Source organism: Psychrobacillus sp. FSL K6-1415 (assembly GCF_038003185.1).
In the GTDB taxonomy this organism is placed as follows: domain Bacteria; phylum Bacillota; class Bacilli; order Bacillales_A; family Planococcaceae; genus Psychrobacillus; species Psychrobacillus psychrodurans.
This window is the reverse complement of record NZ_JBBOOQ010000001.1, coordinates 1441578-1499248: the sequence shown is the minus strand read 5'-3', so window position 1 is coordinate 1499248 and position 57671 is coordinate 1441578. Positions and strand designations below refer to the sequence as shown.

Annotated in this window: 64 protein-coding genes and 1 pseudogene (2 of these 65 cut by a window edge); 4 read left to right on the top strand and 61 right to left on the bottom strand. The window is 35.2% G+C overall.

The features are described from left to right. The 36 genes and pseudogenes from flhA to MKY60_RS06820 form a co-directional block, all read right to left on the bottom strand. On the bottom strand, positions 1 to 74 hold the 5' end (the start) of the coding sequence (gene flhA / locus MKY60_RS06995) for a flagellar biosynthesis protein FlhA (protein ID WP_093494468.1). The gene continues 1960 nt to the left of window position 1, outside the view; the window shows 74 of its 2034 coding nt (coding positions 1-74); it begins with the start codon at positions 72 to 74; the stop codon falls past the left edge of the window. A gap of 25 nt (positions 75 to 99) precedes the next feature. Continuing rightward, positions 100 to 1185 (bottom strand): flagellar biosynthesis protein FlhB, encoded by a 1086-nt coding sequence (gene flhB / locus MKY60_RS06990; protein ID WP_340929238.1) that lies wholly within the window; start codon positions 1183 to 1185, stop codon positions 100 to 102. 1 nt (position 1186) lies between these two features. After that, positions 1187 to 1963 carry a flagellar biosynthetic protein FliR gene (gene fliR / locus MKY60_RS06985; RefSeq protein ID WP_093494466.1) on the bottom strand — a complete coding sequence of 259 codons (777 nt, stop codon included), beginning with the start codon at positions 1961 to 1963 and terminating at the stop codon, positions 1187 to 1189. 4 nt (positions 1964 to 1967) lie between these two features. After that, positions 1968 to 2237: a flagellar biosynthesis protein FliQ gene (gene fliQ, locus MKY60_RS06980; RefSeq protein ID WP_093494465.1), complete on the bottom strand. Its 270-nt coding sequence runs from the start codon at positions 2235 to 2237 to the stop codon at positions 1968 to 1970. 12 nt (positions 2238 to 2249) lie between these two features. Next, entirely contained in the window at positions 2250 to 2915 is a 666-nt protein-coding gene (gene fliP, locus MKY60_RS06975; RefSeq protein WP_090562553.1) for a flagellar type III secretion system pore protein FliP, read from the bottom strand. Further along, complete coding sequence (locus MKY60_RS06970; RefSeq protein WP_340929234.1) at positions 2908 to 3597, bottom strand: flagellar biosynthetic protein FliO; 690 nt, start codon at positions 3595 to 3597, stop codon at positions 2908 to 2910. Before MKY60_RS06970 ends, fliP begins: the two co-directional genes overlap by 8 nt. Positions 3598 to 3601: 4 nt before the next feature. Then, positions 3602 to 3964: a response regulator gene (locus MKY60_RS06965; protein WP_090562558.1), complete on the bottom strand. Its 363-nt coding sequence runs from the start codon at positions 3962 to 3964 to the stop codon at positions 3602 to 3604. A 19-nt stretch (positions 3965 to 3983) separates the two neighbouring features. Continuing rightward, entirely contained in the window at positions 3984 to 5144 is a 1161-nt protein-coding gene (gene fliY, locus MKY60_RS06960; RefSeq protein WP_340931072.1) for a flagellar motor switch phosphatase FliY, read from the bottom strand. Beyond that, positions 5137 to 6135, bottom strand: a complete 999-nt coding sequence (gene fliM, locus MKY60_RS06955) for a flagellar motor switch protein FliM (protein WP_090562561.1) — start codon at positions 6133 to 6135, stop codon at positions 5137 to 5139. The genes fliY and fliM overlap by 8 nt, the downstream gene beginning before the upstream one ends. A gap of 340 nt (positions 6136 to 6475) precedes the next feature. Then, a complete protein-coding gene (fliL, locus tag MKY60_RS06950) occupies positions 6476 to 6910 on the bottom strand; it encodes a flagellar basal body-associated protein FliL (RefSeq protein ID WP_093494463.1) in 435 nt (144 codons plus the stop codon). Further along, on the bottom strand, positions 6900 to 7121 hold the full coding sequence (locus tag MKY60_RS06945) for a flagellar FlbD family protein (protein ID WP_093494462.1): 222 nt from the start codon (positions 7119 to 7121) through the stop codon (positions 6900 to 6902). The genes fliL and MKY60_RS06945 overlap by 11 nt, the downstream gene beginning before the upstream one ends. Positions 7122 to 7230: 109 nt before the next feature. Next, on the bottom strand, positions 7231 to 8196 hold the full coding sequence (locus tag MKY60_RS06940) for a flagellar hook-basal body complex protein (protein WP_340929228.1): 966 nt from the start codon (positions 8194 to 8196) through the stop codon (positions 7231 to 7233). Positions 8197 to 8277: 81 nt separating this feature from the next. Next, on the bottom strand, positions 8278 to 8658 hold the full coding sequence (locus MKY60_RS06935) for a TIGR02530 family flagellar biosynthesis protein (protein WP_340929226.1): 381 nt from the start codon (positions 8656 to 8658) through the stop codon (positions 8278 to 8280). Positions 8659 to 8675: 17 nt separating this feature from the next. Beyond that, positions 8676 to 9368: a flagellar hook assembly protein FlgD gene (gene flgD / locus MKY60_RS06930; protein WP_340929225.1), complete on the bottom strand. Its 693-nt coding sequence runs from the start codon at positions 9366 to 9368 to the stop codon at positions 8676 to 8678. Between the two features lie 3 nt (positions 9369 to 9371). Further along, on the bottom strand, positions 9372 to 10598 hold the full coding sequence (locus MKY60_RS06925) for a flagellar hook-length control protein FliK (protein ID WP_340929223.1): 1227 nt from the start codon (positions 10596 to 10598) through the stop codon (positions 9372 to 9374). A gap of 31 nt (positions 10599 to 10629) precedes the next feature. Then, positions 10630 to 11226 (bottom strand): MotE family protein, encoded by a 597-nt coding sequence (locus MKY60_RS06920; RefSeq protein ID WP_340929220.1) that lies wholly within the window; start codon positions 11224 to 11226, stop codon positions 10630 to 10632. Between the two features lie 8 nt (positions 11227 to 11234). Continuing rightward, positions 11235 to 11684, bottom strand: a complete 450-nt coding sequence (gene fliJ / locus MKY60_RS06915) for a flagellar export protein FliJ (RefSeq protein WP_090562580.1) — start codon at positions 11682 to 11684, stop codon at positions 11235 to 11237. After that, entirely contained in the window at positions 11685 to 13007 is a 1323-nt protein-coding gene (gene fliI, locus MKY60_RS06910) for a flagellar protein export ATPase FliI (RefSeq protein ID WP_340929218.1), read from the bottom strand. It lies immediately after the preceding gene. Between the two features lie 5 nt (positions 13008 to 13012). Next, on the bottom strand, positions 13013 to 13792 hold the full coding sequence (gene fliH, locus MKY60_RS06905; RefSeq protein ID WP_340929216.1) for a flagellar assembly protein FliH: 780 nt from the start codon (positions 13790 to 13792) through the stop codon (positions 13013 to 13015). Next, entirely contained in the window at positions 13776 to 14789 is a 1014-nt protein-coding gene (gene fliG, locus MKY60_RS06900; protein WP_090562587.1) for a flagellar motor switch protein FliG, read from the bottom strand. The genes fliH and fliG overlap by 17 nt, the downstream gene beginning before the upstream one ends. Before the next feature lie 130 nt (positions 14790 to 14919). After that, the gene (gene fliF / locus MKY60_RS06895) at positions 14920 to 16509 is read right to left on the bottom strand and encodes a flagellar basal-body MS-ring/collar protein FliF (RefSeq protein WP_340929213.1); all 1590 of its coding nucleotides are present in this window, start codon (positions 16507 to 16509) and stop codon (positions 14920 to 14922) included. Positions 16510 to 16568: 59 nt separating this feature from the next. After that, entirely contained in the window at positions 16569 to 16874 is a 306-nt protein-coding gene (gene fliE / locus MKY60_RS06890) for a flagellar hook-basal body complex protein FliE (RefSeq protein WP_090562593.1), read from the bottom strand. Between the two features lie 20 nt (positions 16875 to 16894). Further along, positions 16895 to 17356 (bottom strand): flagellar basal body rod protein FlgC, encoded by a 462-nt coding sequence (gene flgC / locus MKY60_RS06885; protein ID WP_340929212.1) that lies wholly within the window; start codon positions 17354 to 17356, stop codon positions 16895 to 16897. Between the two features lie 2 nt (positions 17357 to 17358). Next, the gene (gene flgB / locus MKY60_RS06880) at positions 17359 to 17748 is read right to left on the bottom strand and encodes a flagellar basal body rod protein FlgB (RefSeq protein WP_090562599.1); all 390 of its coding nucleotides are present in this window, start codon (positions 17746 to 17748) and stop codon (positions 17359 to 17361) included. Positions 17749 to 18038: 290 nt separating this feature from the next. Beyond that, positions 18039 to 18818, bottom strand: a complete 780-nt coding sequence (gene codY / locus MKY60_RS06875; RefSeq protein WP_093494454.1) for a GTP-sensing pleiotropic transcriptional regulator CodY — start codon at positions 18816 to 18818, stop codon at positions 18039 to 18041. Between the two features lie 84 nt (positions 18819 to 18902). Further along, complete coding sequence (gene hslU, locus MKY60_RS06870) at positions 18903 to 20294, bottom strand: HslU--HslV peptidase ATPase subunit (protein ID WP_093494453.1); 1392 nt, start codon at positions 20292 to 20294, stop codon at positions 18903 to 18905. After that, positions 20291 to 20839 carry an ATP-dependent protease subunit HslV gene (gene hslV / locus MKY60_RS06865; protein ID WP_090562607.1) on the bottom strand — a complete coding sequence of 183 codons (549 nt, stop codon included), beginning with the start codon at positions 20837 to 20839 and terminating at the stop codon, positions 20291 to 20293. The genes hslU and hslV overlap by 4 nt, the downstream gene beginning before the upstream one ends. 18 nt (positions 20840 to 20857) lie before the next feature. Continuing rightward, positions 20858 to 21757 (bottom strand): tyrosine recombinase XerC, encoded by a 900-nt coding sequence (xerC, locus tag MKY60_RS06860; protein ID WP_338106462.1) that lies wholly within the window; start codon positions 21755 to 21757, stop codon positions 20858 to 20860. Between the two features lie 71 nt (positions 21758 to 21828). Further along, positions 21829 to 23139: an FADH(2)-oxidizing methylenetetrahydrofolate--tRNA-(uracil(54)-C(5))-methyltransferase TrmFO gene (gene trmFO, locus MKY60_RS06855; protein WP_340929211.1), complete on the bottom strand. Its 1311-nt coding sequence runs from the start codon at positions 23137 to 23139 to the stop codon at positions 21829 to 21831. A gap of 15 nt (positions 23140 to 23154) precedes the next feature. Then, positions 23155 to 25230: a type I DNA topoisomerase gene (topA, locus tag MKY60_RS06850; RefSeq protein WP_340879372.1), complete on the bottom strand. Its 2076-nt coding sequence runs from the start codon at positions 25228 to 25230 to the stop codon at positions 23155 to 23157. 110 nt (positions 25231 to 25340) lie between these two features. Next, positions 25341 to 26222, bottom strand: coding sequence for a DNA-processing protein DprA (dprA, locus tag MKY60_RS06845; protein WP_340929210.1), 882 nt, complete (start codon positions 26220 to 26222; stop codon positions 25341 to 25343). Between the two features lie 728 nt (positions 26223 to 26950). Next, positions 26951 to 27853 carry a succinate--CoA ligase subunit alpha gene (gene sucD / locus MKY60_RS06840; RefSeq protein WP_090562618.1) on the bottom strand — a complete coding sequence of 301 codons (903 nt, stop codon included), beginning with the start codon at positions 27851 to 27853 and terminating at the stop codon, positions 26951 to 26953. An 18-nt stretch (positions 27854 to 27871) separates the two neighbouring features. After that, positions 27872 to 29032 (bottom strand): ADP-forming succinate--CoA ligase subunit beta, encoded by a 1161-nt coding sequence (gene sucC, locus MKY60_RS06835; RefSeq protein ID WP_090562621.1) that lies wholly within the window; start codon positions 29030 to 29032, stop codon positions 27872 to 27874. A 116-nt stretch (positions 29033 to 29148) separates the two neighbouring features. Then, complete coding sequence (locus MKY60_RS06830; RefSeq protein WP_340929209.1) at positions 29149 to 29448, bottom strand: EscU/YscU/HrcU family type III secretion system export apparatus switch protein; 300 nt, start codon at positions 29446 to 29448, stop codon at positions 29149 to 29151. After that, entirely contained in the window at positions 29445 to 31304 is a 1860-nt protein-coding gene (locus MKY60_RS06825) for a hypothetical protein (protein WP_340929208.1), read from the bottom strand. The genes MKY60_RS06830 and MKY60_RS06825 overlap by 4 nt, the downstream gene beginning before the upstream one ends. A gap of 4 nt (positions 31305 to 31308) precedes the next feature. Then, positions 31309 to 31842: pseudogene (locus MKY60_RS06820) on the bottom strand (ribonuclease HII); the annotation flags it as partial. 489 nt (positions 31843 to 32331) lie between these two features. Between MKY60_RS06820 and MKY60_RS06815 the strand changes: the two are divergent. Next, on the top strand, positions 32332 to 32568 hold the full coding sequence (locus tag MKY60_RS06815; RefSeq protein WP_340929205.1) for a hypothetical protein: 237 nt from the start codon (positions 32332 to 32334) through the stop codon (positions 32566 to 32568). A 148-nt stretch (positions 32569 to 32716) separates the two neighbouring features. On the opposite strand, the gene resA is transcribed toward MKY60_RS06815, so the two are convergent. From resA to MKY60_RS06755, 12 genes are all read right to left on the bottom strand, one after another. Beyond that, positions 32717 to 33253, bottom strand: a complete 537-nt coding sequence (gene resA, locus MKY60_RS06810) for a thiol-disulfide oxidoreductase ResA (protein ID WP_340929204.1) — start codon at positions 33251 to 33253, stop codon at positions 32717 to 32719. Between the two features lie 45 nt (positions 33254 to 33298). Beyond that, on the bottom strand, positions 33299 to 34009 hold the full coding sequence (locus MKY60_RS06805) for a cytochrome c biogenesis CcdA family protein (protein ID WP_340929202.1): 711 nt from the start codon (positions 34007 to 34009) through the stop codon (positions 33299 to 33301). A gap of 61 nt (positions 34010 to 34070) precedes the next feature. Next, positions 34071 to 35105: a flavin-containing monooxygenase gene (locus tag MKY60_RS06800; protein WP_340929201.1), complete on the bottom strand. Its 1035-nt coding sequence runs from the start codon at positions 35103 to 35105 to the stop codon at positions 34071 to 34073. Between the two features lie 54 nt (positions 35106 to 35159). After that, positions 35160 to 35597 carry a disulfide oxidoreductase gene (locus MKY60_RS06795; protein ID WP_340929199.1) on the bottom strand — a complete coding sequence of 146 codons (438 nt, stop codon included), beginning with the start codon at positions 35595 to 35597 and terminating at the stop codon, positions 35160 to 35162. Then, positions 35590 to 36267, bottom strand: coding sequence for a DsbA family protein (locus MKY60_RS06790; RefSeq protein ID WP_340929196.1), 678 nt, complete (start codon positions 36265 to 36267; stop codon positions 35590 to 35592). The genes MKY60_RS06795 and MKY60_RS06790 overlap by 8 nt, the downstream gene beginning before the upstream one ends. 27 nt (positions 36268 to 36294) lie before the next feature. Continuing rightward, positions 36295 to 37392 carry a copper resistance D family protein gene (locus tag MKY60_RS06785; RefSeq protein WP_340929194.1) on the bottom strand — a complete coding sequence of 366 codons (1098 nt, stop codon included), beginning with the start codon at positions 37390 to 37392 and terminating at the stop codon, positions 36295 to 36297. Continuing rightward, complete coding sequence (locus MKY60_RS06780; RefSeq protein WP_340929192.1) at positions 37392 to 37937, bottom strand: copper resistance CopC family protein; 546 nt, start codon at positions 37935 to 37937, stop codon at positions 37392 to 37394. Before MKY60_RS06780 ends, MKY60_RS06785 begins: the two co-directional genes overlap by 1 nt. Positions 37938 to 38087: 150 nt before the next feature. Further along, positions 38088 to 38735 (bottom strand): CadD family cadmium resistance transporter, encoded by a 648-nt coding sequence (locus tag MKY60_RS06775; protein ID WP_340929190.1) that lies wholly within the window; start codon positions 38733 to 38735, stop codon positions 38088 to 38090. Between the two features lie 155 nt (positions 38736 to 38890). Then, entirely contained in the window at positions 38891 to 41332 is a 2442-nt protein-coding gene (locus tag MKY60_RS06770) for a heavy metal translocating P-type ATPase (protein WP_445677984.1), read from the bottom strand. Continuing rightward, entirely contained in the window at positions 41298 to 41660 is a 363-nt protein-coding gene (locus tag MKY60_RS06765) for an ArsR/SmtB family transcription factor (protein ID WP_340929185.1), read from the bottom strand. The genes MKY60_RS06770 and MKY60_RS06765 overlap by 35 nt, the downstream gene beginning before the upstream one ends. A gap of 145 nt (positions 41661 to 41805) precedes the next feature. Continuing rightward, positions 41806 to 42399: a class I SAM-dependent methyltransferase gene (locus tag MKY60_RS06760; protein WP_340929184.1), complete on the bottom strand. Its 594-nt coding sequence runs from the start codon at positions 42397 to 42399 to the stop codon at positions 41806 to 41808. Positions 42400 to 44146: 1747 nt separating this feature from the next. Further along, a complete protein-coding gene (locus MKY60_RS06755) occupies positions 44147 to 44293 on the bottom strand; it encodes a hypothetical protein (protein WP_340929182.1) in 147 nt (48 codons plus the stop codon). 121 nt (positions 44294 to 44414) lie between these two features. On the opposite strand from MKY60_RS06755, the gene MKY60_RS06750 reads away from it, so the two are divergent. Next, positions 44415 to 44627 carry a hypothetical protein gene (locus tag MKY60_RS06750; RefSeq protein ID WP_340879616.1) on the top strand — a complete coding sequence of 71 codons (213 nt, stop codon included), beginning with the start codon at positions 44415 to 44417 and terminating at the stop codon, positions 44625 to 44627. A gap of 834 nt (positions 44628 to 45461) precedes the next feature. On the opposite strand, the gene MKY60_RS06745 is transcribed toward MKY60_RS06750, so the two are convergent. From MKY60_RS06745 to MKY60_RS06735, 3 genes are all read right to left on the bottom strand, one after another. Next, complete coding sequence (locus tag MKY60_RS06745) at positions 45462 to 45656, bottom strand: hypothetical protein (protein WP_340929179.1); 195 nt, start codon at positions 45654 to 45656, stop codon at positions 45462 to 45464. Positions 45657 to 45662: 6 nt separating this feature from the next. Next, entirely contained in the window at positions 45663 to 47048 is a 1386-nt protein-coding gene (locus MKY60_RS06740) for an NAD(P)-binding domain-containing protein (protein WP_340929177.1), read from the bottom strand. Between the two features lie 89 nt (positions 47049 to 47137). Further along, entirely contained in the window at positions 47138 to 47584 is a 447-nt protein-coding gene (locus tag MKY60_RS06735; RefSeq protein ID WP_340929175.1) for a MarR family winged helix-turn-helix transcriptional regulator, read from the bottom strand. Positions 47585 to 47698: 114 nt separating this feature from the next. On the opposite strand from MKY60_RS06735, the gene MKY60_RS06730 reads away from it, so the two are divergent. Further along, on the top strand, positions 47699 to 48199 hold the full coding sequence (locus MKY60_RS06730; protein ID WP_340931071.1) for a GNAT family N-acetyltransferase: 501 nt from the start codon (positions 47699 to 47701) through the stop codon (positions 48197 to 48199). A 247-nt stretch (positions 48200 to 48446) separates the two neighbouring features. Here the strand turns inward: MKY60_RS06730 and MKY60_RS06725 are convergent, their stop codons facing one another. From MKY60_RS06725 to MKY60_RS06680, 10 genes are all read right to left on the bottom strand, one after another. Continuing rightward, positions 48447 to 48650 carry a hypothetical protein gene (locus MKY60_RS06725; RefSeq protein WP_340929174.1) on the bottom strand — a complete coding sequence of 68 codons (204 nt, stop codon included), beginning with the start codon at positions 48648 to 48650 and terminating at the stop codon, positions 48447 to 48449. Between the two features lie 245 nt (positions 48651 to 48895). Continuing rightward, positions 48896 to 49171, bottom strand: a complete 276-nt coding sequence (locus MKY60_RS06720) for an iron-sulfur cluster biosynthesis family protein (RefSeq protein ID WP_340929172.1) — start codon at positions 49169 to 49171, stop codon at positions 48896 to 48898. Positions 49172 to 49194: 23 nt separating this feature from the next. Further along, positions 49195 to 49623, bottom strand: a complete 429-nt coding sequence (locus tag MKY60_RS06715; protein WP_340929170.1) for a protein-tyrosine phosphatase family protein — start codon at positions 49621 to 49623, stop codon at positions 49195 to 49197. 16 nt (positions 49624 to 49639) lie between these two features. Then, entirely contained in the window at positions 49640 to 51409 is a 1770-nt protein-coding gene (arsA, locus tag MKY60_RS06710; RefSeq protein ID WP_340929167.1) for an arsenical pump-driving ATPase, read from the bottom strand. 20 nt (positions 51410 to 51429) lie between these two features. After that, positions 51430 to 51792: an arsenite efflux transporter metallochaperone ArsD gene (arsD, locus tag MKY60_RS06705; protein ID WP_340929165.1), complete on the bottom strand. Its 363-nt coding sequence runs from the start codon at positions 51790 to 51792 to the stop codon at positions 51430 to 51432. 91 nt (positions 51793 to 51883) lie between these two features. After that, positions 51884 to 52303, bottom strand: a complete 420-nt coding sequence (gene arsC / locus MKY60_RS06700; RefSeq protein WP_340929164.1) for an arsenate reductase (thioredoxin) — start codon at positions 52301 to 52303, stop codon at positions 51884 to 51886. A gap of 74 nt (positions 52304 to 52377) precedes the next feature. Then, positions 52378 to 53688: an arsenic transporter gene (locus MKY60_RS06695; RefSeq protein WP_445677983.1), complete on the bottom strand. Its 1311-nt coding sequence runs from the start codon at positions 53686 to 53688 to the stop codon at positions 52378 to 52380. Continuing rightward, a complete protein-coding gene (locus tag MKY60_RS06690) occupies positions 53688 to 54032 on the bottom strand; it encodes an ArsR/SmtB family transcription factor (protein ID WP_340929160.1) in 345 nt (114 codons plus the stop codon). The genes MKY60_RS06695 and MKY60_RS06690 overlap by 1 nt, the downstream gene beginning before the upstream one ends. A 377-nt stretch (positions 54033 to 54409) precedes the next feature. Continuing rightward, on the bottom strand, positions 54410 to 55297 hold the full coding sequence (locus tag MKY60_RS06685) for a Shedu anti-phage system protein SduA domain-containing protein (protein ID WP_340929158.1): 888 nt from the start codon (positions 55295 to 55297) through the stop codon (positions 54410 to 54412). A 303-nt stretch (positions 55298 to 55600) separates the two neighbouring features. After that, positions 55601 to 55906 carry a helix-turn-helix domain-containing protein gene (locus MKY60_RS06680; protein WP_340929156.1) on the bottom strand — a complete coding sequence of 102 codons (306 nt, stop codon included), beginning with the start codon at positions 55904 to 55906 and terminating at the stop codon, positions 55601 to 55603. 190 nt (positions 55907 to 56096) lie between these two features. Here MKY60_RS06680 and MKY60_RS06675 point away from each other — a divergent pair, with 190 nt between their 5' ends. After that, positions 56097 to 57671, top strand: the 5' portion of a protein-coding gene (locus MKY60_RS06675) for a DUF262 domain-containing protein (protein ID WP_340929154.1). The gene runs 93 nt beyond the window's last position; only the first 1575 of its 1668 coding nucleotides appear in the window; it begins with the start codon at positions 56097 to 56099; its stop codon lies beyond the right edge, outside the window.

Genomic DNA, 57671 nt, shown 5'->3' with positions numbered 1-57671 from the left:
TGAGGAAGAGGTATTACGAGCATCGCCACAATAGATATTACAGCTGCTAATACGGTTATATCGCGGACTTGCATTTACTTCCACCTCTATCTTTATCAATTATATTTTTTGTTTAATACGATATACATAAGCTAATACTTCTGCAACTGCTTTGAAAAATTCATCAGGAATTCGTTGACCAACTTCCACTTGGTCATACATCGATCGAGCAAGTGGTCTATTTTCTACCATGACAACATTATTTTCCTTCGCGATTAGCTTTATTTTTTGTGCAACAAAATCTACACCTTTTGCTACTACCGTTGGAGCGTCCATCGATTCATCATCGTATTTTAAAACAATTGCAAAGTGTGTAGGATTTGTAATGACAACATCAGCAGTAGGGATTTCCTGCATCATTCTTCGCATCGCCATCTCCCTCTGTCTTTGGCGAATACGAGACTTTATAATTGGATCCCCATCTGAGTTTTTATGTTCATCTTTAATGTCTTGCTTAGACATTTTAAGATTTTTTTCGTAGTCATACTTCTGATAAAAGAAATCCAGGATCGAAATAAATAATAGCACACAAGAAGCAGCTATCCCCATTGTTCCAGTTAACCAGCCAACAGTGGAAAGTGTATCCCAAGCTGTTTTAAACGAAAGAGATAATACTTGTTCTAAATTCATCCATAATATTAAAGTAGTTACAGAACCAATAAATGATATTTTCAAAATAGATTTTAAAAGCTCTATAATTGCTTTAAGGGAAAAAATTCTTTTGAGACCTTTTATAGGATCAATCTTTTTCAAATCAAACTTCAAGGGCTCTGTTGTGAACAGTAAACCAAACTGAAAGTAATTTGCAGCTACAGCAGCTACCACAGCAACTAGCATTATTGGTAATAAAACCACAGCCATCTCAAGAAGCATATCTTTATAAATAATTATGGTAGTATCAATTGTCAACGTTTCTATTAACATATACTTACTAAACGTCACGCCAAAGAACGAAAAGATCTCCGTTCTTAAAAAACTAGCAAAGAAAAATAAAAATACAAAAACCGAAAGTAATACAATCGCACTTGTCACATCAGGACTCTTTAATACTTGTCCTTTTTTACGAGAATCTTGCCTCTTTTTAGGAGTAGCCTTTTCTGTTTTTTCTCCTGAAAAATACTGGAGATTTAAGCGTAGAGCAATCATATTAGCCACCACCTAAAATTATCATTAAATCACGCATTGCAATAACCAAAGTCTCAAACAACTGCTGTACGACTGTCATGAGTACCCCCATCATCACAAGAAGAACTAAAAAACCTACAGCAATTTTTATCGGAAATCCAATAACAAAAATATTCAACTGCGGTACAGTCCTTGCAGTAATACCAAGAGCTATATCCACAAGAAAAACTGTAGCTACTATTGGTATAGACATTTGAAATGCTGCTGCAAAAACACCTGCAAAAGTTTTCATAATGAATTCTACATAATTCTCTTGCCCAAAAGCTGGCCAAATCATTTCCATCGGCATAAATTGATAGCTATAAAAAATTCCATCCAACAGCAAATGATGACCATTTAACGCTAACAATAACAATAAAGCCAAAGTATTCAAAAATTGTCCTATTAACGGACTTTGTGTACCAGTCTGGGGATCAATAACATTTGCCATTGCAAATCCCATCTGAAAATCAATAAATCCACCTGCAATTTGAATAGCGGACATAATGATGTAAGCAAGTAAACCAATAAATAATCCAGATATAACTTCTTTTATAATTAAAATAATATAATCACCATTTATTTCAAATGGTTCTACATCAAGGGTATAATACATCATCCACGATAGAACTACAGCAAAGGCTATCCGGTGTGGTGCAGGTATTGTTCGATGCGAGAAAAGTGGTAACACTACAAAAAATGCGGTAACACGAGCAATAATTAGCAATAATACAGTTAAATTTGGTAAGATCGCATCCATTGTATCAACCAATGTATCGTATTAAATTCTCAAAGATATCTGCAGCATAAGAGGTAACTTGTGAAAGCATCCAAGGACCAAAAAAAACAAGAGCAACTAGCACTGCAACAATTTTCGGCACAAATGCAAGTGTTTGTTCTTGAATTTGTGTAGTTGCCTGAAAAATACTAACTGCAAGACCTGTTATTAAGGCAACTAAAAGAAGAGGACCTGATGCAAGAAGAATGACCCAAATTGCTTGTTCCGCAATTGAAATTACCATTTCATTATTCAATACAATCAGCTCCTAAAAACTTTGTAAAATAGATTTCATAACTAAATACCATCCATCTACTAATACAAATAATAATATTTTAAACGGTAGAGAGATCATAACTGGCGGTAACATCATCATACCCATTGACATTAGTACACTCGCTACAATCATATCTATTACTAAAAAAGGAATAAAAATCATAAAACCAATTTGGAATGCTGTTTTAATTTCACTAAGTGCAAAAGCAGGCACCATAACCGTTAAAGGAATATCCTCGATTGTTTCAGGTCTTTCTGCTTCAGAATATCTTAAGAAAAGTTCCAAATCTTTTTGCCTCGTATGCTTACTCATGAACTCTTTGAATGGACCACTAGCATTTTCATACGCTTCTTCTAAAGTAATATCTTCATCAAACAAAGGCGTTAAAGCCTCTTCATTTACTTGCTGTAACGTTGGTGCCATGATGAAAAATGTTAAAAATAGTGCTAAACCAACTATCACTTGGTTTGGTGGCATCTGATTAGTTGCTAATGCCGTTCGAACAAATGATAGTATTATAACTATTCTTGCAAAGGACGTCATCAATATTAAAATACTTGGTGCCAAAGATAAAACCGTTAGCAATAGCATTAATTTTATAGATGTGGAGAGATTTGATGGGTCGCTGTCCGAGAAAAACTGGACAAATTCATTCATTGTTATCGCGCTCCTTCGTCTTCCAATCCTTTAATACATTACTACGGTCTTTTTGAATTTCTTGTAACCTTTTCTGAAAGGTCTCATCAAACGAAGGTTTCTTACTATCAGTCTTCGCCTTTAAAGTTCCTTTATCTCTCAAGCGACCAATTAGCTCAGATATGTATGGAATATTCTTTCCGATATCTACTTTTTCTTCATATATTTTAGTTAGACTTTCGATTTCTACTGGATTTGTTATTTCTTTTAACAAAGTAATATCGTCTCCAATACCAACTAAAAATATCGAATTACCTACCTGCATTAGCTGTAACGATTTCCCCTGTCCAACTCCAACCCCGCCCAAATTATGAATTAGCTGATTGGTCTGAAAGGTTCTGTTTCTGCTATTTACAAAACGAAGTAATCCATAGAGTAAAGCAATAACGAATAAAAGAGCGAAAACCATTTTGATATAATCCCACGCTGTAACAGAAACACCCGCAGAAACGGGTTCAACAGTCGTTTCTGGAGTTTCTTCTATATTAGGCTCTGATTCTTTTTCGTTATTTTGATCTTTGTTCAAATCTTTATAGTATTCTTCTATACTTTTATTTGAATCTGATTCTGCCTTTACATCTAGCTGGGTTCCAAAAGTTAATAAGAGAAGAACACTTAATAAGAGGGGGAATTTCCTCATCATGTCATTACCCTAAAGCTTTTGAAATTGCTTCAATTACTCTATCAGCTTGGAATGGTTTTACGATGAAATCTTTTGCTCCAGCTTGAATTGCATCGATTACCATAGCTTGTTGCCCCATAGCTGAGCACATAATGATAGTGGCAGATGGATCTTTAGCTTTAATCTCTTTTAGAGCAGCAATTCCATCCATTTCTGGCATCGTAATATCCATCGTAACTAAATCAGGTTTAAGTTCATTGTACTTTTCAATTGCTTGAACTCCATCTCCTGCTTCTCCAACTATTTCAAAACCATTTTTACTTAAAATATCTTTAATCATCATTCTCATAAATGCTGCATCATCTACTATTAAAATTCTTTTCGACATAGTATGTCTCCTCCAGTGCTTATCTTAAATTATTAATACGTTCTGCTTGACTTAAAATATCTGTAATACGAACACCAAAATTCTCATCAATAACAACGACTTCTCCTTTGGCTACATGGCGATTGTTGACAAGGATATCTACAGGCTCACCAGCCAATTTGTCGAGTTCAATGATGGAACCACTTGTTAATTCCAAGATCTCTTTGACAGTTCTCTTAGTACGACCTAATTCTACTGTTACTTGGAGGGGAATATCAAGTAGTAAATTTAAATTTCTTGACTCATTTTGCGATAAACTTGGTGCTTCAAAGCTAGCGAATTGAGCTTGCTGTACTTCCACTTGTGGTGCTAGTGTTCGTGATTGATGCTGATTATACTGCGGCTGCGGCGGCATTTCTGGTACTTGTTGTGTTTGCATTGTTGACTGTTGTTGAGCGGGCGCCTGATGCACTTTTTCTTCTGTAATAGTAGCAGCTACCTCTGTATCTTCTTCACCTATTAATGATTTCACTAAGCTAAGCCCAAATTCTAATGGCAAGAGTTGCATTATATTAGAATCAATTAACTCTCCAATTTTAAGACGGAAAGATATTTTAATAAGTAATTCATCTGCAGGAAGTGCTTCCGTTCCTTCATCTTCTAATAGATTCATTAGATCAATGGAAGGTGGTGAAATATCTACTTTTTTATTGAAAACAGTAGACATTGATGTAGCAGCCGAACCCATCATTTGATTCATCGCTTCTTGAACTGCACTTAACTGAATTTCACTAAGCTCAGGTTTTGGATTCAAACCATCCCCACCAAGCATTAAGTCTGCGATAATAGCAGCATCTGATTGTTTTATAACAAGAAGATTCATACCAATTAGTCCAGTAGTATATTTTACCTCTACTGCTACATACGGATGTGGAAACTCTTCTTTTAGCTTCCTACGATTAATCATACTAATATTCGGTGTAGTAATATCTACTTTTTGACCCAAGAGGGAAGAAAGGGCAGTAGCTGAACTACCAAATGAAATGTTACCTATTTCCCCGAGGGTATCCTGGGCAAATGAATCTAAATAGTCTTCTATATTTATCTCATTCGTATCTACTTCTTTTGTACCTTCTTCATCTATATTCGTTCCTCTAAGGAGGGCCTCAATTTCTTCTTGGGAGAGCATATCATCACTCATCATCTTCCTCTCCTCCTTTCACAGTTTCAATGACTTGTACAGCCATGCGTTTCTTTAGCTTACCAGGTTGACCAATAAATTTAGGAATGCCACCAACATTAACGGTTAGTGGGTCATCAATTTTAGTATTTAACTGAATGACATCTCCTAATTGTAAGTACAACAGATCTTCCATAGATATATCCGTTGTCCCAATTTCCGCAACAATAGGAATTTCTGCTGCTTTTACACGTTTTTTTAGAACCTCTAACTGTTCGGGTGATACTTCTTTTTTATTCGTTTGCATCCAATATCGCACCGATAGATTAGGAACAATCGGTTCTAAAACAACATGTGGGATACAAATATTAATCATCCCGCTAGTTTCTCCAATGACTGTATTAAAGGAAATGACTACTACCGTTTCATTGGGAGAAATCATTTGTAAAAATTGAGGATTAACTTCTAACTCTGTAAGAATAGGATCGATATCCGCAATATTGACCCATGCTTCTCGTAAGTTATCAAACGAACGCTCAAATAAATTCGTCATAATCTTTGTCTCAATTTCTGTAAGGTTATCCACTTTTGTATGTGCCTGTCCTTTACCACCCATCATTAGATCTAGCATGGAATAAGCAATATTTGGATTAATCTCCATTAGAATATTCCCTTCTAGTGGCGGAACCTCAAACACATTAATCAATGTCATATGTGGTACCGAACGAACAAACTCTTCAAACGGTATTTGATCAACTGACACGACCGAAATTTGCACATAAGTTCTTAACTGGGCAGAAAAAAATGTAGTTAATAGACGAGCAAAGTTTTCATGGATTCTCGTTAAACTTCGAATCTGATCTTTTGAAAAGCGAAGTGCTCTTTTAAAGTCATAGGTCCTTACTTTTCTAGCCTCTTGCTCACTTTTCATTTCATCTGCTGTCATTTCACCCGTTGAGAGTGCACTTAACAATGCATCTATTTCTGATTGAGATAATATATCTCCTGCCAATCTGCCCACCTCCATTCGAAAAAGTTACTTTATAAATCAATTACTAAAAGCATATAAAACTGTGAAATCCGAACAACGCTGATTTCCGCTTTAGGCGGACGCTTTCCGCGGGCACGGCTTCAATCTCCTCGTCACTACGAAAACATATGCTCCTGCGGTTACTCGTCGCAAAGACATTGGTCAAACAAATTTCGACCACTGTCTTTCCTGCGGGGCTTTCAGCTCGCGCTGTTCCCGCTGGAGTCGCCGCCTGCCACTCCAATTAACAAAATCGACTTTTTAAAAACGAATAGTAAACTTTCGTATTTTAAAATGAAACAAGTAAATTATGAAATTAACTCTATTGAATAATATAAGAAGTTATATAAACTTGTTGAATTTCTCCATCATCCATTAGCTCACCAATTTTTGTTTTTAATGCTGATTCAAACATTCCTTTGCCGTCTTTACCTTCTAGGTCTTCTGGAGTCATTTCAGACAGCTCCGTAATGACTATATTTTTTACTTGAAAATCTCGTTTAGTTAACTCTTCTGCTGCTTCTTTACTATCTGTTTGTACTTTTAAAGAAATGCGAATAAATTTGTTAGCTGCTAAATTTGTTGTTATTTCTGGTATATCAACAGAAGACTCGATAATTTCATCAATTGTTGGCTTACTATCACTTTCATCTGGCTTGTTTAACTGCATGACTATTAGCAAAGCGACTACACCTACTAACGTAATCGAAACTAAAATAATAAGCATAATGGTTAATAGTTTATTTTTACTCTTCATCTTGTTCACCTCTTATATGCGGGTTCGATAATATATGTACTTCTTTGTAAAACTGAGCGATCTTGTTTTCTACCTCTTCACGAGATTCTAACGCAACATATTTATGACCATTCGTGAGCGTTATAGTAGTATCCGGAAAAGATTCAACCGTCTCTATGTATAATGCATTCAACGAAAACTCTTTGCCGTTTAACCTTGTTATAGTAATCATAGAAAAGGGCCGGGCTAAAAAAAGCAGAATACCTGAAGAATAGGTGCTTTTTTATCTTTTCTTAGTAACGGCCCAACCCTCCCTTACAATTTGTTTTTAATTTACTAGATTATCGTTTTAAGTTAATTAATTCTTCTAAAATAGAATCTGAAGTTGTGATAATACGAGTATTCGCTTGGAACCCACGTTGTGCAACGATCATGTCTGTGAATTCTTCAGAAAGATCGACGTTAGACATTTCTAGGAAACCAGAGTTTACAGTTCCAAGACCATCTTGAGTACCTGTCGCGTTTAAAGGTGTTCCCGAGTTGGGGGATGTTTTATAATAATTATTTCCTGCCTTTTCTAATCCACCAGCGTTTGGAAACTTGGCAAGAACTAATTGCCCAGCCCATCTTAAATCCCCATTTTTATCAACAAAAGTAACTGTACCATCTTGGCTAATACTCATACTTTGCGCATCAGTTGGAATCTGAATAGGCTTATAAGTAGGTGTATGCCCTGTCACGGGATTTTTCTCTGGAATACCATTATTGTCAGCATCTAGATTACCATTATTGGGTGTTGTTGTGACTGTGCTAGCAAGAGGATATACTAGCGCAGGAGCTGTTCCGGTTGTAGCTGCAGCAGCCCCTACTACATATTTCCCATCAGAATTAACTAAGTATCCACTTTCATCCATATAGAAATTACCTGCACGAGTATATAAATAGTTTGTATATCCAGTTGGTCCAGTAGTTGCTGTAGCTCCTGTGCCGTCTGCTACTTGAAAAAATCCATCACCTGAAATTGCTAAGTCTAATGTATTTCCAGTTGATTGTAACGATCCACCTGCGTGAATGGTATCTATTGCAGATAGTTGTGACCCCAGACCTACTTGCTTTGCATTCACACCTCCGCGTGTACCTGTTGCTGCAGAAGCTCCTGCAGTGGTTTGTGAAATCAGATCTTTAAATATGGTACGTCCCTTTTTAAAACCATAAGTATTAACATTGGCGATATTGTTACCTATAACGTCTAATTTTGTTTGGAAATTTTTTAAACCTGAAATACCTGAGTACATTGAGCGAATCATTTATTTTTTCTCCCTTCAATTTGCGTGCTAGCTTCAATCAGTCCACTGCACATAGCATCCTTTAAAAGGTCCTGCTATTTATTAGTTCAGCACAATTGTGCCGTCGATATTTGTAAATAGTTGGTTTTTCGCTTCCGTGCGATCCATAGCGGTAATCACTGTTGCATTTTTTGCACTGACGATTAATGCTGCTTGGTCCATCAATACTAATGAGTCATTCACACCTTTTGAACGTGCTTCTGATACCCTTTCACTTACTATTTGCCATTCCGCATCTGAAATATATATATTTCTTTCTTCTAAGCGTTGGTTTGCATGTTTGCTTACCTTCAACTCTGTTTTAGTAGATGCTTCCTGTAAATGCTGTAGGAAGGATTGTTTAGGTGAAGCTATTTGACTTGATGTGATTGGTTGACGGATTTTTGTTTGCAGCGGAATACGATTTATCGAAATGTTTTCCATTGCATATCTCCGTTCTGCTATCTTATTGAAGTAATTTGATCTGCTGTAATGGCTGTCCCATCACTTAAGTTATAAACTATATTTCCATCTTTTTTGCTAACAGATTCAACTGTGGCTGTCATTTCAGTTATTGTTTCATCGGTAGCATTCGTTTTAGTTTTATCTGTATCCTCGCTAACAGGAATATAACTAACAGTTTTACCGATTAACTGACTTGCATCAACTAAGCTATTAGAATTAGAACTAGAACTACCCGAAAGAACTTCTGAAATATTTCCTGGTGTAATTTTCTTACCATCAGCTAAAGTGAATTCTACTCCTCCATTTACAAACTTTATCCCTGTAATAGTACCAGAACCTTCGTTTGTAATTGGCTTACCATCTTTATCTTTTTCATCTGTCAGTTCATGCCATTTTACTTCTTTGCCTACAAAGTTACTAAATTCAATCATTTGACTTTGTTCTTGAACTGCAGCAAATTCTTCAAATGCAGTAGTTAGATTTGTCATTTGCTCTAAAGAAGAGAATTGTGCCATTTGTGCGATGAATTGTGAGTCATCCATTGGTTTTGTAGGGTCTTGATTTTGTAGCTGGGTCATTAGAATTTTTAAAAATGCATCTTTACCTAACGTACTATTTCCAGTTGTAGGAGATTTTTTCGCTTGGTTTGATAGATACATACTGTCTGTAATTTTAGACATTTCAGCCATAATTTAGGCCTCCATTTCTTGTAAATAATCTTCGAAAGAGAACTGTTCCTCCAGCTGATCATTACTATTTTCTTGTTGATCTTGTTCTTCTTGTTGCTGTTTAAATGATTGTTGAAAATCTTGGTTCTTTTCTTGTCTTGTCGATTCTTGTAAAGCTTGCGTTATTTCTAACTTCTCAAGCTGTATATTTTGACCAGCAAAACCTTGTCTCAATTGACTAGAGTTAGAATCTAACATCTCTTTACCTAGTGCAGTGGATGCCAGCAATTTCGCTGTCAACATTCCATCTTTTTGGATCAATTCAATTCGAATAGTGCCAAGTTGCTCTGGAAATAGTTTAAGAACTAGTCTGTTTGCTCCACCCGCTTGTCCAAATTGCACTCGATTCATCACTTTTTGCAATTCTTTTATGAACTCCTCAGACTGTGCGGCTTTTTCAGTTGGTAGTGTCATAGAAACTGATTCTACTTTTGTTTGTATTACTGTAGTAGTGCTTGCTTGTACATTTGTAGTAGTTTCTTTTGTTTCTGTAACTACCACTTCTGGTTTGATCAACTGAGATACTTGTTTAACTAAAATTTTAGTTTGGACAATTGACTGATTCAGAACTTGTGGTTTCGACGTTGTTTCATTTGTATAATTCTTCCCTAAAGTTTCCTTCACATTTTCAAGCAATTGCTTTATATCAAAGAGTGTGGATTCTTCCTTAATTGTTAAATCCGATTTATTTCCGATTAACTGTACTGTTTTAAGCAACTCTATAGCCTGTTTGGCATCAGTCGGATTGCTCGGTCCTTGTCCATTAAGAGAAGAAATGATAGCTTCTACAATTTTAGTTGCCTGTTCATTTATTCCTGCAAGTACATCCCAAACATTCGATCCAATTAGTTCTTCACTAGGGTTTGTATTTACTAGTGACTGATTTGTCTCGCCGGCTAATAATTTTTCTAAAAGCCCTTTTAATTCCTTAGTACTAACAGTTAATTCTTCTGAACCTACTAATGATTCAAGCTCTTCTAAAGAAGTTGCATTAAGGATTGCTAGTAAGTCTTGTAGTACATCTTCTTCTGAGTTTGCTTGTGGTGTAGCAACAGGTTGTATTTGTGAGTTGGATAAAATTTGTCCAAATACAGAACCGAACTTTTGCCCGCTATCCATACTTGTTTGCATTTTACTATTAGCTTGAGTAGTAGCATTAATATTTGTGTTTACAGCCATTGCAATATTCACGTTTATTTCACCTCCTTTTAATGGGAAAATTTTATTGTTTGGTCATTAACTCTGTATACTTGGCAGCATCTTCTGGAGTCATTTTTTCATAAATACTTGCTACTGTATCTGGTTTAAGACTCGTCAAAATACGTAAAGCTTCTGCATCACTCATTTTAGTAATAACAGGTGCTGCTGTTTTTGCAGACATTTTCTCAAAGGTAGAAACAACTTCTTCGTAATCACGCTTGGCGCTTTCTTGGTCTCTTGTTAATTTTGCAATTTCATCTAATAATCTTTCTTGTTCTATTAAAAGAGCTTCTTTTTCTGTTGCTGAGTTATCTAGTTCTGTTTGAACTTTATCAATTTGAGCTTCTTTTTCTTGGATTTCTGCTTGTAACGAGACAACTTTTTCTTCTAATACATCTGTTTTTTTGTCGTCTGTTAAAACCTGTTCCTCACTAAAACCAGTTATCTCTTTTGCTTTTTCAAAAACATTTATATTTGCTATTTGAGCAATTACTAGTAAGAGAAGTAAAGTAAATAAAAGAGGAATTATAAACCAATAAAAGAACATTTTTATTTTACTTATACCTTTTGTTTCACCATTTGCTTCAATGCTTTTATTTGTTTTGTTCTTTTTAGCCATGCTTCTATTCACCTAATCTCTTTGTTTTGAAACTTCAAAGAAGATATTTCATCTAATTGAATTGTTTCTAGTCTTTGTTGCTCTTGATGAAAATGCTCGAAATCTTTTTCTTTTATCTTTTCGAACTTTTTCACCTCTAGTGATTTTTCGAGAAGCTTCTCTTCCATCCAGTTCATTTTAGATCTAGCTTGAATGACTTCTTTTTGAATGATATCAATTCTTTTTTGTAGTCCTTCAATATAGTTCGAGTAATGATGGATATTGTTAATGGAAAGGCCAGAAACTAGTAAGCTATTTTGAGTTTCCGTAGTGTCTTCTCTTTTTTTCAGCAAATTATAGAGTTCTGTTGCAACTTTTTCAAATGCAGATACCGATTCCTTGTAAGCCAATTCAGTTTCTGATTTTTCTTGTTCCCGAATTGTTAAAACTTTGGCAAATTTAAATTCATATGCAACCATCTATGAAACACCACCTGATAATTTCACTAATTCATCTACGGAGGAATCTAAAGAGACTTTATCTAAATATCCTTGTTTTAAAAATGAAGTTATTAAAGGTTCGTACTGTATAGCTTCGTCAATTTCACGAGATGTACCACGCTTATATGCTCCGATATTGATAAGATCTTCCGATTTATTGTACGTAAAATATAAATCTCTCAATCTTTCCGCAGCTTTCACATGATTTTCATCTGAAATATGATTCATCAATCGACTAATACTTTTTAATACATTTATAGCTGGATACTGTCCCTTGTTAGCAAGTGAACGATCCAACACAATATGACCATCAAGAATACCACGAACGGTATCGGCAATTGGCTCATTCATGTCATCGCCATCTACTAAAACTGTGTAAAATGCTGTAATAGTACCGTTTTCATTTGTACCTGTTCTTTCTAGAAGCTTAGGTAAAATGGAAAATACAGAAGGGGTATATCCTCTTGTTGCTGGAGGTTCTCCCACAGCAAGACCCACTTCCCGTTGCGCCATTGCTACACGAGTAACGGAATCCATCATAAGCATTACGTTTAACCCTTTGTCTCGGAAGTATTCTGCGATAGCTGTAGCTGTAAATGCACCTTTAATCCGCATTAATGCAGGTTGGTCAGAAGTAGCTGCAACTACAATCGATTTTTCTAATCCTTCTTTTCCCAAATCTCTTTCGATAAACTCTCGAACTTCTCTGCCGCGTTCTCCAATTAGTGCAATGACATTTAAATCCGCGTTAGTGTTTCTAGCAATCATTCCAAGTAATGTACTTTTTCCAACACCTGATCCAGCAAAAATACCTACCCTTTGACCTTTTCCGACTGTTAACATTCCATCGATTGCCTTTACACCGACCTCGATTTGTTCTTCAATAGGTGGTCTTGTCAACGGATTTGGGGAATCTTTTTCGGTACCAACTGTCATCAAACCTTTAGGTAAAACAGAACCATCAATTGGATTTCCCATCGAATCTAAAACTCTCCCTATTAACTCTGGACCAACCTTAATCTCTAATGGACTATTTGTCCCTTCGACTAAACAGCCAGTTGATATTTCTCTAATATTCGTATAGGGCATTAATACTACGACTTCTTCCTTAAATCCAACTACTTCAGCAAGAATAACGGAGGCACCTGTTTTTGGTGAATTTATATGAATCTTACAAACATCACCAACAGAACTTTCAGGACCTTGTGATTCAATCATTAATCCAACAACTCGACTAACTCGACCATATTTTTTAAAAGTAGGTACATTCGAAATTTGTTGAATTAAATCTACAGCTTTCATCACATTCACTCCATACTATCAAGAATATCTACTAGCTTTCGTCGCAACTCCTGGACCTGCTCGTCAATACTGACAACGATTCTTCCATGATTTGTTTCTATATAACAATCAGTTTCATTCATATCTTCATCTACGAAAATCATAAATGGGACATCTACTGGAAAGATGGAAGAGAGTTCTGTTCTATTATTAGATACAAGTTCAAAGTAGATGGGTGAGACATAAAGTTTGATCTCTTTCATTTCTCTTGCTTCTTTTAAACCTCTTTTAACAATCGATAAAAACAACTCTTCATTTTCATCTAGCTTTGTTGCAATAATTCTCTCTGTGGTTCGTATAGCCAATTCTAAAATGACCTGTTCTTGTTGTTGCAAGTAATTTGCCGCATTCTCATGAGCAGTTTTCAATGCATCATTAGCTAATTTTAATGAGTTTTGCATTTCAGCTTGAGCTTTTAAACGGCCTTCTTCCATTCCTTGCATAAAGCCTTCGTCATACGCTTGTTGCTGATAGGTTATCTTCTCTTCTTCCCATTCACTCAGCTGATTTTCGATATACTGTTTAGTTTCTTCGATATCTTTAGTTAATTTAGAACGTTTCTCTTCTATTTCTTGATTTACTTCTTCTATCATTTTACTTCGTTCTTGTATAAGAACATCTAAAGTCAACGGCTCGTCTGTGTTCAACACTTCTTGAACATATAAATTCCTTATTTGAATGGGCTTTGAATTTTCCTTTGTTTCATTCAAATATACATTTCGGAAAATTTTAGACAATGATGTCATCTCCTCCACCACGAGCAATTATTATTTCGCCTGCGTCTTCCAATCTTCTAATTACAGTAACAATTCTAGATTGTGCTTCTTCAACGTCACGTAGACGAACTGGACCCATGATTTCCATTTCTTCTTTAAATGTCTCAGCCATACGTACGGACATATTGCGGAAAATAACATCTTTAACTTCTTCACTAGAAACCTTCATCGAAAGTAGAAGATCTTCATTTTCACAGTCACGAATAACTCGTTGAATAGAGCGATTATCCAGTGTGACAATATCTTCGAATACGAACATTCTTTTCTTAATCTCTTCTGCAAGTTCTGGATCTTGTATTTCTAGAGCATCCAAAATTGTTTTCTCAGTTGTTCTATCCACACCATTTAACACTTCTACGACTGCGTCGATACCGCCCGTTTCTGTGTAATCCTGGGTAACCGTCGAAGATAGCTTGCGTTCAAGTACAGATTCAATTTCACTAATCACTTCAGGTGAAGTAGAATCCATTGTAGCTATTCTTTTTGCAATATCTGCTTGTACTTCCTGCGGTAATGACGAAAGAATTATTCCAGCTTGCTGTGCTTCTAAGTAAGAAAGAATCAGAGCAATCGTTTGTGGATGTTCATTTTGAATAAAGTTAAACAGTTGAGCTGGCTCTGCACGCCTTGCAAAATCAAACGGCCTCACTTGTAAAGAAGAAGTAAGTCGATTAATAATTGCCTGTGCATGATCTGTACCTAATGCTTTTTCTAAAACTGTTTTTGCGTACCCAATACCACCCTGCGAAATATAATCTTGTGCTAATGCTATATTGTGAAATTCTTCTATTATATCTTCTTTAATCTCAGGCTCTACTTTTTTTACCCCAGAAATTTCAAGAGTTAAACGCTCAATCTCTTCTTCATTTAAATGCTTATATATAGAAGCAGACACTTCTGGTCCAAGAGAAATTAATAAGAGCGCGGCTTTTTGTTTACCACTTAAATCTTTTTCTTTCTTGTTCATAGCCGTCCCCCCAATCAATTACGCTTCGGCATAATTGCGTCCAGATTTGAACTCAGCAAACCGAGTTAACATTCTTTCAAAATCTGTGACATCCGCCGGAGGCTTTAACTTTTATTTTACGAAAATAAAGTTAATCCTCTGCTATCCAAGTACGTAATAACTTAGCAAATTCTTCTGGCTTATCTTTCGCCATTTTTTCTAACTGTTTTCTTCTTAAAGTCGATTCGGTTTCTTTTTCTGTATTTATGTCATCAACATTAAGTTCATCTCGTTGCTCTTCTAGAATAATCAATTCTTCCTCATCGGTTTTTCTAGAGCGCACTAAGGATACTACTAGAAGTATTATTGCAACAAGTAAAATTCCACCGATTACATATACCCACCAAGGAATAGTCGATTGCGTACTTGTCACTGCCGCCGCTTTACCGTTAAACGGTTGCACAGAAACTACAATTTTTTCCTGTAGTAATTCCTCTGTCAATTCTCCACTTGCTTCTTCATCAATAGAAGTACGGATAATTGTCGCAAGAATTTGTTCAATATCTTGTTCTACACCGTCTGGCATAGTAGTGACATCATCAGGACTAGGTGGTTCTACCATAACTTGAATACCTATATCTCTAATTTTATATGGGCTTTCTACTATTTCTTTTCTGATTCGATTTACTTCACTATTAATCGTGTCCTCAATTCGCTCATAATCACCGTTTGACGTAGAACCTTCTACATAGTTAGTAAAGTTATCAGTTGCATCCTCTGTTGCTGGAGTACCACCTGCAACAGGATTTTCCCCAGTGAAAGTTTCAGAAATACGTTGAGCGCTAATTTCAATTCCCGCCATATTTTCTTTATCAACCGGTTCTACTAAATTTTCTTCGCGATTTTCCTGTTTAAAGTCAATGTCTGTAGTAACAGAGACAACTACTTTGTCTTGTCCCATTAAAGTACCTAACATTGTTTGTACTTGACGCTGTAAATCACGTTCAATTGTTTTCTTAATCGACATTTGATCGTTTACATTTGCTCCTGCTGTATTTGCATTTGCTTGTTCTAAATCAAAGTACTCTAAATACTGATTTCTAATGCTGATATCTTCTGGAGATAAATTAGGAATTGACTTGGATACTAAGTTATATAAGGACAAAATCTGTGTATCTGTAAATTTGTACCCTGCCTCTGTATTCAAAACTATCGCTGCACTTGCAGTTTCATTGGTTTGAGATAGAAATACCCCTTCTTCAGGTAAAGTTATCATTACCTGGGCATCCTTTACCCCTTTGACACCTTTAATCAATTTCGAAAGCTCTGTTTGCATGGAAGCCAGTTTTAACACATTAAACTCATTATCTGTCATACCAAATCCTGCGTTTTGGGAAAAGAAATTATAGTCGATCATACCCGATTCAGGATAACCTTCTGCCGCTAATTGTACTAACAATGAATCCACTTGCTCCGCTGGTACTAAGATGGACGTTCCACCTGGGGCAATTTCATTTGGCACTCCTTGTGCATCTAATGTTTCTTTAATACGACCAATTTCAGATGGGCTTACATCTGTATAAAGCGGAACAAAGTTAGTTTTATTCATCATAAAAGTAATAGCTATAGCTATTACGATAATTCCTAACACACTACCGATTATTGTTCCCTTTTGCATTTTAGTGCGACTCTTCCAAAACCTGGTTACATCGCTTGTCATTTTTTTTATACGTTCATTCATTATTATCCTCCGGCTATGGTGAATATTTTTACCCGATACTTAGCGATAACCGAGAGAGGTTATACTGACATACGCATTATTTCTTGATATGCCTCTACTACTTTGTTCCTGATTTCTAATGTCGCATTTAATGTAATACTTGCCTTTTGAGAAGCAATCATCACATCATGTAATTCGATATTTCCACCAGTTAATAGCTTTTCAGTAGCTACATCCGACGCTTTTTGATTTTCATTCACAGATTGAATGGCTGTTTTTAAAAAATCACCAAATTCACCTTGAGCCTCTGCAGGACTTAATTTCGAAGTCGTCGAAACTGGATTAATTTGTGAAGGATTAAATAATGATATGGATTCTATTGGCAATTTAAACTATACCTTCTTTCTTATTTCCCTATTTCTAACGCCTTAGATAACATAGCTTTGTTTGCATTAAAAACCGTTACATTCGCCTCATAGGATCTCGTAGCTGATATCAAATCAACCATTTCTCGTAACGGGTCAACATTTGGCATTTCCACATACCCATCTGCATCTGCATCAATATGCGTCGGATCATACACTAATTTAAAAGGCGTTTCTGTATCTTCCTTTACACCACTAACTTTCACCCCATTACCGACACTTCTGTTGTCGGACGAGCCCATTGCCACATTTAAGAAATTCGAGAAATTGCCTTCTAATGGTTTTAATGACACAGACTTCCTTCTATATGCTTGCCACTCACCGTTTACTAACTTAGCTCTAGTTGTATCTACATTCGCCATATTGGAGGAAATTACATCCATTCTAAGTCGACCAGCAGTTAATGCTGAAGCTGTCGTATTCATTCCATGAAAAATCGACATAATTAGCGTCCTCCTTTAATAACAGTTTGTAATGTATTTAACTTACCACTAATTCTATCTATTAGAGCATTATAATAGATTTGATTGGTCGCTAGATTTGCTTGTTCCTTATCCATATCAACGCCGTTGCCATTATGGTTATAGTTGTAATTGTAATCGAACACACCTGATGAACTAGACTTTGTATGAAAATCTATATGTTTTTCTTGTGTTCTATGCGCTGATATAGACGATTGTTTAGCGTCGGATAAGTATTCACTAAAACTAACACTTTTCGCCTTATAATTAGGAGTGTCGACATTTGCTATATTTTGCGCAATTGTCTTTTGTTTTGTCGCTGCAAAATCTAATCCTTTCTCCAAACCCGATATTGCCCCACTAAATATACTCATTTTTTCACCTCAACATTTAAAATACGACATATTTTTTAGTAATTATCTTTGAATATCACAATAATCTAATTGTAATGATTATGTAACATTGTGTCTATTGATTTTTTAGCAAATTGATAGGACTTTGTACCTTTTTATTTGATACTAGTCGACATTTTTTACCATTCCTAGTCAATTGTTAATTTTTACATACATTACTAGTAAAAATCAACTAAAAACTTTTAATAGTTTTATCCTAAATAAAAAAAAAGTCTTTTCCGCATAGAGCGGAAAAGACAGAAAATTATCAATTATTTCATTTTAAGATGAGCTAATTCTGCAAGAAACTTATCATTTAATACTTTGATATATGTTCCTTTCATCCCAAGCGATCTTGACTCAATTACACCAGCACTTTCTAATTTACGAAGTGCGTTTACGATAACAGATCTTGTAATTCCTACGCGATCAGCAATTTTAGATGCTACTAATAGACCTTCACTGCCATCTAATTCTTCAAAGATATGTTCGATTGCTTCTAATTCACTATAAGACAAAGAGTTTATAGCCATTTGAACGACTGCTTTACTACGAGCTTCTTCTTCAATTTCCTCTGATTTCTCACGTAGAATCTCCATACCAACAACTGTTGCACCATATTCACCAAGGATTAAATCATCATCTTCAAACTCTTGTTTTAGACGACCTAAAATTAATGTTCCTAAACGCTCACCACCACCAATGATCGGAACAATTGTTGTTAAACCATCTTTAAATAATTCACGGTTTTCTTCTGGGAAAACAGAGTGCTCACTGAAGACATCTAAATTTGATGATGTTTCGTCCACATGAAAAAGGTTTTTTGTATATTGTTCTGGGAATTGACGCTCTTCCATCATTTTAATCATGCGCTCATTTTCAATTTGTTGATGAACTTCAAAACCTAATAGTTTTCCTTTTCTAGATACGATAAAAGCATTACTTTCGATTACTTCACTTAATGTAGCAGCCATTTCCTTAAAGTTAACTGGCTTACCAGCAGATGCTTGTAACATCGAGTTAATTTTTCTTGTTTTAGTTAATAAATTCATGAATTGAATCCTCCATTTAATTTTCTTATTTATTTTAATATTCTAAAGGTTTTTAATTGTTTTAGATACTAATTTGAATTGATTTTATAAAATAAATTGCGATAAATCTCTATTTTTCACAATTTTGTCAAGTTTTTGGTCTATATAAGCAGGGGTGATCTGAATATGAGCTGGCGAAATGTCAGACGCCTCAAAAGAAAGCTCCTCTAAAATCTTCTCTAGAATTGTGTGTAAACGTCTCGCTCCTATATTATCGGTCTCCTGATTGACTTCATAAGCGATTTCACCAATTCTTTCAATAGATTCTTCTGAGAACGTAATGGTTACTCCTTCAGTTTCTAATAGAGCCTCATATTGTTTAATTAGAGATTGGCGCGGCTCTTTTAAAATACGAACAAAATCTTCTTTTGTCAATTTTTCTAATTCTACACGAATTGGAAAACGTCCCTGTAATTCGGGGATCAAATCTGACGGCTTAGCCATATGGAAGGCTCCCGCTGCTATAAACAAAATATAATCTGTTTTTACTGCACCATATTTTGTAGTAACTGTAGATCCCTCTACAATTGGCAGAATATCTCGTTGAACACCTTCTCTAGATACATCTGCAGAAGAACCGGCACCATTCTTACTTGCTATTTTATCCATTTCATCGATAAATATGATACCTGTTTGTTCTGTTTTTTCTATAGCAATTTGAGATAGTTCATCTTTGTCTATTAACTTGTTCGCTTCTTCTTGCATTAATACTTTACGTGCATCTTTTACTTTCATTTTACGTTTTTTCTTTTTCTTTGGCATTAAATTCGATAGGGCGTCTTGCATATTCATCCCCATACTCTCCATACCACCTGGTTGCAGAGCATCAAATAGTGAAGGGGTTTGTTCCACAACCTCAACAGTTATAAACTCTTCTTCCAATTTTCCATCTCTTAAATCTTCGGCAATTTGCGAACGTTTTAAACGTACATCTGTATCTTCTACATCAGTAGTATCTTCTTCTTTGCCTCCGAATAATGCTTCAAATGGATTGGAATTAGAATTCTTTTTCTTTAAGGAAGGAACAAGTAATTTAACGATTGCATCATTTGCCAAACGAATCGCTTGGTCTTTTACTTCTTCCATCTTTTCTTCTCGAACAATTCGTATAGCTGCTTCTACCAAATCTCTCACCATGGACTCAACGTCTCTACCGACGTATCCTACTTCAGTAAACTTTGTTGCCTCCACTTTTATAAAAGGTGCTTTTGTTAATTTAGCAATCCTTCTTGCAATTTCTGTTTTCCCGACTCCTGTAGGTCCAATCATTAGAATATTCTTTGGAATCACTTCATTTTTCATCTCTTCATCCAATAATTGTCGACGATACCGATTTCGAAGTGCGACCGCTACTGCTTTTTTTGCAGCTTCTTGACCAACGATATATTTATTTAGATGCTCAGTAATTTGTTTTGGGGTTAAGTTAGTTTCCTTCATTCACCTAATACCTCCACAATAATTTGATGGTTTGTAAATACACATATATCTGCAGCCGTAGTTAGCGCTGCCTTAGCAATTTCTTTTGCTGTCATATTCTCTCCAGCGTATTGCTTTAAAGCTCTTCCAGCAGCTAATGCATAGTTCCCGCCAGAGCCGATAGCTAGTATACCATCATCCGGCTCTATCACTTCACCCGTTCCGGATACAAGCAATAAACTATTTTTGTCCATCACTAGCAGCATTGCCTCTAATTGACGTAGCATTTTGTCACCTCGCCATTGCTTGGCAAGCTCAACTGCTGCTCTTTGTAAATTTCCGTTATATTCTAAGAGCTTTCCTTCAAACATTTCAAATAATGTAAATGCGTCTGCTACAGAACCTGCAAAACCTGCTACAACTTGACCATTAAAAAGTCTTCTCACTTTTTTGGCAGTATGCTTCATCACTACTTGGTTACCTAATGTCACTTGCCCATCTCCAGCCATAGCATGGCTGCCATTATGACTAACTGCAAATATCGTGGTTGCATGAATATTACCCATTTTTATTACCTCCAATATTTACGCACGAGGATGCGCATTCATATAAGTTTTACGTAAATGCTCTTTTGTTACATGTGTATATATTTGTGTGGAAGATAAGCTTGAATGTCCCAATAGCTCCTGCACACTTCTAAGATCTGCTCCATTATTCAATAAATGAGTTGCAAATGTATGTCTAAGCATATGTGGATAAATTGTTGAATTTATAGATGCCTTTTTCAACATTTGGTTTAATATATATCTTATCCCGTCTGTTGTTAAGTGTTCTCCCCGACTATTAACGAATAAAAATGAATGGGTTGTTTTCTTCATCAGCTTCGGTCTACTATTGACCAAATAATCATCAATTGCCGCTAATGCATAATCACCTACAGGAACGTACCTCTCTTTTCTTCCTTTACCCATCACTCGCACGACACCATACCCACTATCTATATGACGCAGTTCAATCGCCGTAAGTTCACTAACACGTATTCCAGTAGCATATAACAATTCTAATATAGCAATATTTCGGATTGATAAAGAATCAGTTCCTCTATTCCCTTCAAACAATTGCCTTATTTCCTCTTCATAAAAAAAATGAGGTAGTTTTTTTTCTTTTTTAGGATGAAACAAAGATTGAAATGCATCATCTGGAATATTATATTCTTTATGTAGAAATTTATAGTAAGAACGAATGGAGGAAATCTTTCTAGAAATAGAGGTTCTTGCTAGTTTTTCCTCATATAGCTTTGTCACATATAATCTCGCATGGATATACTCAACCTCATTTAATTCAGAAACTCCCTCGATGTCTAAAAAAGACAAAAATTGCTTTATATCTTTCTCGTACTCCTGAACTGTATGATTCGAATAATTCCTTTCTAATCGTACGTATTCCATAAAAGCATGAAGTTCTTCAAACCCTATAATGATTATCAACTCCGCTCCAGTAAATCTCCATTGTAAAAGCCTCTAAAAGTATACAACTTTTAAGAGGCTTTTAGCAATTATAACGCAGTACTTTTCATAAAATTTTGAATTGTTGTCAACGCTCTATTTGCTAATTGTTCGACTTTTACTTTTTTATCTCTAAGTTTCGGCTGTAATTCAGGGAATAAACCAAAGTTGATATTCATTGGTTGGAAGTTTTTCGGGTTCGCTTCTGTAATATATCTTGCCATGCTACCAAGTGCTGTTTCAGCCGGTAATACGACTAATTCTTCACCTTTTGCCAATTTCGCCGCATTTATTCCTGCCAACAACCCACTTCCAGCTGACTCCACATACCCTTCTACACCCGTCATTTGACCCGCAAAGAAAATTTGTTTGTTTGCTTTTAGTTGATAAGTTGGTTCTAAGACATATGGCGAATTAATGAACGTATTACGATGCATCACACCATAACGTACTATCTCCACGTTTTCAAGACCAGGTATTAGCTTCAATACCTCTTTTTGCGGTCCCCATTTTAAATGTGTCTGGAAACCAACAATATTATAAAGAGTCCCCGCACCATCATCTTGTCTAAGCTGAACAACCGCATATGGGCGTTTACCTGTTTTAGGATCTTCTAACCCTACAGGTTTCATTGGACCAAATAATAATGTCTTACGACCACGCTCAGCCATTACCTCAACAGGCATACACCCTTCAAAGTAAATTTCTTTTTCGAATTCTTTTAACGGCACTACTTCAGCTGCTACTAATGCATCGTAAAAGCGATTAAACTCATCTTCAGTCATTGGGCAATTTAGATAAGCAGCTTCACCTTTGTCATATCTGGATTTCAAATAAACTTTATCCATGTCGATGCTATCTTTTTCTACAATAGGTGCTGCTGCATCATAGAAATACAAATAGTCTTGACCAGTCATTTCTTTTACTTTTTCTGCAAGTGCCGGAGAGGTTAACGGACCAGTTGCTATAACAGTAATTCCTTCTGGGATTTCTGTTACTTCTTCATTTACAATTTCTATTAACGGATGATTACGTATAGCATCTGTAACTCTTCCAGAGAAATCATGTCTGTCAACAGCAAGTGCACCTCCTGCTGGTACACTGCTGTTATCTGCTGATTGTATAATAATAGAGTCTAACATACGCATTTCTTCTTTAATAACGCCTACAGCGTTAGTTAGGTTGTTGGCTCTAAGCGAATTGGAGCAAACCAATTCAGCAAATTTGTCTGTATGATGCGCTGGAGTTTGTTTAACAGGGCGCATTTCATAAAGACGTACTTTAATACCTCTTTTAGCTATTTGCCATGCTGCCTCGCTTCCTGCAAGTCCTGCACCAATAACGTTTACTATTTCAGTCATGTCGTATCCTTCTTTCTAACTTTGCGGATCTTCTTTATAATCACACGCAACACATTGTATTTGTATACCTTTTTTTAGTTTTTTCTCTACTAACATTTCGTTACACTTCGGACACGGTCGGCTTATCGGCTTGTCCCAAGAAACGAATTCACATGTCGGATATTGGTCACAGCCATAAAATAATCGCTTCGTTTTACTTTTTCTTTCAACTATCTGACCTTCTCCACACGCTCGGCAAGGGACGCCAATTTCTTTGATGATTGCCTTCGTGTTACGACAATCCGGGAAATTGCTGCATGCCATAAATTTGCCATATCGCCCTAATTTATACACCATTGGGGAACCACAGTTTTCACAATCTTCCCCAGTTGGTTCATCTTTAATTACGATTTTCTCCATCTCAGCATCTGCATACACGACACGCTTCTCGAAATCCTGATAGAAGCCATCAATTACTTCCACCCATTTAACTTGTCCCTCTTCTACACTATCCAAATCTCTTTCCATCTGTGCGGTAAACTCTATATCTAATATTTCAGGGAAAAATTCTAACACAAGCTGATGAACGATTGTTCCAAGCTCTGTAGGAACAAAACGCTTAGTCTCTAAAGCCACATACCCACGTTTTTGAATCGTATCTAAAGTTGGAGCATAAGTAGAAGGTCTACCTATTCCTAACTCTTCCAATGTTTTCACCAGTCTTGCCTCCGAGTATCTTGGAGGTGGTTGAGTAAAATGTTGCTTTGGATCAATGGACAAAGCATTAACCTTATCTCCGACTTCCAGAACCGGTAATAGTTTATCCTTGTCGTCTGTTTGATCATCTGAACCTTCTACGTACACCTTCATAAATCCAGGGAATTTAACTTGTGAGCCATTTGCTCTAAAGTAAACTTCTCCATTTTTTAGATCAACAGCAACTGTATCTAATATAGCCGATGCCATTTGGCTAGCTATAAAACGCTCCCATATTAACTTGTATAGTTTTAGTTGATCTCGAGTAAGTATCGCTTTTAGTTCATTAGGAGTTCTTAGGACACTTGTAGGTCGAACAGCTTCATGTGCATCCTGTGCTTTTTTCGATTGCTTTTCTACTTTCTTCGTAGAAATGTATTCAGAACCAAATTCATTTTTGATATATTCCTGTGCGTCAGCTTTTGCACTATCCGAAATTCTTGTTGAATCTGTACGCATATAGGTGATTAACCCGACCGTTCCTTGTTTTTTACCTAGATCGATACCCTCATACAATTGCTGTGCTAGCATCATTGTTTTTCTAGCTCTAAAATTTAGTTTTCTTGCAGCTTCCTGTTGAAGCGATGATGTCGTAAAGGATGAAGCTGGATTACGTTTGCGTTCTTTTTTCACTACATTTGCAACTTCGAACTTTTTGCCCTTCATTAACTTCAGTACTTCTTTTACTTCTTCTTCTTTAGATAGCTTTCTTTTTTCTTTCTCACTTCCATAATAAAGTGCATCGAAAGCTTTCTTATTCTTATCGAATTGTCCTTCGATTGTCCAATACTCTTCTGGTATGAAATTATTAATTTCATTTTCTCGTTCAATGATTAAACGAAGAGCTACAGATTGCACACGTCCTGCTGAAAGCCCTTTTTTTACTTTTTTCCATAAAATTGGACTTATATTATAACCTACAAGTCGGTCTAAGATTCTTCGTGCTTGCTGAGAATCTACTAAATCCATATTTATTGGTCTAGGGTGTTTAAACGATTCAAGAATAGCATCTTTTGTAATTTCATTAAATACAACTCGGCAATCCGATTCTATATCTACATTTAAAGAATTTGCCAAGTGCCACGCAATAGCTTCCCCTTCTCTGTCGGGGTCAGCCGCGAGATAAATTTTCTTCGCTTTTTTTGCTGCTGTTTTCAATTCTTGTAGTACCGGGCCTTTGCCCCTTATCGTAATATACTTTGGTTCGTAATTATTTTCAGTATCGACACCCATTTGACTTCTAGGTAAATCACGTACGTGACCAATCGATGCTTTCACTTTATATTTTTTTCCAAGATATTTTTCTATTGTTTTTGCCTTTGCTGGCGATTCAACAATTACCAAATAATCCGACATAAATCTGCCTCCTTATAGAAGGTAACTCGCTTTAATCTTCAAAACAAATACCTGTTGCAAAATGTATAACAGTTTTCTTATAAAAGCAAGACTTTTCATTTTTTAGTTTTTTATTTATTTAATTCTTCTAGTATTTGATGTCCATTCCAGACTGGTTTCGCGCCTTCTAATATTAGCATATTTGGACCTACAGAAAGCGGAGAGTGTATGGAACCAGGGATTGCAAAAATCTCTTTACCATTTTCTAATGCATGCTCCATTGTGGAAACTGTACCACTCTTTTTTGTTGCTTCTGTAATAACAACACCTTGGGAAAGTCCACTAATAATTCGATTTCTCATAGGAAAATTCCATTTTTGAGGTGTTATATACGGAGGGTACTCCGTTAATAATAACTGATTTTTCACCATTTCGTTCGATAATTTCAAATTTTGTTTAGGATATACGTGAAATAATCCTGTTCCAAGAACTGCAATTGTTTGTCCACCTAAATTCATCGTTATTTGATGTGCTAATGTATCCGCACCCTTGGCAAGTCCGCTAATAATTACATACTCTTCATCTACTAACGGAGGTAGTATTGCTTTGATGCTTTCTGCGGAGTAATCCGTAGCTTCTCTCGAACCGATAATTGCTATTTTTTTAGGATTGGCAAGTAATTCTATTTTACCTTTTAGGTAAATTACAGCAGGAGGATCATACAGATTTAATAGACTTTTAGGATAGTTGGGATTGGAAAAAAGAATTGGGGTAATCGAGTGCTTTTCATACATTTGAAGCATCGGAATTTCGACAAATTCCTTAAACATTTTTTGAAGTTTAATAGCTCGATCGAGGGAGATTTTACATAATTTCGCCAATAATTGCGGTGATATTATATCAAATTGATCTAGTGTAGGATCATATTCAAGTAAAGGGTGTAGCTTATTTAAAGGTACTGGATAAACATAATGTAAAGCTAAAAAGCGGTTAACAAATTGACTCTTACTCATCGGTTTCCTCCTCTATTATACGACTAGTTTAGCATTGTTTTTCTTTCATACTTAGAATTATTTAAGAAAGACCCAGGCAAAAAGATGCCTGGTCCTTTACGAACAGAAATATAGATTTGACATAGATTTCCGCTTCGGGCGGACGCTTTCCGTGGGCACGGCCTCAGCCGCTTCCTTCGCTTCGCTCGTCCAGGGTCTTCAGCTCGCGCTGTTCCTACAGGAGTCGCCACCCTGCACTCCAATCAACCATGTATACTTGAAGTAAACGGATAATTGAAGTCAATAGTACTTACTATATTATCGTGGATTTGGAAATAAGTAATGTTGAACTGGAAACTAGTACAAAGAAATTTTACTGTCCAGAAATTATCATTGAATAACAGCATTTCTAATTCAACAGAGATTCTAGATGATGTTTTCACTAAATAAAATTGGACCACTCTTACTATCTATGCGATAGGCTTGCCCAATCTTATAATGGAGGAATATACACTTGTTGATGGAAATAGAATGTGGCGACTCGAGCGGGATAAGCGAGAAAGTTTAGACCCACAGGTAGCGGAGTATACGAGGGGGCTCGGCCTAGCCCACGGAAAGCGTCCACATGAAACAAAAGTCACAGGATTATTCATTATTTATCACAAACGAAGTTTTTCTGTTCCATTTTCATCTACCTAGAATTATTTAAAAAAATACGGCAACATCGGTTGATGTGCCGCACTTCTATATTAATGTGTTTTACAAGAATCGTAAATACCTGCTTCTTTAATCGCTTCGATTAAAGTTTCACCAATTACAGATGGAGTTGCTGCAACTTTCATGCCAGCCGCTTCCATTGCTTTGATTTTTCCTTCTGCAGTACCTTGTCCACCGGAAATAATAGCTCCAGCATGACCCATACGTTTACCAGGAGGTGCAGTTTGCCCACCGATGAATCCAATGACAGGTTTTGTCATATTAGCTTTAATCCATTCAGCTGCTTCCTCTTCTGCAGTACCACCAATTTCCCCAATCATAACTGCTGCATATGTGTCAGGGTCATCGTTGAATTCTTTTAGAACATCGATAAAGTTTGTACCGTTAACTGGGTCTCCACCAATACCTACAGAAGTAGATTGACCGATACCTGCATCAGTTAACTGAAGAACTGCTTCATAAGTTAGAGTTCCTGAACGTGAAACTACTCCTACATGACCTTTAGTATTGATGTAACCTGGCATAATACCAATTTTACATTCATCTGCAGTAATAACACCCGGACAGTTCGGTCCAACTAGACGTGTTTTTTTACCTTCCATGTAACGTTTAACGTTAACCATATCTAATACTGGGATGTGCTCAGTAATACAAATAGTCATATCCAATTCAGCGTCAACTGCTTCTAAAATTGCATCTGCAGCAAATGGTGCTGGAACATAAATTACTGAAACGTTAGCGCCAGTAGCTTTAACAGCATCTTCAACTGTATTGAAAACTGGTACTCCTTCTACTTCTGTTCCGCCTTTACCAGGTGTAACCCCAGCAACGATTTTAGTTCCATATTCTAACATTTGTTTTGTATGGAAAAGAGCAGTTGAGCCCGTAATTCCTTGTACAATTACTTTAGTATCTTTATTAATGTATACGCTCACTTTTTGTCCCTGCCTTTCTTATCCTACAAGATTAACGATTTTTTGAGCACCGTCTGCCATTGAATCTGCAGCAACGATATTTAAGCCTGATTCATTTAATAATTTTTTACCTAAATCTACGTTAGTACCTTCTAAACGAACTACAAGTGGTACTTCTAATCCTAATTCTTTCGCTGCAATAATAACACCCTCAGCGATGATGTCACACTTCATAATTCCACCGAAGATATTAACAAAAATACCTTTTACGTTTTTATCAGAAAGGATGATTTTAAATGCTTCTGTAACTTTTTCTGCAGTCGCGCCGCCCCCAACGTCAAGGAAGTTTGCGGGTGATCCGCCGTAATAGCTAATTGTGTCCATTGTTGCCATAGCTAGACCTGCTCCATTAACCATACAACCGATATTTCCGTCTAAAGAAATATAGCTCAAGTCATATTTTGAAGCTTCGATTTCTTTTGGATCCTCTTCATCATAATCACGCATTTCTAATATATCGTTATGACGATATAATGCGTTACCATCGAAGTTGAATTTTGCATCAAGTGCTAAAACATTGTCATCAGCAGTTACTACTAATGGGTTAATCTCAACGATTGAAGCATCTTTTTCTTTATAAACTTGATATAAACCAAGCATGAATTTAGCTGCTTTGTTCACAAGTTTAGCTGGAATATTCATGTTAAATGCCATGCGACGTGCTTGGAAGCCTGTTAAGCCTACAACTGGATCGATTTCTTCATAGAAAAGTTTTTCAGGTGTATTTTCAGCCACTTCTTCAATGTCCATACCGCCCTCTTCAGAGCCCATTAATGTTACACGTGAAGTTGAACGGTCTAAAACTAGCCCTACATAATATTCTTTCTTAATGTCGCTTCCTTCTTCGATCAGTAAACGTTTAATTTCTTTACCTTCAGGACCCGTTTGGTGAGTAACAAGTACTTTACCTAATAGTTCCTTCGCGTATTCACGTACCTCATCTAGATTTTTAGCGATTTTTACTCCACCAGCTTTACCACGCCCACCAGCGTGAATTTGAGCTTTAACAACAATGACGCTTGATCCTAATTCTTTTGCTGCTTTCACTGCCTCTTCAGGTGAGAAAGCTACAATTCCGTTAGAAACTGCTACGCCATATTGTCTCAGGAGTTGTTTACCTTGATATTCATGGATATTCATCTTACATCCTCCAATCAAACTTATGTCAAGTAATTTACTACCTTTCTAATTGTATTAAAAGTGTCACATCTTGTCCACAAAAGTATGATATTTAGCTAAAACAACTAATATTCAGACTACGTGTCGAAAGATTTAACCCTGGCTTCTTTTTCTTTATCAATTTTATAAATATAAGCAAATACCTCTGCAACCGCTTGATATAACTCTTCTGGAATTGATTGATTGATATCTAATTGTCCGAGAAGTTCAACTAAACTTGCATCTTCCTGAACCGGTACATTAAATTCTTCTGCTTTTGCCAATATATTTTCTGCTATTTTACCTTTTCCTTTGGCAACTATCTTTGGGGCATCACTAAAACCTGGATTATACGTTATGGCAACTGCTTCTTTTCGAGTATATCTTTCATCTTTCATATACGAATGTCTACTCCTTGCGCGTCAAAAGTCTTTGGTTTTGACTTCAAAACAGATGTCATTTTTTGTTCCTCAAAAGTTTTTACGAATACTCCTGATAGTTGATAGCCGACTGAGGATAATCCTGCCTTTAATGTTTCCTTAAATTTATCAGCGAAGGAAACCAACTGCGTATCATTGTTATATAAAGTAATTGATACTACTCTATTTTGCACCTGCATATCTACCACGGTTTCTTCTAAAGTATCTAACTGCAAATAAAACATTATCCTAGCAAACTCAGAATCAATTTTACCATCCTCTTTCATCCGACCATTCCATTCAAGTGTAGCATCCATTTTTTTACCTAAAAACTCTAATGGAACTTGCATTAATAGCTGGTGTTGCGGTCCATTTTCATTGGATAGTATTTGTAATCCATTCATGCGTCCAAGTACCACTTCTGCGCTTTCTCTGACCGCTGAAGTAATAGTCTGGTTTTGCAGTAACTCCACAATCTGTGGCTTTAGTTGAGTAGCTAATTGCCTGATTTCGTCACTATTAGCCCCAAGTTTCGCTTCATAACCAAATCCTAGTGATTTCAATACTTCTTTCATTGCATGTTCAAATGCTTTTCCATCTAATTGTTGCATAACTTGCTGTTCTGATTGCACTAGTGTTTGAGTTAATACAATACTACTCGCAGAATTTTTACTAACATCCGTTATTTGCTGTAGAGTCTGAGCAATCGATTCTACAGAACCCCCCTTACCAAGCAATGACACTAAATGATCCTTGGGGGTTAATCCATTCATATCCTTTGTAAAAATTGCTTGCTGACTTTGCTCAGCAAATACTTTCGTCAGGGCATTGTTTATTACTTGAAGCTGGTTAGGCTGATTATCACTTTTCAGTAAAGCTATCACTTCACTTTTTTGGTTTGCCGTTAAAGTAGGTTGCTGAATTACCCAATTACGAAATTGTTCTAACGCTGTTCTTTTTTCTGCTGGGACAGCCTGACCAAGCTTTAACAATTGGTCTCCAGCAGAGTTCACAATTGACTGCTGGTTAGTTAATGGTGTGGGATTTGCAAGACTTGCAGTAGCTGGCAGAACGCTGTAGTCCTTTAATGTTTGTAGCATTGGCAATCGTGAGGATATCGGTTGCTGCTGGTTTTGAAGGGTTTCTATTTGCTTACCAAGTATCGCTCCAGCCACTGGTCCATTAAATGGTTCTGCTATTTTCTGTAGATTTTGAAGCAGATTATTTTTCAAAGCTGGCTCTACCGTTTGATCTTGTTGTAATTGAAACTGCAAATTTTGTAGGATATTATGCAATCCATCGGTAGATTTACCACTCAACACTGTTTGAAACATTGAATTCGTTAAAGGTAACTTCATATCAATTATCTTCTGAATTGTTTCGAGCGCCGCTTTCATCGTCATATCTTTTGGAAGTTGTTTTAATAACTGTTCTACTTGCATTAATGTTTCTTTAGAAACGGGTAATTGTTGTTTTAAAAAAAACTGTATCGCTGCTTGCATTTCAGTTGTTTTTGGTAAGTTCATCGCTTGTAATAATTGTTGCCCTTGTTGCACCAATGTATTTCCTTGCGTGAGAGGTCCTGTAACTACTTTCAGCTGTATTTCAGGAGCGGATTTTTCTACTTGGAAAAAATGAGAATCTCCAGCTTTTAATGGAGTCTCTAATTTAGCTATTACTTTTTGATTTCCTATTTGGACTTCTGCAGTTTGATTTGGATACAGTTTTTTTATCGTACCGTGAATCACTTGACCTTCCTTCATAGGAGTTTGTGACTGAGAAGTAACCCCAGAAGTTAATTGGGATTGAATAGTTGAAAAAGATGTCGAAGTCACTTTATCACCTCATTCTTAATATGGATTTGATCGGTTCGAATGTTTTTCGATGATGCTCAGTTGGACCGAATTTCTCTATCATTTCAACATGTAGCTTTGTACCGTAGCCTGCATGTTTATTAAACAAATACATTGGAAATTGCTCGTGCAATTGATCCATGTATTCGTCCCGTGCTGTTTTTGCTAATATGGATGCTGCCGCAATTGCTAAGCTTTGTGCATCACCTTTTATGATTGAATGGACTTTAATATCAATCGGCAAATTCATTGCATCTACTAATACGACATTTGGTCTAGTTTTTAAACTTAATACAGCTTCTGTCATGGATTGTTTCGTTGCTTCATAAATATTAAGTTGATCTATTTTTTCTACCGATTGGAAGTGGATACTGTATGCAACTGCATTTCGTTTAATCGCTATAGCTAGTTCTTGTCGTTTATTTCTGGATAATTGTTTAGAATCGTCTAGACCAATTAATTCTTCTGTCACATTTTGAAGAATTACTGCTGCTGTTACTACTGGACCGGCTAAAGGGCCAACCCTTATTCTACTTTTTATATTCATACATATATCGGATGACTAGCCCAAAACACATGACACCGTAAGGTTTCATCATATCTATCAACTAAATTTTGTCTGAGTACGTTACTCTCCCAATATGTCTAAGTATAACGACCTGAACTCAGGTTATTTTGAATGGTTGTCATACTAATATGTATGACTTTGTTTATAGCTATTGAAGATATATGTATATTCTAACATATGATTTAATTATTGGATTTTCCAGCATAGAGCTATTTACCAATTAATTACGTTAAACTCAATATTAAAGTTATTTATTTGCTCCATTAATTTCGATTTTGCTTCTGGTCCACAAAGTGCATGGAAATACCCTCTCCTTTTTATATTTCCCATTCAATTTAATTACGACTAAGGAGTTACTTTATTGGTTAGACTTGTGTTACTTTCTTCTGCAAGTTAGTCAGTTAATGGACAATAAATATTCTAATAGGAGAGGGAAATATTATGTTAGAAAAAACTGAGGACAAAGTGATTTATTGCTACAACTGTCGCAAAAAGAGCCTATTTACGCGGAGAGATGTGAGCAATAATAGTGGTGTAGAAAGTCATTGTAGTGAGTGTGCGTATGTGTGGTTTGAATGGCAAAATCGAGCAATAGAGAGAGAAAAAGAAAAATGGCTTGAATTTAATGGAGGATTAATAAATAATACCAAAGTTTCCCAATCAAACTTCATACACTAACTGCCTTGATACTATATTAATTTTGTTCTCTATTGCTCAGCAATTTGTACATAACAATGAATAGCCCAGTTCAATGAACTGAGCTATTCATTGTATTTACTTTAACCCTTATTGAAGCACTTGTGTCCTTGTTCTATTCTAGAAACAATCATTCAGGCATAATTTGTGCCATATATTCCTTAATCTTTTCTTCACTCATCTCACCAGTGATTATTTTCTCTATTTTACCCTCTGGATTAACAAGGAATGTGGTTGGTAGTGGGTTAATATTGTATGTTTCCATTACACTCTTATTATCATCTATTAATACAGGAAAAGTTAAGCCTAATCTATCTATAAATTTTTGAACAGCAAAATTGGACTCACCAATATTTACGGCTAATATTTGAAGACCTTCGTCTTTAACCTCTTGGTATTGTTGATCCATTAGAGGAAACTCTCTTTCACACGGTTTACACCAAGTTCCCCAAAAGTTTAAAAAGACTCCTTGACCTCTATAATCCGATAATTGGTGTTTTTCTCCATTCATATCAGTTAGTACAAAGTCAGGGGCTTCATCTCCCACTTGTAGTACACTGTTTTTCTCTTTTGTTAAGTTAGAATAAATGGTGAAGGTTATTACTCCAACCATTAATACTAATAGTATTAGGCGCATGTAGAACCTTTTTTTCTTTTTATTATCCATAATTTCCAACTTTCCTTTCTGTCTCTTATCAGTTAATAAATGGCATTAAAATCCTGTAAAACCGCCAAAAAAAGGTGTTAAAAACGCAATAATCTTTGTCATCATATCGAAATACAGCAGTATTCCCATCACAATCATTAGGGATCCGCCTATTTTCATAAACAATCCGCTTCTATTTTGAAGAAACTTCATTTTCCCAATAAACATGGACATAATTAGAAATGGTATAGAGAAACCGAGGACATAAAATAGCATATACAGCATTCCTCTTCCTGGGTCTGACACTCCTAAAGCAATAACTCCCGCAAGTATCGGCCCTGTACATGGTGTCCATCCTGCAGCAAATCCCATTCCTATCAACACGGATCCTATATGACCTTTAGGTCTCTTTTTAAACTGGACTCTTTTCTCAGACATTAACAAATCAAATTTAAATATCCCTAGAACTACTAAACCAAAAAACACGATAATGATTGCGCCTATTTGTCGTAGTAGATCCTGATATTCAAGAAAAATCGTTCCGATAAAAGAAGTGGAGAAACCTAAAGCCATAAAGATGGCTGAAAAACCAAGTAAAAATAGAAGTGTATGTACCAATGCCTTCTTATTTAAAATTCCTTTTTCTTCTTTAAGTTCATTTAGAGATACCCCAGTAACATAGGAAAGAAATGCAGGATAAAGGGGTAGTGAACAAGGTGATATAAACGATAATAATCCCGCCCCAAAAGCAAGTAATAAACTTAATTGTTCAAACAAATCATTTCACCTTTCTTTCTTCTTGAGCAATTATTTAACAAATCGGCAACTATAAACTATATCAACTGTTCATATGGTTCATAATATACTTTGCATCCTCGCCAACGCCTTGTAAGAGGGAAGAACCTCTTTTATACTGCCAGGGAAGACCCAAGAAATACAAACCTCTAATTGCCGTCAAACCTCTTTGATGTTTAATCATCTCTTTTTTATTGTATATATTATCAATGTCTAACCAGGAATACTTTTGTTTGAAACCAGTAGCCCAAATGATATTGTCTACTCGAAGTTTAGTGTTGTCCTTAAAAATTACATCGTTTTTTTCTATATTTATGACTTTTTCCTTTAAAGTAACTTCTGATTCTTTTATTGCTTTTTTTAGTTCGTATCCAAATATAGGATCCCCGTTTTGTTGAATTTTTTTTCCTATGGTTGATGTATTTGTTGCTTTTAATATTCCAAGTTTATCAAACCACCAGAAAATACTTTTCGCTCCCATTTTTAAAGGAAGGAATCGTAATTTTTGACTTACAGACAAGTACGTATTTTTTGTACCAGAAAGTTCGACAGCAATTTGTGCGCCACTGTTTCCACCACCTACTACTAATGCATTTCCTGGTTTTAGTTGTGACGGATTTTTATACTCTGATGAATGAAGTTGAATAACGTCACAGCTTAACTTTTCCGCAAAATGCGGAATATATTTATGATGGAATGGTCCTGTTGCTATTATGATATTCCTCGCTGTTAAAATTCCCTTATTGGTTTCAACAGAAAAAACATCCTCTTTATGAGCTACCTTTAATACTTCTGTTTCTAATTGGATTGGCAACTTAAATTTAGCTGCATAAGTTTCTAGGTAAAGTGCGATTTCCTCTTTGGTTGGAAGGCCCTGCGCATCTCCTACAAGTGTAAGTCCTGGTAATGAGCTATACATTCTAGAAGTGAACAGGGTGAGTGAATCATATCTACTTCTCCACACTTGCCCTATATCGTTTCCTTTATCTAAGATCAGAAAGTTATTGTTGCTTTGTGTTAAATAGTAACCCATCGCTAACCCTGCTTGTCCCGCACCTATAACTATTGTGTGATACATTACAAGAATCCCCCTAGTTTATAAGGTTTGTTTGAAAAAATTTCATACTAGTAATTATTTTGATTTTTTTAAGAACAAGTAAGTCATGCTAATACTTATTAAAGTAAAAGCAGTTAAAGCTAAGAAAGGTATTGTTACAAAACCGAACCAGTTGATATATTCCGCGCTGCAAGGGACTCCACTTACGCAAGGTCTTATTCCACCGAACCCTGGAACCTTTTGCTCAAGGTAATGGAATAAAGAGATCAAACCCCCAACTATAGACAGAGGTAATACAAATTTCTTCACGGAAATATCACTTTGAAAAGTTCCGATACCTAAAATAACGACTAGTGGGTACATGAAAATTCTTTGGAACCAACAAAGATCACAAGGTATAAAACCTTTTATTTCACTAAAATAAAGACTTCCTAACGTAGCTACAACAGATACGAGCCACGCAAAGTATAGTACCCAGACTTTTTTTTCAATTTTGTTAGGGGATTTACTCATTTTTAGAAGCCTCAAGCTCACGATCAATAACTTCTTTTATCGCTTCATAATCGAATGGATCCTCCATTGTAATTCCATTGATGTTAATAGTAGGCGTTTGAGAAACGTTATGTTTGGTGAACAAGTCTTTATCAATATTCACTTGTTCTGCAGTTAACTCTTGTTCAACATCTTGTTTCAATTGCTCTTGATTGATGGAAGGTGTTGCTTTTGCAATTTCTAGCACTTTTTCAGTTGTAATCCATGACGCATCATGATTTTCTGTTGGTTGAGCATCGAACAAGGATTTGTGGAAATCCCAGTAAACATCTGGGTCCTGTTTATATACTGATTCAGCTGCCATAGACCCTAATACAGACTCTTTTCCATGGAACAAGACATTCACATAAGAAAATTTAACATCTCCTGAAAAAATGTAATCTTGGACTAGCTGAGGATAAACCGTTTCTCCCCACGCTTTACATGAAGGACATTTAAAATCCCCGAATTCAACAACGGTCACTGGTGCATTTTCTTGTCCAAGTATCGGTTGTCCAGTTAAATCAACTTCTTCTCTTTGTACTTCTGACTCATCCGGTGTTTGATTGCTGATGAATATTGTGATGATTGCTAGTAAGGCAATTGCAACAATAGTTAAAATTACTGTAAATTTCATATTTGATTTATTCATAATTAACACTTCCTTTTTGATTTATTGTTAAAAGCCCACACTATCCATAAGCCCTAAGTATAGAGATACTATACATAAGACACTCATTATAAATGCCACTACAGAAGGTGCTTTCTTAACGAACACGGTAACTGTAAGTATTAAAAAAACAAGAGTTAGTATAAAAAATAATGATCCAATTAAGTTGATATCAAAGCTAGCATTGATTGGTTTAGTAATAACTCCGTTATGCAAAGCTCCAAAAATGCTTGATAAACCACCACCAGATACGGTTGATTCAACACTATGGGGTGGTTCCTGCTGACCTAGAACGGCGGTTGCTGCGAATATTAATAAAAGTAATCCACTTTCAGCTTTAACCCAAGGAAGAGGATTTATTTTAGGATCCAATCTAATTCTTTTTCTCATCCAAACTCCGTTAATAAAGGCAAAAACGATTATAGGAATAATTATTAAGTGTTTGATGAGTAATGCTTGTCCATAAGGTAAGAGCCATGAATTTGCATACTCATTAAAATCTTGAACCAAAGTCATTAGGAATAGTCCAGTACCCGTTATGACCACTAAACACATGATAGCAACTGGTGTAAACCAGTTCAAAAACGCTGTCCAGTTAAGATGGTTTTTAGAGAACCAACTGACAACAAATAATATTCCAAGCCAAATGGTCACTGCCAGAAAATGAATGGTATGTGCGATAAACCCACTCCACTCTGTTAAGGATGCAGAATGACTTGCCCAGCCCAGTGATAAAATTAGGCCTAGTGTAAACGAAATAGATACTAGAATGTGCTTTTTATTATTAAATACTGAAAATATGGATACATATAGGTAAAAAATAAAAGCAAGGAAAAGCGTAAATGTCCATGCCTGACCTACTTCGAAACCGGCGATAACATTTTGGATAGTTAAACTTAATCCAATATCCTCATATAGAAAAAGGACAAGTCGTATAATGGGAAAAAGCGATAAAACTACAATTCCAAGTATAGAAAATTGTAACCACCTCTTACTGACTCTTATGGAAGGTTTATTATTTATAGGTATCAAAGCGATAATGAAGGATCCCATTAAAAGAGAAAAACATAGATATAAAAGCGTTTCCGAAAAGTAAATCCAAAGCATTAATTTTTCCCTCTCTTTAATAACCAAAAAGTTGTTCCTAATGCAATTACCATTAATAACACAACACTAATGATCATAATGGCGTTCGAATTGGAAGTTTGATTTTGATAAATAATGTCTTGATTAGAGCTACCAGTACTTTTATTCTTTTCAGTTACAACAGGGGGTTCGGAAAGTCCCGGACCACTCTCTGTTGAAGTAACTACACTAAATGAATACGATTTTTTAATTGGATGTCCATCTTCTCCAATAATTTTCCATGTAACTATGTACGTCCCTTCTTGCAGGGGAGAACTCAAGGTTCCAATCATTTCTTTCTCTTTGACAATGTGTTCAGCTAATGATATTTCCTGGCCACTTTCTCTAGTAATTTTAAATGTACTGGTGTCTTCAATAGTTGTATTAAAAGTAAGAGACAAGGTTGATATATTTTCTGTAATAACTTCTCCATCTTGAGGAACAGAACTCTCAAGACCGGTATGTGCTGAAGCTGATGGTGTGAATGTGAATAATAGTAGTAAGAGTAAAATACATATCTTTTTCATTGCTGTTCCTCCTGAAATTGTTCCCCTTAAATTATAGCAGTAATAACATTTCATTCAAACATTCATTTGACTATAATATTGACGAAATATTGTCTGTATTTATTCCACTACCCTGGGAAGTCAAAAAGGTTTTTAGATAGATTAACAATCTTAATTAAACAGGTTCCAAAGTGTAGTTAGTGTTTCATTCTCTAACATGATATATATACCTAGACCAATAAAGACAAGAGGGATAATCCATCTCCCATACTTCTCTAATGTCTCAGATACATATTTGAACGCAGCCAATCTATATCCAATAAAGCACCAGATAGCCACCATTACTAAAAAGACAATAACCGTGCTTATCAGTTCGCTTGTATTTAGAGTAGAAAAGTAAGGCACATAAATTCCAATATTGTCTCCACCATTAGCAAATGTAATAAAAGCTACACTCAGAAAGATTTTATTAAATCTACCTGAGTTTAAACTAGAGATGATAGACCCTTCATCTTCATCTTCTCCTTTGATAAATAACTTAACTCCTAAATAGATTGGTATTAGCCCCAGAATTCCGACCCATTTCTCTGGAATTAATGTAACACCAAAAGTTCCCAAAAGACTAATTGCTACTAACAGAATAAAGCCTACATATTGTCCAATAACTATATCCTTCGGAAAGATTGAATTCTCTATAATACTGTCTTTATTCTTTTTACCTTGCGTCTTTGCTTGGGAGAAAAGTAGCATTAACACAAAAATATCATCAATATTTGTTACGATAAACGCTCCAATCGCTGAAATTATAATTATAGCCATTTGTTACATCTCCTTTGGTTAATTTGAATGTTAATATGTATCTGTAAAAGCAAACCGAGGAAAGAATTATCTCGTTTGATTAAGGAAGAAAATTATTTTGAAATCCTTCAAGTATAAAAACAGGGCTTTCCTATTCATAAGGAAAGCCCTTCCTTTTATTCTTTCACTCGCATCAAACGTAAACTATTTAATGCAACTAGGATTGTTGCCCCCATATCAGAAAGTATTGCTATCCAAAGTGTTAACCAACCCGGAATAACCAAGAGTAAGGCAATAACCTTAATCGCAATAGCAAAGAAAATGTTAGCTTTAATAATATTTAGTGTTTTACGGCTAAGTTTCACCGTAAAAGGAAGCTTTCTTAAATCATCACCCATAAGTGCTACATCAGCTGTTTCCAATGCTGTATCTGTACCAGCACCACCCATTGCAATCCCAACAGTGGATGCAGCTAGTGCCGGAGCATCATTAACACCATCACCTATCATTGCTACGTTGCCATATTCGGATCTCAATTGTTTTATATAATCCAACTTATCCTGTGGCATTAACTCTGCTTGAATTTCAGATACTCCAACATGACTGCCGATTGCATTCGCAGTACCTTTGTTATCACCTGTAAGCATAATTGTTTTTTTGATTCCAAGTTGATGTAACTTTTGAATCACCTCTTTACTTGATTCACGAACTTCATCTGCAACTGCAATGATTCCAAGAATCTCTTTCTCTGTTCCAATTACCATAGCTGTTTTGCCTTGATTTTGGAGTATTGTAACGGTTTCCTCTAAGTTCTTATCAAATTTTGAAATAGTTAATTCCTTAAAAAGTTTTGGGCTTCCAATATAATAGGAAGTTCCATTGACTTTACCCGTGATCCCTTTGCCAGTAATGGAAGAGAAGTCCTCTACCACGACATTGGAATAGGTGATATTAACCTCTTCTGCTTTTTTCATTATCGCTGATGCAAGGGGGTGTTGTGAGCGATATTCTAATGCCGTAACAATCGATAGTAATTCTTTTTCATCTGTTTTATTATTTAATACATTAAAATCTGTAACAACTGGAACACCTTTTGTTAATGTACCCGTTTTATCAAATGCAATAGCTTTTAACGCACCCATTTCTTCTAGATAAATACCACCTTTAATAAGCACCCCTTTTTTGGCTGCATTCCCTATGGCAGAAACAATCGAAATAGGAGTGGAAATTACTAATGCACAAGGACAACCAACAACAAGAACAGATAAACCTTGATAAACCCAAGTTTCCCAACCACCATCAAAGAATAATGGAGGTACTACAGCAACTAGGGCTGCAATTACCATAATAATTGGTGTATAATATTTGGCAAATTTATCAACAAAAGCTTGAGCTGGCGCACGTTCACCCTGCGCTTCTTCTACAAGGTGAATAATTTTAGATATCGTTGTGTCTTCTACAAGTTTGGTAATCTTGACCTCAAGTAAGCCCTCTTCATTTAATGTCCCTGCAAATACTTCATCATCGATAGTCTTGGCTACAGGGACTGATTCTCCTGTGATAGCTGCTTGATTTACGGCTGAATAACCAGAAACAACCATTCCATCCATTGCAATCTTTTGTCCGGGTTTGACAATCATAATGTCACCAATTGCAATGTCTTCAACATGAATCATTATTTCTTGGCCATTTCTTCTTACAAGTGCTTCTTTTGGAGCAATATCCATCAACGAACGGATAGATTGTCTTGCTTTATCCATCGAGTAACGTTCAAGTGCTTCACTAATGGCAAAGAGAATTACAACTACAGATGCTTCAGCCCACTCGCCTATTATTGCTGCACCAATAACCGCCACAGTCATCAAAGTCTTCATATCGAAGTCAAAGCGAGTTAAATTTTGGAAACCTACCTTGAATAAAGAGAAACCACCAATCACAATGGAAGCAACAAATAATAAGGAAGTGATGAGGTTATCCTCACCATTTACGAATTGAGACAGATATCCAAATACGATGAATAGTACAGCGTACAACAAAGTGCTATGCCTTTTGTAGAATGGAACTTTCTTTTCTGTCGGTGCTTTACCCTTTTCAGAAGTTGTAGATGCGTAACTAGGTGTATTTACAGATACTTTTAGGTTTTCAAAAGCACCAGCCTTTTCTAATTCTTCAATTGAAGCCTCTCCAGTGACAGAGATTTTAGATGCTCCAAAATTTACTTTTGCGTCTTGAACACCAGGTATTTCTTTTACATTACGTTCAAATTTTCCTGCACAGTTTGCACATGAAAAACCTTCTACTCGATAAACAGTATCTCCATTAGTTGGCATAGGTATTGTTGACAATTGCTGTTGACGTTTTGGTTTTTCAGAGGCTACTTTTAGATTTTCAAAAGCACCAGCCTTTTCAAGTTCCTCAACAGTTACTTCTCCGTAAACAGAGATTTTAGATGCACCGAAGTTTACTTTTGCATCTTGAACTCCAGGAAGTTCCTTAACGTTTCTTTCAAACTTTCCTGCGCAGTTTGCACATGAAAAACCCTCAACACGATAAACACTTTTTTCTTCCAAAGTTTTTGTATTTTCACTCAACTCCAACAACCTCCCTCTGATGTTCATACGCTAATTTTATTAGTTGCTTTACATGTTCATCATCCAATGAATAAAACACTAGCTTTCCTTCTTTACGATATTTTGCTAAACCAAGATTTTTTAATAATCTTAAATGATGCGATGCTGTTGCAGTGGTAGATCCAACAATATTTGCCACATCACACACACATAGTTCTTCTAAGGACAAAGCATATGCAATTTTAATCCTAGTATCATCTGATAATGCCTTAAAAATCCTGGCTACTTCCAAATGGTTTTGACCTGAAAGCTGTTTTTGGACACTATTCACTTTTCCTTCATCTATACAAGTTACTTCACATACGTCTTTACTCAAATTCATTCTCCCCTTATATTCAAATGTTTATTTGATTGTTATATATATTATATTCACCTTTATTCAAACGATCAAACGTTTATTTGAGTGATAAATAAAAAATTTTCTATTTCTATTCCATGAATAGTTGTTTATAATATTTACTTTAACTTTTAATGCAAAGGAAAGATCTTACTCCATTAGAAATAATCCTTTTTTGCTCTAAAATATTGAACCCTGTTTCCTCAAGATGATTAGTAAACTCTTCCCAAGTAAAATAGGCTTCTGGGGGATGATCTAATTTCATATAAGTTACAAAGAATTGAGATGCATCCTTATTTAAATCTTCTATCAATAGTACTCCACCAGGCTTTAATACACGATAGAGTTCTCTAATAGCATCTTTCCATTTAGGAATATGATGTAGAATCCCAAAGACAAAAACAGCGTCAAACTTTTTAGAATCAAATGGCATTTCTAATACATTACCAACAAAAAAATCCAATTCAGAATTTTTTATTTTTGCCTTTTCAATTTGCGAGGGCATTAAATCAAATCCTACTAGCTCAGCTGGTGAAAATTCTTGTATTAACTTTGTACTATATCCTGAACCGCAACCAGCATCTAATACCACTTTTCCTTCTAAAGAAAAATTATGCTTATCTAAAAACTCTTTAAAGGTTTTAAATTCAACATTCCTTTGTAACCAATATCTCAAAGGATTATTCATCAAATAAAACTCTAACTTATTTAATTCCATAAATCACCACTCCACTTCCGCATGATTTTGAACTCAAACCAGTTTTCTTCATCAACACAGGTAACTTCACATACATCCTTATTAATAATAATTCTCCATTATATTCAAATGGTAGTTTGATTGTTGTATAAATTATATTATACATTTTTATTTTAACGGTCAAACGTTTATTTGAATGAATAATAAAAAAACACAATTCCATTTCATTCAAACGTTTATTTGATTGTTATATTTATTATATTCACCTTTATTCAAATGGTCAAACATTCATTTGAATGTTTGCTAAAAAAATTTCCTATTCTTTAATTTGATAGTTTTTTTAGGATTATTATTCTACGAAAACACCAAGAAAATTATAAAAGCCAAAAATAGAAACCAATACAACTAAAGCTGATAATAGCTATTAAAAGCACTTGTGAAGTATCTTTAATAGCTCCCAATATTACTTCCTTCACTATAACCATATAAATTGTACCTATAGCCAGACTTATCGAAAACGACCAAACAAGAGGATGACCAATGTCTAATGTACTGCCGAAGTAAGCTCCTATACCCACAGGGGCTGTAACCCACAAACACTGTAAATAAAATCAATTTTTTTCTGAAAACCTTTAATACCCCAAGCTATACCCCCTCCTATACTAAATCCAATTGCAGTATACAAATAGCCCATGACCCATATATAAGACACTAAACCACCCTTATGAGTTTTTCTTTGTTTTAATTTTATATGGGTTTCAAAATGCATTTATGAAAGGACTGATTAATAAATATTAATATTAGTCAACAAAAAAAGAACCAGAAATAGGTCCTTTTTGTAATATTCATATTAAACTAGTCGAGTAGAAGGGAACCTCTCTACCTTACGGTATATTGTGTTCCACCCCCCTCACAGAACCGTGCTTGCGCTATTTACGCACACGGCTCCTCCAAATTATCCTTCACAAAATGGTGATTCTGCTATCCTCAATAGTTTAGTTTACATTTATTATTTTTTTCTACCGCTGTGTGTAGTAAATGTGTCCCTAGTGAGAGTGATCATTTGGTAGCAGCCTTTCCTCCATCGGCATTACCCAACTTCATTGGTACTACGCTGCTATCCGACTCCCTACACGGCATTTGGTTTCCTCGCTTATTATCGCTTGTACACCATACTCTTCTATAAGAAGAAAAGACCGGTAGGGCCTCCCGAGTTGCCGTATCATATCGATGTGTGACGTGCCAAGGTCTCTGACTCCAGAGAGGTTTTATCCTTCTTGCCTTTAACGATGGATAAAATATAGCTTTCTGCTGTGCTTAAGGCATCAGCCCTCTCGATTTACTAACATTATGGAGCTCAATCCCTTCAACCAGTTGGCTTTCGGCCCGCCACCTAACTGTCTACGCTTAAAGGCGAATGTTACCATTAGCCCTCCAAGACTCGCTACGAGTGAATGGCTAGTTCTTTCTCGACGGGAATCCCACCCGCTATATGATACGACCTAGGCTCGGCCGCACAAGCACACGTTAGTTGAAGAAAGAAGTAGTAATCTCGCTATTTAAATTGATTAAAGTTCGTTTCATTTGGCATTACCGATTTAATGAATGCTATATCTTTTTCTTTAATATTGGGTGCAAAAAATTCCATACCCCAATGTTCGGAATTAAAAATACTGTTGGCATTTTTACTCAAAAAAATTGAAAGCCATTTTATCTTCCCCTCTATATCTACATTGTTAGATAATAAATGATTTACAACATCTAGTGCTTAATTTCCCTTGAAAATAGTGAGATTGTTTTCCACAATTGTTTCAAATGAGCCTTTAAGCATAGATTTTGTTTCCTCGTCAACCACTTCCTCTTCATTCCAACAATGGATTTCTATAGTATCCGATTGTGATAAAAAATATTTCATCAAAGGAACCCAGTAATCAATTTTTTCATATTCATAACGTTCTCCAAATATCGACTTTGCTTATGTTCCCATTTTAATTACCTTTTGTTATAAAATATAAGAAAATGAGATGGAATAGGCGGTGAATATCGTAGTAAACAATAGTGAAAAATCTAGAGGAAGAAAATTTGAGTGGATTGATAAATGGGTGAAGATGACTGGTGAACGAGCTAAAATAGATGCCAAGGCAAATAACACATATATTATTTATAATACTAAAAATGGATGGGTAAGAGAATATCCAGATGGAACCATTGTTCCGAATGACCAAGAACTTAAAGGTGAAAATAAATGAAAGAACAAGTGATTATCTAGTGCAATAATATTGCTTGTCGGACCTTTGTGAGCAGGATATCCACCACATTCTATCACAGTTAAATTTCTTTTAAATTATTCCGATTTTGATTTGTACTTTTCCAAATTTACTTTTGTCATCTAATTCATAAACCTCATAAAAAAATCAATAAAAATACGGAATTATAGATACGATTAATAGTATCTACTAATGGTTACCAGTAATATTTTTCAGATTTTTAATATTTTGTTCAGTTAGTTACCTATATTGGATACCACAATGAACCATTGATATGACTACTACATCTTAGTAATGTATCTTTAAATTTATATTGGTTGCTTATAATAGATACTAATATCAATCCTATACGCGTTTAACTATTGCGTTTTTAGTAGGTGTTTCTCTAAAAATTGCATCTTATTATATCGGAAAAAAATCTCATTATTTTTAGTTTGAAATTTTAAACTTATGTCAGATCTAACTACATTCATACTTATCCCTCACTTAAATTTATGTTTAAACAATAGAAAATTTTTATTTATATAAATAGTATCACAAAATAATTAATGACAAATCCTTTTTACTTTGACATATCTACTAATACTTTTTCTAGATACAAATTATTTTATTTATTGAACTCGTAGGTTCATACCCATAGCTATAAAAAGATAGTTAATTTATGTAGAATATAAAATGGTCCGCTAGAGTTAGCCGAGAACAATATTCTCGAATATCTAAACACAAACAACACCGTTCTACATGATTATGAGCGGTGTTGTTACTATCACATGAATTAAGTGGCCAATTAATCTTTACAATAGCTGAGAACTCTTTCTACTTTAATATTTCTATTGCCTGCAAAAAATTGCAGTAACTGTCTTTTCCGTAAACATCATTATTATTTTTAAAAAAGTAGTTAACCATATAGTTTTGTGCTTGTTCTAGAGAGAAAGATCTGGCTTCTCTGACCAGTTTTAGGTAGGAAATAAAGTATTCTTTAGATAAATTAGCACCATTATTTACAATCACTTAGCTTCACCTCTGACATTTAGATACTTCCGTTCCACAACATGATTGTGTAGAGTTTTGTGGTGTCAATATAACACTACATACACCAGTTTCAGGTAGATCAAGTTCTACCTTTCTTGCTGACTCGTAATCACCCGTCAGATGAGCAATAATAGATCTAATCTGTTCATAACCCGTGGCCATTAAGAACGTTGGAGATCGACCATAACTTTTCATCCCAGCTATATAAAAATCTTTTTCGGGCTGTCTTAATACCTCTTCCCCATGAGGTCGAACAGTACCGCAACTGTGTAGGTTTGGATCAATTAATGGAGAAAGAGCTTCCACACTTTCTGTAGCAGTATCTATACTTAGTCTGATCTCTCTAATAAATGAGAAGTCTGGACGGCTGCCTGTATTCGCAATGACTTCATCAATGTGAGAAAGTGTTACTTCCCTGCCTTTTGATTCCCCGGTAATTCCGATTCCATCGTTTGTGTTAGTTAATTGATGAATAAGAAAAGGAGTATAGACTTTTACTTGACCAGCATCAACTAATTGATGTATACGACTTCCCAACTCCCCCCTTGCTTGAAGAGCGTCTTTATCTTCTCCACCGTAAGCATCTTCTACGCTTTTCTTTCGCATTATCCATATAATTTCTACTTCATCATTTAACTGTGATAATTCTAAAATTGTGTTAATCGCAGAATGACCGCCACCTACAACAGCAACTCGTTTGCCTTTGTATCTTTCTTTATGCTCCCCCTTAATATCAGGTATGCCGTAATAAATGTGCTGTTTTAATTCTCTTTCTTCACTAGTCCAAATACTATCTGCATTTATTGGATTTGGTTGTGACCAAGTTCCTGTAGCATCTATAACTGCTCTTGCTTCTATTCTTTTAGACATACCATTTTGTTCAAGGTAAATAACAAAGGAGGATTTTTCACGATTAGCAGTCTTCATTTTATCAAACCCTTTTTTACTAATCGAAACAACTTTTGTATTCAGTAATAGATAAGGTTCTATTTCAGGCAAATTTGCTAAAGGCTTTAAATACTCGTTAACTAATTCACCTCCTAATGGAAGGTGATCTAAAATAGGTGCATTCCATCCGTGATTTTCTAGAGTTTTTTTTGCAATCTTATCGATATTGTATTGCCACGGTGAGAATAACCGCACATGTCCCCAGCTTAGAATATTACTCCCAACACTATCACCTGACTCTATTAGTATAAAACGTTCCCTTTTATCGGCTAGATGGGCAGCCGCTGCTAAGCCTACAGGACCAGCACCTATAACCACTATTGGTAATTCCTTGTGTGTAGAAGTTGTAATATCTACATTAATTTTTGCAGCAGGGTCGCAGCATCCACCAGTGTTTACTTGTCTTAGTTCAATATTATTCATCCTCTTACCTCCATAGTATTTTATTTAAACTTCCTTATTAATTGCATTTTGCAAGTAATGTATATTTTTTTAAACAAGATTTAACTTGCTTAAAGTAAAGGTGTACAGCAAACGCTGGATTTGGACATGGCTTGATTAAGTAATTTGATAGAACGAATAACTGTTTCTTTCTCAAATTCGTTCATATGAGAGAATACTTCCTCTAAGTAAGCATTCATCGATTCGTCAATAGTTGTTGCGACAAACTTACCTTGCACTGTAAGGGAAAGAATATATACCCTTTTGTCTGCTGAGGAAGGTGTTTTCTTTACTAATTCCATTTTAATGAGTGTCTGGATTTGACGGCTAAAAGTCGTTATATCCATTGCTATCGCTTCTGCAATTTGTTGCATGGATGGTGTCGTTTGTTTATCTATTTCATAAAGAATATGACTTTGTACCGATGAAATATCCACGGTTCCAACTGAACAACAATTTTTATTAAGAAGTCCAAACCTACGAGTAAGTACTTGAAATAGTTCGCGTTTGTTTTCCATGATTTCACCTCTTATATAATATATACACCAATTACTTGCAATATGCAACAATTAACTTTAAAATTTCATTAAATACTTTTTATTTTTTACATGGAGGAATCAAACGTGAATTTAATGATTAGAAATGCTAAAAAAGGTGATTGGGATGAAATTAAATATATTTATGAAGCAGGGATTTCCACGGGTATTGCTACATTTGAAACTCAAGCAGCCTCCACATATGAACAATGGATTTTAAAAGCCCATTCTAAATGTACTCTAATTGCACATGACGAAAATAAAATATTAGGTTGGTGCAAAATTACACCGATATCAGAACGTTTGGCTTATACAGGTGTTGGTGAAGTTAGTATCTATGTCCATCCCAAAGCACAAGGGAACGGAGTCGGCAATATACTCTTAAAAAGTTTGATTACTATATCGGAAGTGCAAGGATTTTGGACTTTACAGGCTTCAATTTTTTCTGAAAATAATAGTAGTATTTATTTGCACAAGAAAAATGGTTTTAGAGTAGTAGGGTTTAGAGAAAAAATAGGGAAATTAAATGGGAAATGGATAGATAATGTTTTATTAGAGAGAAGAAGTAATATTATCGGATTAGAAGAAGATTTTTAAATTGTCTTCTCCACCCCAATAAATTTGTAAAGAACTACAATATAAGAATCCATCTCGATATCTTAAATGGATTCTTATTGTGTGTTTCATAAGAAAACAAGTACTTAAACACCTATACAACCTGTTTTGATGTTTTTTATGTTTGCCAAAATTGGCAACATGCCTTTCACATTCAATGTTCAAGATAATGCAATATTTTTTTCACAACATAATGCGAGTCAGCCCCTACCCCTCTTAGGTTGTTCTTTCATATATCTTCACCTTTAAGTCTTCGGTCATGCGGAACAATGGTCCCGTCTGGATACTCCCTTACCGTTCCATTTTCGGTTTTATAAATAATATATGTGTTATTTGCCTTGGCATCTATTTTAGCTCGTTCACCAGTCATCTTCACCCATTTATCAATCCACTCAAATTTTCTTCCTCTAGGTTTTTCACTATGATCTCCCACGATATTCACCGCCTATTCCATCTCATTTTCTTATATTTTATAACAAAATCTAATTTAAATTGGAAATTAGCAAAACTAAAATAGACATGAAAAATAGCCCCCCTTTTGATCATCCTTTGTTCAAAATAGGAGCTATAATTTTTTATTATAATTAGCATTTGTTGTTGTGTTAATCAATCTTTATTTCCAAACCAACGGCATTCCTATCTTATTATTTAGCTTGAAACACCGTTAGTTAATTCTCATTAACAGCAGCTACTACCACCTATAAGAACCAGTCCAGCACCTTCGTTATTTTCTTCGATATCAAGAGTCAGACCCTCTGTAGAAGTAACCTGCGAATCAATTGCTAACTTAATGCCATTGATAGTTTGAATAGTATCCGATTCTAGTGGTGAATCTAAAGACAATGCAAATTGAGGTCCGCAGCAACCAGCATTAGTAAAAAGGCGAATTCCCTCAACACCTTTTTCACTTATAACGTTTTCTAGTAGTTTTTTCGCTCCATCAGTAATATTCATTTAATTATTCCTCCTAAAATTTTTTATGCATTGGGAAAGATTCTTTTCAAAGCTTCTTTCATTTCTGGTTTTACACTAATTTTCGGTCGTACTGTTTTAGCAATTTTTTCTGCTTCTTCAATTGTGTTTGCTTTTCCTAATGTAAGTAACGTTCCAATCGCCACTGTTCCGGTACGGTTACTTCCACCCTGGCAGTGAAAGTAAATATTTTTCCCTTTATTATATGCATCTACTACCTGTTCAATTGAGTTCTTTATAGAAGTGTCTTGCTGGTCTGCATCATCAATGATTGGACAGTGTACACTAATCTCATTAAAGCTTACGTTTGGCGATTCCGCTCTTAAATCAAATACTGTATCTACTTTTTCATTTCCGAGTACATTAACTACATCATCGGCACCGCCAAGATAAATGCGGTCTTTAATCAATTCTTGATAATTCTTTTTTGTCATTACATACACCCACCAATTAGTTAATATAATCTTTTAGTTTGTCATATCCAACTTTTTCTTCATGTAGCCACGGAATAATGGCACAGTTTGATGCTTTATTTTCATTTACTTCATGAATCCATTCCAACTCACCCACTGCTTTTGCACTTAATACTGGATCTTTTGTATTGGTAGCATATAAACTTTGATTAATAACCCACCATTTAGGGCTTATTTTTGCTCGTCTTAGATCTTCTTGTAGTCGAGAGGCTTCTAAAACTGGTGTTGCTTCAGCCAATGTTACGATAACTACCTCTGTTACTTTTGGATCTCGAAGTAAAGGAAGTAGATTTTGCACGCTTTGTGGTACTTCACCTGTAGACTTCTCTATTTCTTTACTGTAGGACTGAGCTGCATCTAACAATAGTAAAGTATGACCTGTTGGTGCTGTATCGATGACTACGATTTCATCATCCGTTTTAGCCACTACTTCAGCAAATGCACGGAATACTGCGATTTCCTCCGTACAAGGTGAATTTAGATCTTCTTGTAGGTACGCAATGCCGTCTTCATCCAAATTATTACTTGCTTTAGATAATATATCTGCTTTATATTTTTCTACTTCTTGTTTTGGATCAATACTACTGATACTTAAATTTTGGTTCATTAATTTACTTTGAAATTGATAATTAAGATGTGCAGCAGGGTCTGTAGTTGTTAAATGGACACGATGTCCCTTTTCAACTAAACCAACTGCAATTGCTGATGCGACAGTTGTTTTTCCGACCCCGCCTTTACCCATAGTAAAGATTAACTTTGTATCTGAGGAAGAAAAGTCAGCTATAATATCCTTCAATTTAGACTGGTTACTAAATTCAGGTTGGTTGTTAGATATAGCTGTTGATGATGTGTACATTTTGAATAGATAACGAAGATTTTCTACACCCGTCAAGGAATATGAAACAAAAGGTAAAGAATATATTACAGACTGCTTCAAATTTTGGGGCATCTGTTTTAAAGCATTTCTTTGTCGTTGATAAAATGCAGATGAAACCTCATCCTCTTTTAGATACTCACGAAGAAGTCCGTTCACAATAACAATTTGATTTTTTATCCCTATATCTTTTAGTTCTATTGAGGCGCGATCAGCTTCTAACAGAGAAGAAACGTCTGGTCTTGTAACTAAAATTAATGTAGTTTTAGTAGCGTCGGCTAAAACCTCTACTGCTTTAGAATAGAGATCTTTTTTACCAGCTAATCCTGATAATGGACCTAAACATGATGCTCCATGCGTACTTTCCTCTAGGAACCCATTCCATGCCGTTGGAAGTTGTAAAAGTCGTAAAGTATGCCCAGTTGGTGCAGTATCAAAAATAACATTATCATACTGACTTACCACATCATTGTTTGTCAGCAAGCTTGTAAACTCATCAAATGCGGCTATTTCCACAGTACACGCACCTGATAATTGTTCTTCCATTGTGATGACTACAGATTCAGGAAGTTTTCCTCGATACGGTCCCACAACCTTTTCCCGATAGGCTTTTGCTGAAGCCTCTGGGTCTAAGTTACATGCATACAGATTATCAACATTTGGAACTTCTTTTGGTGAGTTAGTTAGTTCGATACCAAATACATCTTGTAGATTGGAGGCAGGATCGGTACTGATTAACAAGACTTTTTTCCCCTTATCTGCTAATGAAATAGCAGTCGCACAAGCTGTGGAAGTTTTTCCTACTCCCCCTTTTCCTGTCAAAAACAAAAATGGAGTATTAATTACATTCTTTGGCTGAAAATCTTGAAACATGATTATCTCTTCTTTCCGTTTTAAAGTGAATTTAAATTAATAGAAAGTCGACCTTTAGGCTTTTCTTTTAGTTCTTCCAAACCTACATTAAACCATTCTGCAAGTTCATCGTTTGTTGGATAACTTCCTAGTTTTACAATTTCACCATCTACTAAAACTACTGGCAAAGCATCTGTTCCCTTTTCATGTAACGCATTGTTAACCGCGCCATTTTCAACAAACTTATCCGGGTTGTTTGTTAATTGGTATCGGGTAATATTAAAGCCTTTTTTTTCGAGTGAATACAAAGCCGAAGCTACTCTCGTTAATTCTGGGTCAACACTTGGTCCACATACCCCAGTCGAACAACACATCGCTGGATCAAAAATTTCTACTTTTTTCATACCTAAAAACCTCCCTATATAGTATCAAATAAGCATATACTTATATCTCAGTTAAAAGAGAACCAAGAGAATATTCTCTTGGTAATGGAAATCATTCGCCTGTCTCAGCAAAACGCTTGATTCTTTCTCCAACTTGATCCCGAACTCGTTGGAAGGTAGCCCACTTCTCTTCATCAGTTCCCTCTGCTTTAGCAGGATCGTCAAAGCCCCAGTGATCACGTTTCACGTGTGGTGGTGTCATTGGACATTTATCTGCAGCATCACCGCAAAGAGTAACTACAAACTCCGCATTATTTAACGTTTCCATATCAATGATATCTGAAGTCTGATTAGAAATATCGATTCCAATCTCATTCATTGCTTTAACAGCATTCGGGTTTAAGCCATGTGCTTCAATACCAGCACTTAGAACTTCCCACTCATCACCTAAATATTTTTTCCCCCAACCTTCTGCCATTTGGCTTCTGCATGAATTTCCTGTACATAAAAAGTAAAGTGTTTTTTTTGACATAGTAAGAAATCTCCTTTGGTTTCAACTTTATAAAAAGTATTAGTTTTTTGAGTTACATTAATTGATTGCACATATTAGAAAAACGATAAGGAAATATATAGACCTAATAATGTAATAAATAGAATAGGTACTGTTAAGACAATACCTGTTTTAAAATAAGTACCCCATGAAATTTTTACGCCTTTTTGAGATAACACATGAAGCCATACTAGTGTTGCAAGTGAGCCAATCGGTGTGATTTTTGGTCCTAAGTCGGATCCAATCACGTTAGCAAAAATAAGTGCTTCGCGAATTGTACCAGAAGTATTCGTTTCTGCAATCGCTAATGCATCGATCATCACGGTTGGCATGTTATTCATTAGGGATGAAAGGAAGGCTGCAATGAAGCCCATCGACATCGTAGCTACGAATAGTCCTTGTTCTGCCGCTACTTCTATAACTCCAGCTAAAACGCTTGTTAGTCCTGCATTCCCTAGTCCGTAAACGACAACATACATACCTATAGAGAAAAACACAATATTCCAGGGAGCTCCTTTAATAACTGTTCTTGTATCAACAGCACTACTTCTTCTTGCCATGATAATAAAGAATATCGCTATTAATCCAGCTACAATGGAAACAGGAACCTGGATGAACTCGCTACTAAAGTAACCGATAACTAATACAGCAAGTACATACCATGAAAGATGAAACATTTTTATATCTTTAATAGCTTCTTTTGGTTCTCTAAGTTTTGATAAGTCATATGTTCTTGGAATGCTTTTTCTAAAATAAAATAATAATACGCTGATTGTTGCAATCAGAGAAAATATGTTAGGAATAATCATTCTAGAAGCATATTCCACGAAACCAATATTAAAGAAATCAGCTGATACAATGTTAACTAGGTTACTAACCACGAATGGTAGCGAAGTTGTATCTGCTATAAAACCACTCGCCATAATGAATGGGAAAATCATTTTTTCATTGAAGTTCAAGTTCCGAACCATAGCCAAAACAATTGGTGTTAATATTAACGCAGCACCATCATTGGCAAAAAAGGCAGCAACAATAGCACCTAACACACTTACATAAATAAACATCTTAATCCCATTGCTTTTAGCGGCCTTTGCCATATGTAATGCAGACCATTCAAATAAGCCAATCTCATCTAAAATTAAGGAAATAAGTATAATTGCAATAAAGGACAAAGTGGCGTTCCAAGTAATGTCTACAACTTCTACGACATCACCAAAGTCTACAACCCCTACTAATAACGCTATAATTGCTCCACCACAAGCAGACCAACCGATATTCAACCCTTTTGGTTGCCATATTACAAAGACAAGCGTTACTAAGAAAATCAATGATGCTAAAATAACTGGTGACAAAATACTAACCTCCATTATTCACATGAGATACGTAATCCCTGTTCTTCTAATTCTTGTAGTTTAAAATCTTGATTGGGAAGGTGACGAATCAAGCTCTGGACAAATGGAATAACATCACTTTCCTTGTTCAATGAATAGATAATCCATTGACCTCTTCTTGTTTCACGTACCAATCCAGCATCTTTTAATTTCCTTACGTGCTGACTAATAGCAGGCTGACTTACTTTAAATATTCCAACAAATTCACAAACACAATAATCATTCGTGTCTAACATTTTGAGCATGGTTAGTCTTGTTTTGTCACCTAACAACTTCAATATTGTTGCTGCTTTTTCAATTTCAACCGTAGATAAATCCATTTAAGAACACCTCCTTATATGATTTCACTATTAGCATATAATAATTTACTTATATAATACTCCGCTTATATGTTGTTTGCAACCTTATTATTATAACCAATTTGTAAATAAATTATAAAAGCAATGTACCATTAATTATATTGCTTAGATATAGATTGCAAATAACCCCCCCCCCTTTTTTAGTGCATAAGCTTTAGCTGACAACATTACAGATTGATTTTTTTCTTTAGGAGTAGCGTCAAGAAAATGCGATTTACAATCACTAAACCTATAACCCGATAAAAATAAAAATCAGCAGCTCCAATATACTTGGAAACTGCTGTTTTTTTGTTAGGCTAATTTTTAATAATCGCACCTTACTTCGAATCACAAAAGGTTTATTCCCAATCTCCTGAATTTCTCAACCCTTTTGGTTGTCTTTTGCCGAAATCCACCCAATATTTAAGTCTTGAAATAAGAAATTCTTTCCGTATATCATCTATTTGAGAATTATTAATAGCTTCTTCATTATTATCTATTTTACTTAATTCCTCAGCAAATACAGGTCCTAATCTAAATGTTTGTGGAACAAATTTAGCAACATAATTCCTATTTCTCACTTTACAAGTAATGGTATTTCTTGCTTTGATATTAGGTGTTAATCTATCAAAGGTCATATATATTTCATTTTCTCGCACTAATTGCGATCTTTTTTGATTTAAATCAGGTTTCCCACTAAATTCACTTCTAGACCCAAAAATTAAAACAAATTGTGGTTTAACTGCTTCCCCCCTCGCTATTTCTCCATCTATGTCATAATACTGATAAAAAAGACTTTGGTGATTTGGATTTGAATACCACATTTTCCAATCACTAAGTTGATTTTGAGCTTGAGTAAATTCTGCTGTTGGTCGTCCATCATTTCTAAACCATTTTTTATTAGGTTTTTCTATCTCTATAAAAATTGGATAAATTGTTCCACTATCTGAAGCAATCCACAAAAAGTCAGGTATTTTAGTTGTTAAACCTTGGAGTAATGGTTGAGTAATTAATGCATTATTATATGGAGCATGACCAGATTCTCCATAAATTCCAAAAGCTCCTGGTAATAGTGAAGGGTTTTTTTCAAAAAACTCTTGAAAAACATCTTCCTCGTCTCCATGTTCTTTTAATAGGATCTCATAATCTTTAAGTAAATTTCTTTCGTAATCATCCCATGCAATAACTTTTGGAGCATTATCTATAAGGTCGTAAGGTTTGTTAAAAATAGAATTTTGAACAATCATATAATAATTCACCACTTTCTTCCAGTTAGGTTAAACACAACTATCTAGTTTTCTGTTTTTGTTTTTAATACTAATCTGCATCTTCACTTCGACAACATAAGCTACAACTCCTTCTTGTACCAACCTGCAATTTTAATTCAATTAGAAACATGGTTTGACTTGCAACCCATGTTCTTCAAGGGAATCTGCTTAAATTTGATATTAAATAATGTTGAAATATTTATGTTTTAAATTTAAAAATGATCATCCAAAATATGTAAACAAAAATTTTGGATGACCGTTTATAACTTTATTTGAAAATGTCTAGTCTTTAGATAAAAATGATTCCAATAATTCAGTAACTTTTCGTCGCTGTTTTGGAGACAATTTTTTAGCAGTATATATAAGATTTAACATATCAAGAGGGAGTTCCTCTTTATCAAATAGATTAATCATTGATATTTCTAATGCATTACAAATCTTTAACAATGTTTCAATTGTCGGGGAGCTATCATTACTTTCAATTCGGCTTATCGTGGATTTATTGATTCCCGAAAAAAATTCAAGCTGAGTGAGAGTCAACCCTTTGTCTTTCCTTATACTTTGTAATATATGACCTAAATTCCTCATATTCTAACCTCATTTAATATTAAAGTAACCTTGCTAGTTATCAGTTATTAGTGTTTGTAGAAGTAGCATATCAAAAAAGAAAATATTAAAACTATATATTGCGTATTTGCAATATTTTTGTTTAATTTGTTGCAAATATGAGAATAACTGTTGCTACTGAAATAACGGCCCAGCCGAATGAGGTGAAATAATGTCTATAGATACAAAAAGACTAAGTATAGGAAAACTGCTTGGCAGTGTTAATGAAGTTTATCAAATTCCTCTTTATCAAAGACAATATGATTGGGGAAAAGATCAATGGAATGACTTGTGGGAAGATTTATTAAGACTAGAAAATGATGAAACTCATTTTCTGGGATTTGTAATAACAATCAGTCAAAAACGTCGTAATGGGTTTAGCCACTTTGAGGTGGTTGATGGTCAACAACGGATAACAACAATCTTGATTTTTCTAACTGCTATACGTGATTTAGCAGAAGAATTTGATAAAGATAGGGCAATATATATAAACAACTATTTTTTAAAAAGTTCAACTATTGATGATGTAGAATCAAAATTAATTTTAGGCAGGAAAGATAATAAAGTTTTTAGAAGGTTAATTGAAAAACGAATTAAAAAAGATGAGATTAAGACAGAGAAGATTGTTCAGGCATATTATTTCTTTAAGGAAAAACTTCAAGATAGTAACTTTCAATGGCAAAAAATTTATACAAAATTGTTGGATTCGCTCGATATAGTCTTAATGGTTACAGATTCATATTATGACGCCTTTAGATTATTTGAGAGTCTTAATAACCGTGGCTTGTCACTTACCTCCGTAGATTTAATAAAGAACTATCTACTGAGCAGGATTTCAAATAATGAAGCTATGTTAGAAGAGTGCATTGAGGTATGGGATAGTATTATTGCTAATCTGAAGGAAATAGAATCTGTTCGTCATGACAAGGTAAGGTTTTTTAGACATTACTTGTTTTCGATTGAATATGGGATTGTTCCGATACCAAAGTTATATTCGAAATACCAAAAAATGATTGACAATTCAGATAACATTTTAGGCTTAGTTGAAGATATTTGGCTGAAATCTGAACTGTATGTAAAACTATATAATGCAATGTTAGGAATAAAAGTAGTTGATGATCTTTTAAATACTATTGTCCGAATAGAGGCTACTACGTGTTATCCACTTCTTCTAAAATGCATGGCAGAAAATTTACCAAAAGAATACTTAATTAAAATTCTCGAAGCTATTGAAGTGTTCACACTAAGAAGAAGTATTTGTAGTATTTCCACTAGGGATATTGATAGAATCTATAATCATTTAGCAATGGAATCTTTTAAAGAAGAAAGTCCTGTTCAGTACATTATTGAATATTTGAAAAAGAGAACACCAAGTGACACCGAGTTTTATCTCAATTTTCTAAGCCGTGATTTTGCTAGATCAGCACAAACAAAATATATACTTGAAATGATTGAAAATGAACTAACCAATAATACGAAAGAAAAAGTGATAAGTTCTCGAACTGATGTTCATATAGAACATATAATGCCCAGAGAACCAGTAAGAAAGAGTGGGAAAAATATAGAAAGTACATGGAAGGATGAATTAGGAGATAGAGTATCTGAATACCCACTGTATGTGAATAGAATAGGTAATTTAACTTTACTTGGTAGTGAACTAAATATTACAGCTTCAAATAATCCATTTAGTGAGAAGAAAAAGAAATATGAACAATCTGTTATTTGTTTAACTAAAAATATTTGCAAG

Coding starts and splice junctions, on each gene's coding strand:
- hslU (WP_093494453.1), bottom strand. CDS start 20,294: ATGAAGGAAACTAACTTAACCCCAAAACAAATTACTGAGCATCTAAAT.
- topA (WP_340879372.1), bottom strand. CDS start 25,230: ATGTCGGATTATTTGGTAATTGTTGAATCGCCAGCAAAGGCAAAAACA.
- arsA (WP_340929167.1), bottom strand. CDS start 51,409: ATGTTTCAAGATTTTCAGCCAAAGAATGTAATTAATACTCCATTTTTG.
- MKY60_RS06695 (WP_445677983.1), bottom strand. CDS start 53,688: ATGGAGGTTAGTATTTTGTCACCAGTTATTTTAGCATCATTGATTTTC.
- MKY60_RS06790 (WP_340929196.1), bottom strand. CDS start 36,267: ATGAATAAATCAAATATGAAATTTACAGTAATTTTAACTATTGTTGCA.
- dprA (WP_340929210.1), bottom strand. CDS start 26,222: ATGAGTAAGAGTCAATTTGTTAACCGCTTTTTAGCTTTACATTATGTT.
- flgB (WP_090562599.1), bottom strand. CDS start 17,748: ATGAGTATATTTAGTGGGGCAATATCGGGTTTGGAGAAAGGATTAGAT.
- MKY60_RS06970 (WP_340929234.1), bottom strand. CDS start 3,597: ATGATGAGGAAATTCCCCCTCTTATTAAGTGTTCTTCTCTTATTAACT.
- MKY60_RS06690 (WP_340929160.1), bottom strand. CDS start 54,032: ATGGATTTATCTACGGTTGAAATTGAAAAAGCAGCAACAATATTGAAG.
- fliI (WP_340929218.1), bottom strand. CDS start 13,007: ATGAAAGCTGTAGATTTAATTCAACAAATTTCGAATGTACCTACTTTT.
- MKY60_RS06740 (WP_340929177.1), bottom strand. CDS start 47,048: ATGAATAATATTGAACTAAGACAAGTAAACACTGGTGGATGCTGCGAC.
- MKY60_RS06685 (WP_340929158.1), bottom strand. CDS start 55,297: ATGATTGTTCAAAATTCTATTTTTAACAAACCTTACGACCTTATAGAT.
- MKY60_RS06735 (WP_340929175.1), bottom strand. CDS start 47,584: ATGGAAAACAAACGCGAACTATTTCAAGTACTTACTCGTAGGTTTGGA.
- fliG (WP_090562587.1), bottom strand. CDS start 14,789: ATGAACAAGAAAGAAAAAGATTTAAGTGGTAAACAAAAAGCCGCGCTC.
- arsD (WP_340929165.1), bottom strand. CDS start 51,792: ATGAAAAAAGTAGAAATTTTTGATCCAGCGATGTGTTGTTCGACTGGG.
- fliR (WP_093494466.1), bottom strand. CDS start 1,963: ATGGATGCGATCTTACCAAATTTAACTGTATTATTGCTAATTATTGCT.
- hslV (WP_090562607.1), bottom strand. CDS start 20,839: ATGGGTAATATTCATGCAACCACGATATTTGCAGTTAGTCATAATGGC.
- trmFO (WP_340929211.1), bottom strand. CDS start 23,139: ATGACTGAAATAGTAAACGTTATTGGTGCAGGACTTGCAGGAAGCGAG.
- MKY60_RS06715 (WP_340929170.1), bottom strand. CDS start 49,623: ATGACAAAAAAGAATTATCAAGAATTGATTAAAGACCGCATTTATCTT.
- MKY60_RS06775 (WP_340929190.1), bottom strand. CDS start 38,735: ATGGCTATAATTATAATTTCAGCGATTGGAGCGTTTATCGTAACAAAT.
- MKY60_RS06770 (WP_445677984.1), bottom strand. CDS start 41,332: ATGAACATCAGAGGGAGGTTGTTGGAGTTGAGTGAAAATACAAAAACT.
- flgD (WP_340929225.1), bottom strand. CDS start 9,368: ATGGCTGAAATGTCTAAAATTACAGACAGTATGTATCTATCAAACCAA.
- MKY60_RS06800 (WP_340929201.1), bottom strand. CDS start 35,105: ATGTATCACACAATAGTTATAGGTGCGGGACAAGCAGGGTTAGCGATG.
- MKY60_RS06940 (WP_340929228.1), bottom strand. CDS start 8,196: ATGATTCGCTCAATGTACTCAGGTATTTCAGGTTTAAAAAATTTCCAA.
- sucC (WP_090562621.1), bottom strand. CDS start 29,032: ATGAATATCCATGAATATCAAGGTAAACAACTCCTGAGACAATATGGC.
- resA (WP_340929204.1), bottom strand. CDS start 33,253: ATGGATAATAAAAAGAAAAAAAGGTTCTACATGCGCCTAATACTATTA.
- MKY60_RS06785 (WP_340929194.1), bottom strand. CDS start 37,392: ATGCTTTGGATTTACTTTTCGGAAACGCTTTTATATCTATGTTTTTCT.
- flhB (WP_340929238.1), bottom strand. CDS start 1,185: ATGATTGCTCTACGCTTAAATCTCCAGTATTTTTCAGGAGAAAAAACA.
- MKY60_RS06795 (WP_340929199.1), bottom strand. CDS start 35,597: ATGAGTAAATCCCCTAACAAAATTGAAAAAAAAGTCTGGGTACTATAC.
- MKY60_RS06920 (WP_340929220.1), bottom strand. CDS start 11,226: ATGGCTAAAAAGAACAAAACAAATAAAAGCATTGAAGCAAATGGTGAA.
- MKY60_RS06755 (WP_340929182.1), bottom strand. CDS start 44,293: ATGAAATATTTTTTATCACAATCGGATACTATAGAAATCCATTGTTGG.
- fliH (WP_340929216.1), bottom strand. CDS start 13,792: ATGACATCATTGTCTAAAATTTTCCGAAATGTATATTTGAATGAAACA.
- MKY60_RS06815 (WP_340929205.1), top strand. CDS start 32,332: ATGTTAGAAAAAACTGAGGACAAAGTGATTTATTGCTACAACTGTCGC.
- MKY60_RS06730 (WP_340931071.1), top strand. CDS start 47,699: ATGATTAGAAATGCTAAAAAAGGTGATTGGGATGAAATTAAATATATT.
- fliF (WP_340929213.1), bottom strand. CDS start 16,509: ATGAATGAACGTATAAAAAAAATGACAAGCGATGTAACCAGGTTTTGG.
- fliY (WP_340931072.1), bottom strand. CDS start 5,144: ATGAGTGATGATATGCTCTCCCAAGAAGAAATTGAGGCCCTCCTTAGA.
- flgC (WP_340929212.1), bottom strand. CDS start 17,356: ATGTCGATTTTTCATGGAATGAATACGACAGCTTCAGCATTAACTGCT.
- MKY60_RS06965 (WP_090562558.1), bottom strand. CDS start 3,964: ATGTCGAAAAGAATTTTAATAGTAGATGATGCAGCATTTATGAGAATG.
- MKY60_RS06760 (WP_340929184.1), bottom strand. CDS start 42,399: ATGGAATTAAATAAGTTAGAGTTTTATTTGATGAATAATCCTTTGAGA.
- MKY60_RS06680 (WP_340929156.1), bottom strand. CDS start 55,906: ATGAGGAATTTAGGTCATATATTACAAAGTATAAGGAAAGACAAAGGG.
- MKY60_RS06830 (WP_340929209.1), bottom strand. CDS start 29,448: ATGAAAGATGAAAGATATACTCGAAAAGAAGCAGTTGCCATAACGTAT.
- codY (WP_093494454.1), bottom strand. CDS start 18,818: ATGAATTTATTAACTAAAACAAGAAAAATTAACTCGATGTTACAAGCA.
- MKY60_RS06720 (WP_340929172.1), bottom strand. CDS start 49,171: ATGAATATTACTGATGGAGCGAAAAAACTACTAGAAAACGTTATAAGT.
- MKY60_RS06780 (WP_340929192.1), bottom strand. CDS start 37,937: ATGAAAAAGATATGTATTTTACTCTTACTACTATTATTCACATTCACA.
- arsC (WP_340929164.1), bottom strand. CDS start 52,303: ATGTCAAAAAAAACACTTTACTTTTTATGTACAGGAAATTCATGCAGA.
- fliL (WP_093494463.1), bottom strand. CDS start 6,910: ATGAAGAGTAAAAATAAACTATTAACCATTATGCTTATTATTTTAGTT.
- MKY60_RS06945 (WP_093494462.1), bottom strand. CDS start 7,121: ATGATTACTATAACAAGGTTAAACGGCAAAGAGTTTTCGTTGAATGCA.
- MKY60_RS06935 (WP_340929226.1), bottom strand. CDS start 8,658: ATGGAAAACATTTCGATAAATCGTATTCCGCTGCAAACAAAAATCCGT.
- fliP (WP_090562553.1), bottom strand. CDS start 2,915: ATGAATGAATTTGTCCAGTTTTTCTCGGACAGCGACCCATCAAATCTC.
- fliJ (WP_090562580.1), bottom strand. CDS start 11,684: ATGGTTGCATATGAATTTAAATTTGCCAAAGTTTTAACAATTCGGGAA.